Source organism: Actinoplanes palleronii, from assembly GCF_016862315.1.
GTDB lineage: Bacteria > Actinomycetota > Actinomycetes > Mycobacteriales > Micromonosporaceae > Actinoplanes > Actinoplanes palleronii.
Map to the genome: position 1 here is coordinate 1 of NZ_BOMS01000003.1, position 54,831 is coordinate 54,831.

Annotated in this window: 39 protein-coding genes; 21 read left to right on the forward strand and 18 right to left on the reverse strand. The window is 72.3% G+C overall.

Going from position 1 to position 54,831, the window contains the following annotated elements:
- Positions 1–50: 50 nt before the first annotated feature.
- From Apa02nite_RS00460 to Apa02nite_RS00470, 3 genes are all read right to left on the reverse strand, one after another.
- Positions 51–704 (reverse strand): hypothetical protein, encoded by a 654-nt coding sequence (locus Apa02nite_RS00460; RefSeq protein ID WP_203823301.1) that lies wholly within the window; start codon positions 702–704, stop codon positions 51–53.
- 141 nt (positions 705–845) lie between these two features.
- Positions 846–1,178, reverse strand: a complete 333-nt coding sequence (locus Apa02nite_RS00465) for a PadR family transcriptional regulator (protein WP_198171076.1) — start codon at positions 1,176–1,178, stop codon at positions 846–848.
- A gap of 291 nt (positions 1,179–1,469) precedes the next feature.
- A complete protein-coding gene (locus tag Apa02nite_RS00470) occupies positions 1,470–2,447 on the reverse strand; it encodes an acetylxylan esterase (protein ID WP_203823302.1) in 978 nt (325 codons plus the stop codon).
- 50 nt (positions 2,448–2,497) lie between these two features.
- Between Apa02nite_RS00470 and recD2 the strand changes: the two genes are divergently transcribed.
- Positions 2,498–4,699, forward strand: a complete 2,202-nt coding sequence (gene recD2, locus Apa02nite_RS00475) for an SF1B family DNA helicase RecD2 (RefSeq protein WP_203823303.1) — start codon at positions 2,498–2,500, stop codon at positions 4,697–4,699.
- A 228-nt stretch (positions 4,700–4,927) separates the two neighbouring features.
- Positions 4,928–5,563 (forward strand): DUF4360 domain-containing protein, encoded by a 636-nt coding sequence (locus Apa02nite_RS00480; RefSeq protein WP_067698197.1) that lies wholly within the window; start codon positions 4,928–4,930, stop codon positions 5,561–5,563.
- Between the two features lie 4 nt (positions 5,564–5,567).
- On the opposite strand, the gene Apa02nite_RS00485 is transcribed toward Apa02nite_RS00480, so the two are convergent.
- The 5 genes from Apa02nite_RS00485 to dhaK all read right to left on the reverse strand — a co-directional run bounded on the left by Apa02nite_RS00485 (position 5,568) and on the right by dhaK (position 11,876).
- Positions 5,568–6,950, reverse strand: coding sequence for a YibE/F family protein (locus Apa02nite_RS00485; protein ID WP_203823304.1), 1,383 nt, complete (start codon positions 6,948–6,950; stop codon positions 5,568–5,570).
- 968 nt (positions 6,951–7,918) lie between these two features.
- The gene (locus Apa02nite_RS00490) at positions 7,919–8,578 is read right to left on the reverse strand and encodes an acetoacetate decarboxylase family protein (protein WP_203823305.1); all 660 of its coding nucleotides are present in this window, start codon (positions 8,576–8,578) and stop codon (positions 7,919–7,921) included.
- A 52-nt stretch (positions 8,579–8,630) separates the two neighbouring features.
- The gene (locus Apa02nite_RS00495) at positions 8,631–10,193 is read right to left on the reverse strand and encodes a methyl-accepting chemotaxis protein (RefSeq protein WP_239164015.1); all 1,563 of its coding nucleotides are present in this window, start codon (positions 10,191–10,193) and stop codon (positions 8,631–8,633) included.
- Positions 10,194–10,260: 67 nt separating this feature from the next.
- A complete protein-coding gene (gene dhaL / locus Apa02nite_RS00500; protein ID WP_203823307.1) occupies positions 10,261–10,881 on the reverse strand; it encodes a dihydroxyacetone kinase subunit DhaL in 621 nt (206 codons plus the stop codon).
- A 2-nt stretch (positions 10,882–10,883) separates the two neighbouring features.
- The gene (gene dhaK, locus Apa02nite_RS00505; protein WP_203823308.1) at positions 10,884–11,876 is read right to left on the reverse strand and encodes a dihydroxyacetone kinase subunit DhaK; all 993 of its coding nucleotides are present in this window, start codon (positions 11,874–11,876) and stop codon (positions 10,884–10,886) included.
- A gap of 65 nt (positions 11,877–11,941) precedes the next feature.
- Here dhaK and dhaM point away from each other — a divergent pair, with 65 nt between their 5' ends.
- The 4 genes from dhaM (at position 11,942) to Apa02nite_RS00525 (ending at position 14,661) form a co-directional block, all read left to right on the forward strand.
- The gene (dhaM, locus tag Apa02nite_RS00510; RefSeq protein WP_203823309.1) at positions 11,942–12,325 is read left to right on the forward strand and encodes a dihydroxyacetone kinase phosphoryl donor subunit DhaM; all 384 of its coding nucleotides are present in this window, start codon (positions 11,942–11,944) and stop codon (positions 12,323–12,325) included.
- Positions 12,309–12,569 carry an HPr family phosphocarrier protein gene (locus tag Apa02nite_RS00515; RefSeq protein ID WP_203823310.1) on the forward strand — a complete coding sequence of 87 codons (261 nt, stop codon included), beginning with the start codon at positions 12,309–12,311 and terminating at the stop codon, positions 12,567–12,569. The genes dhaM and Apa02nite_RS00515 overlap by 17 nt, the downstream gene beginning before the upstream one ends.
- A 135-nt stretch (positions 12,570–12,704) precedes the next feature.
- A complete protein-coding gene (locus Apa02nite_RS00520; RefSeq protein WP_203823311.1) occupies positions 12,705–14,054 on the forward strand; it encodes a glycoside hydrolase family 10 protein in 1,350 nt (449 codons plus the stop codon).
- 31 nt (positions 14,055–14,085) lie between these two features.
- Entirely contained in the window at positions 14,086–14,661 is a 576-nt protein-coding gene (locus Apa02nite_RS00525) for a hypothetical protein (RefSeq protein ID WP_203823312.1), read from the forward strand.
- A gap of 7 nt (positions 14,662–14,668) precedes the next feature.
- Here Apa02nite_RS00525 and Apa02nite_RS00530 read toward each other — a convergent pair whose 3' ends face one another.
- Positions 14,669–15,946: an acetyl-CoA C-acetyltransferase gene (locus Apa02nite_RS00530; protein ID WP_203823313.1), complete on the reverse strand. Its 1,278-nt coding sequence runs from the start codon at positions 15,944–15,946 to the stop codon at positions 14,669–14,671.
- Positions 15,947–16,015: 69 nt separating this feature from the next.
- Here Apa02nite_RS00530 and Apa02nite_RS00535 point away from each other — a divergent pair, with 69 nt between their 5' ends.
- Positions 16,016–17,356 carry a 3-oxoacyl-ACP reductase gene (locus Apa02nite_RS00535; RefSeq protein WP_067701524.1) on the forward strand — a complete coding sequence of 447 codons (1,341 nt, stop codon included), beginning with the start codon at positions 16,016–16,018 and terminating at the stop codon, positions 17,354–17,356.
- Between the two features lies 1 nt (position 17,357).
- Positions 17,358–18,221 (forward strand): MaoC/PaaZ C-terminal domain-containing protein, encoded by an 864-nt coding sequence (locus Apa02nite_RS00540; protein ID WP_203823314.1) that lies wholly within the window; start codon positions 17,358–17,360, stop codon positions 18,219–18,221.
- On the opposite strand, the gene Apa02nite_RS00545 is transcribed toward Apa02nite_RS00540, so the two are convergent.
- Positions 18,199–18,798, reverse strand: coding sequence for a hypothetical protein (locus tag Apa02nite_RS00545; RefSeq protein WP_203823315.1), 600 nt, complete (start codon positions 18,796–18,798; stop codon positions 18,199–18,201). The genes Apa02nite_RS00540 and Apa02nite_RS00545 overlap by 23 nt on opposite strands.
- Before the next feature lie 90 nt (positions 18,799–18,888).
- Between Apa02nite_RS00545 and Apa02nite_RS00550 the strand changes: the two genes are divergently transcribed.
- The 4 genes from Apa02nite_RS00550 to Apa02nite_RS00565 all read left to right on the forward strand — a co-directional run bounded on the left by Apa02nite_RS00550 (position 18,889) and on the right by Apa02nite_RS00565 (position 24,678).
- The gene (locus Apa02nite_RS00550) at positions 18,889–22,149 is read left to right on the forward strand and encodes an SIR2 family protein (RefSeq protein ID WP_203823316.1); all 3,261 of its coding nucleotides are present in this window, start codon (positions 18,889–18,891) and stop codon (positions 22,147–22,149) included.
- A gap of 73 nt (positions 22,150–22,222) precedes the next feature.
- The gene (locus Apa02nite_RS00555; RefSeq protein ID WP_239164018.1) at positions 22,223–23,197 is read left to right on the forward strand and encodes a radical SAM protein; all 975 of its coding nucleotides are present in this window, start codon (positions 22,223–22,225) and stop codon (positions 23,195–23,197) included.
- A gap of 7 nt (positions 23,198–23,204) precedes the next feature.
- The gene (locus Apa02nite_RS00560) at positions 23,205–23,912 is read left to right on the forward strand and encodes an HAD family hydrolase (RefSeq protein ID WP_203823318.1); all 708 of its coding nucleotides are present in this window, start codon (positions 23,205–23,207) and stop codon (positions 23,910–23,912) included.
- 166 nt (positions 23,913–24,078) lie between these two features.
- Positions 24,079–24,678 (forward strand): hypothetical protein, encoded by a 600-nt coding sequence (locus tag Apa02nite_RS00565; protein ID WP_203823319.1) that lies wholly within the window; start codon positions 24,079–24,081, stop codon positions 24,676–24,678.
- On the opposite strand, the gene Apa02nite_RS00570 is transcribed toward Apa02nite_RS00565, so the two are convergent.
- From Apa02nite_RS00570 to Apa02nite_RS00585, 4 genes are all read right to left on the reverse strand, one after another.
- Entirely contained in the window at positions 24,675–26,219 is a 1,545-nt protein-coding gene (locus Apa02nite_RS00570; RefSeq protein ID WP_203823320.1) for an AMP-binding protein, read from the reverse strand. The genes Apa02nite_RS00565 and Apa02nite_RS00570 overlap by 4 nt on opposite strands.
- Before the next feature lie 13 nt (positions 26,220–26,232).
- On the reverse strand, positions 26,233–27,441 hold the full coding sequence (locus Apa02nite_RS00575) for an acyl-CoA dehydrogenase family protein (protein ID WP_203823321.1): 1,209 nt from the start codon (positions 27,439–27,441) through the stop codon (positions 26,233–26,235).
- A gap of 428 nt (positions 27,442–27,869) precedes the next feature.
- Positions 27,870–33,155 carry a DUF3320 domain-containing protein gene (locus Apa02nite_RS00580; RefSeq protein ID WP_203823322.1) on the reverse strand — a complete coding sequence of 1,762 codons (5,286 nt, stop codon included), beginning with the start codon at positions 33,153–33,155 and terminating at the stop codon, positions 27,870–27,872.
- 103 nt (positions 33,156–33,258) lie between these two features.
- A complete protein-coding gene (locus tag Apa02nite_RS00585; protein ID WP_203823323.1) occupies positions 33,259–34,839 on the reverse strand; it encodes a bifunctional NAD(P)/FAD-dependent oxidoreductase/class I SAM-dependent methyltransferase in 1,581 nt (526 codons plus the stop codon).
- 74 nt (positions 34,840–34,913) lie between these two features.
- On the opposite strand from Apa02nite_RS00585, the gene Apa02nite_RS00590 reads away from it, so the two are divergent.
- Positions 34,914–35,495, forward strand: a complete 582-nt coding sequence (locus Apa02nite_RS00590; protein WP_067701498.1) for a helix-turn-helix domain-containing protein — start codon at positions 34,914–34,916, stop codon at positions 35,493–35,495.
- Positions 35,496–35,504: 9 nt separating this feature from the next.
- On the forward strand, positions 35,505–36,266 hold the full coding sequence (locus tag Apa02nite_RS00595) for an enoyl-CoA hydratase/isomerase family protein (protein WP_239164016.1): 762 nt from the start codon (positions 35,505–35,507) through the stop codon (positions 36,264–36,266).
- Here Apa02nite_RS00595 and Apa02nite_RS00600 read toward each other — a convergent pair.
- The 4 genes from Apa02nite_RS00600 to Apa02nite_RS00615 all read right to left on the reverse strand — a co-directional run bounded on the left by Apa02nite_RS00600 (position 36,253) and on the right by Apa02nite_RS00615 (position 42,118).
- Positions 36,253–37,392, reverse strand: coding sequence for a sensor histidine kinase (locus Apa02nite_RS00600; protein ID WP_239164017.1), 1,140 nt, complete (start codon positions 37,390–37,392; stop codon positions 36,253–36,255). The two genes, Apa02nite_RS00595 and Apa02nite_RS00600, sit on opposite strands and share 14 nt — an antisense overlap.
- Before the next feature lie 31 nt (positions 37,393–37,423).
- Entirely contained in the window at positions 37,424–38,362 is a 939-nt protein-coding gene (locus Apa02nite_RS00605; RefSeq protein ID WP_203823325.1) for an NAD(P)-dependent oxidoreductase, read from the reverse strand.
- Positions 38,363–38,381: 19 nt separating this feature from the next.
- On the reverse strand, positions 38,382–39,878 hold the full coding sequence (locus tag Apa02nite_RS00610) for a glycosyltransferase family 39 protein (protein WP_203823326.1): 1,497 nt from the start codon (positions 39,876–39,878) through the stop codon (positions 38,382–38,384).
- A gap of 131 nt (positions 39,879–40,009) precedes the next feature.
- A complete protein-coding gene (locus tag Apa02nite_RS00615) occupies positions 40,010–42,118 on the reverse strand; it encodes a PhoX family protein (RefSeq protein WP_203823327.1) in 2,109 nt (702 codons plus the stop codon).
- Positions 42,119–42,486: 368 nt separating this feature from the next.
- Between Apa02nite_RS00615 and Apa02nite_RS00620 the strand changes: the two genes are divergently transcribed.
- From Apa02nite_RS00620 to Apa02nite_RS00650, 7 genes are all read left to right on the forward strand, one after another.
- Positions 42,487–43,113: a hemerythrin domain-containing protein gene (locus tag Apa02nite_RS00620; protein ID WP_067701484.1), complete on the forward strand. Its 627-nt coding sequence runs from the start codon at positions 42,487–42,489 to the stop codon at positions 43,111–43,113.
- The gene (locus Apa02nite_RS00625) at positions 43,110–43,889 is read left to right on the forward strand and encodes an AfsR/SARP family transcriptional regulator (RefSeq protein ID WP_203823328.1); all 780 of its coding nucleotides are present in this window, start codon (positions 43,110–43,112) and stop codon (positions 43,887–43,889) included. The genes Apa02nite_RS00620 and Apa02nite_RS00625 overlap by 4 nt, the downstream gene beginning before the upstream one ends.
- A gap of 691 nt (positions 43,890–44,580) precedes the next feature.
- Positions 44,581–47,421, forward strand: a complete 2,841-nt coding sequence (locus Apa02nite_RS00630; protein WP_203823329.1) for an AfsR/SARP family transcriptional regulator — start codon at positions 44,581–44,583, stop codon at positions 47,419–47,421.
- Between the two features lie 216 nt (positions 47,422–47,637).
- Entirely contained in the window at positions 47,638–50,124 is a 2,487-nt protein-coding gene (locus Apa02nite_RS00635; RefSeq protein ID WP_203823330.1) for an alpha-L-arabinofuranosidase family protein, read from the forward strand.
- Between the two features lie 11 nt (positions 50,125–50,135).
- The gene (locus Apa02nite_RS00640; RefSeq protein WP_203823331.1) at positions 50,136–51,539 is read left to right on the forward strand and encodes a glycoside hydrolase family 43 protein; all 1,404 of its coding nucleotides are present in this window, start codon (positions 50,136–50,138) and stop codon (positions 51,537–51,539) included.
- Between the two features lie 48 nt (positions 51,540–51,587).
- Complete coding sequence (locus Apa02nite_RS00645; protein WP_203823332.1) at positions 51,588–53,027, forward strand: PAS domain-containing protein; 1,440 nt, start codon at positions 51,588–51,590, stop codon at positions 53,025–53,027.
- On the forward strand, positions 53,024–54,739 hold the full coding sequence (locus Apa02nite_RS00650) for a putative bifunctional diguanylate cyclase/phosphodiesterase (protein ID WP_203823333.1): 1,716 nt from the start codon (positions 53,024–53,026) through the stop codon (positions 54,737–54,739). Before Apa02nite_RS00645 ends, Apa02nite_RS00650 begins: the two co-directional genes overlap by 4 nt.
- Positions 54,740–54,831: the final 92 nt, after the last annotated feature.

A 54,831-nucleotide genomic window follows, 5' to 3' on the forward strand; every position in this document is an offset into this window, starting at 1 on the left:
AGTGCGTCGCGCAAGTCAGAGGCGAAGGTCGCGCGGACCGGAGGTGTGTGTCAGAGCAGGACGGCGATGGAATCCGCACGGCTGCCGTCCAGCGGGGTGGACACCTCGCAGAAGCGCCACTTCTTGTCGGCGGCGCGGAACAGCGAGATGCGGACCGTCGTCGACCTCAGCTCCGGCAGGTAGGACAGGACCTGGGTCTGTTTCCCGCTCGACCGCATGGTGACCGCCTCGGCCGGCCGGCTCACCTGGAGGTCCAGGGTGGCCTGGTCGCCGAAGGACGCTGCGCTCGCCGACGGCGCCGGTGACGGCCAGCGCACCGCGGTGACGGTCGGGGCGGTGGTCGTCACGTAGGCGCCCTGGTCGATCAGCGACTGGGTCTCGGCGATCAACTGGTTCGCCGCGGCACAGCCGGGCTCGGCGATGGTCGTGACCAGCGCCGGATCCGGATTGGTGATCAGCCACTGGCCGTATTTGATCAGGGAGGCGACGATCACCGGGAGGTTCGTGCCGGTGAGTGACAGGCCGGGCGCGGCCACCGTGGCCGCCACCGGGGTCTGGACGAACGTGCTGGCCGGACCGGGGGTGGCGGTCGACGTGGGTGACGTCGTGGTGGTGGCCGAGGTGAGCGTGGCGCACCCGGCCAGAGCGCACACCGAGATCACGACCGCGGACGACCGCAGGGCACGACGGGGGGTCGGCTGCATCAAGGGGTTCCTCCGGGAACGACGACGGTTGGCGAAGAGTCCGGTCGGTCGCGAAGGCCTCGTCTTGAGAAACCCGGCCCCGGAGGATTCCGGCAACGCTCATACTCCGGACGATTCAGGCAGCGCCCGGCCCGGAAGAATTCAGGTGGCGCCGGGCTCGGGCAGGGTGAGGCCGAGGCCCCGGCTCAGCTGTCGCCGCAGCTCGGCCAGCTCGGCCCGGGCGGCCACCGCGCCGTCCGCGGTCAGCCGGTAGTACTTGCGGGCCGGCCGCCCGGCCGCCACCGGGTCGAGATGCTCCCAGTTCGCCACGATCCAACCGGCCTTCTCCAGCCGCATCAGGATCGGGTAGACCGTGCCGCTCGGATATCCGCTGTCCCGCATCAGGTCGAGCCCGTACCGGTCCGCCGCCGGGTCCTCGAGGAACGCGGCCAGCACCCTGGTCACCGCGGTGGTGGCCCGGATCGGCCTGACCATGCCGGCCGCCTTTCCTCCAGAGAATTTTTCGGTACGCATACCGAGTCCCGTCCGCAGGCTACAAGCCGCGTCCCGGGATGGTCTCGCGCGACGCGGCGCCCACTCCGGACCGTGACGCGTCTCCCGGTTCCCGGCTGGGCACCAGGGGTGTCTCCGCGATGCGGAGACACCCCTGGGCGCCAGCCCGAGTCCGCCAGGCGCGGCCGGGTCCCGCGGCCCGCGGCGTCGCGGGCGGGACCTCGCGGGCCGCGGCGTCGCGGGGCGGGACGTCGCGGGGGCGCGGGGGCGCGGTCAGCTCAGTAGGTGCGCGGCGGCGAACTCCAGGGCCTTCGTGTCGAAGAACGCCCGGCCGCCCTCGTGCCCGTCCCAGTCGTAGACGTCGATCTCCTTCGAGCTGGTGATCTCGTTGAACGCGGCGAACACCCCGGACGGCGGGCACACCGTGTCCATCAGCGCGGTGGAGAGCAGCGCCGGCGCGGTGATCCGCCGGGCCAGGTTGACCACGTCGAAGTGGTCGAGGGTGGCGAACGTCTGCTCGGCCCGGTCCGCGTTGGCCCGCAGGAACATGACGATCTCCTGGAACGGGAAGCTGTCGGTGACGGTCACCGCGCGACGGATGTCGCAGAGGAACGGCACCCCGGCGACCACCGCGGCGACCCGGTCCGGCACCAGGCCGGCGGCCGCGATCGACAGCGCGCCGCCCTGACTCTTCCCGGTGGTGACCACCTTCGACGCGTCCACGCCGGGCAGTTCGGCGACGGTCTCGACGGCCCGGGCCGCGTCGGTGAACAGCCGCCGGTAGTAGTGCGTCTCCGGGGAGCGGACGCCACGGGTGAGGAAACCCGGCGAGGACGGGCCTGCGCCGTCCGCGTCCGGGTCGGGGGTGTCCCCGCCGCGCCAGTTCCCGCCCTGACCGCGAGTGTCCATCACCAGGTGCGCGTAGCCGGCGGCGTTCCAGAGCAGCCACTCGAGCGGACGGCCGCGGCCACCTCCGTACCCGATGAACTCGACAGCGATCGGCAGCGGACCGGACGCGCCGGCCGGGACGTTGAGCCACGCCTTGATCGGCTGGCCGGCGTAGCCGGTGAACGTCACGTCATACGTGGTGACGCCGCGCAACGGGGTGGCCACCTCGGTGAGCTCGACCGGTTTCGCCGCGGCCCGCGCCTCGCCGAGCGTGCGCGTCCAGAAGTCACCGAATCCGTCAGGTTCCGCGGTCCCGGAGCGATACGTGCGCAACGCGGGCAGCGGGAGATCAAAATGCGCCATGTAAGCACACGCTAGGGGGTGCTGTACGCGGAACGAAAGGTGTTGGCACGATGGGCGACGTGTCCGGCAACACGCAGCAGACGTCCCGACCGGCTCCGCACGTGCTCGAGGCCGTGCTGGAGCGGCTGACCTACGTGAACGAGGACACCGGCTACACGGTGGCCCGGGTGGCGACCTCGAAGAGCGGCTCCGACCTGCTCACCGTCGTCGGGGCGCTGCTCGGCGCGCAGCCGGGTGAGAGTCTGCGGCTGTCCGGCTGGTGGAGTTCGCACCCGCAGTACGGCCGCCAGTTCGAGGTGATCTCGTACACCACGGTGCTGCCGGCGACCATCCAGGGCATCCGCCGTTATCTGGGATCCGGCCTGGTCAAGGGCATCGGACCGGTCTTCGCCGAGCGGATCGTGGACCACTTCGGCCTGGACACCCTGGAGATCATCGAGGAGTCGCCGAACCGGCTGATCGAGGTGACCGGTCTCGGTCCGAAACGGACTGCCAAGATCACCTCAGCGTGGGCCGAGCAGAAGGCGATCAAGGAGGTGATGCTCTTCCTCCAGGGCGTCGGCGTCTCCACCTCGATCGCCGTGCGGATCTTCAAGAAGTACGGCGACACGTCGATCTCGGTGGTCAAGAACAGCCCGTACAAGCTGGCGTCGGACGTGTGGGGCATCGGGTTCAAGACCGCGGACACCATCGCGCAAGCCGTCGGCATCCCGCACGACAGCCCCGAACGGGTGAAGGCCGGCCTGCAGTACACGTTGTCCCAGGCGACCGATAACGGTCATTGCTTCCTGCCTTTTGCGGATCTCGTCGCTGACGCCGCGAAGATCCTCGATGTCCCGATCGGCCTGATCCCGTCCTGCCTGGCGGAACTCGTCGAGGAGGAGGGCGTGGTCCGCGAGGAGGACAACGTGTACCTCGTGCCGTTCCACCGGGCGGAGGTATCTCTCGCCTCATCACTCATCCGTTTATTGCGGGAAAGATCCGACCGGATGCCGCATTTCGGCGACGTCGACTGGCCACGCGCGCTCTCCTGGCTGCACAAACGCACCGGCTCCACGCTCGCCCCCGAGCAGGAGGAGGCGGTGAAACTCGCGCTCACCTCGAAGGTCGCGGTGCTCACCGGCGGGCCCGGCTGCGGCAAGAGCTTCACCGTACGATCGATCGTCGAACTCGCCGTCGCCAAACAGGCCAAGATCCAGCTCGTCGCGCCCACCGGCCGGGCCGCCAAGCGCCTCGCCGAGCTGACCGGCCACCCGGCCGCGACCGTGCACCGCCTGCTCAAGCTGCAACCCGGCGGCGACGCGACGTTCGATCGCGACAACCCCCTCGACGCCGACCTGCTGGTCGTCGACGAGTCCTCGATGCTGGACCTGATCCTGGCCAACAAACTGGTCAAGGCGATCCCGCCGGGCGCGCACCTGCTGCTGGTCGGCGACGTCGACCAGTTGCCCTCGGTCGGCGCCGGCGAGGTGCTGCGCGACCTGCTCGGCGCGGACGTCATCCCGCGGGTCCGGCTCACCCAGATCTTCCGCCAGGCCGCGGAGAGCGGCGTGGTCACCAACGCGCACCGGGTGAACCAGGGCCGGCCGGTGCAGCTCGACGGGATGCGCGACTTCTTCCTGTTCCCCTGCGACGACACCGAGGCCACCGCGGCGCTCACCGTCGACGTCGCGTGCACGCGGATCCCCCGCAAGTTCGGCCTGGACGCGCGCCGCGACGTGCAGATCCTCACCCCGATGCACCGCGGGCCGGCCGGCGCGGGCGCGCTCAACACCCTGCTGCAGCAGGAGCTCACCCCGGGCCGCGAGGGGCTGCCGGAGCGCCGGCTCGGCGGCCGGGTGTTCCGGGTCGGCGACAAGGTCACCCAGATCCGGAACAACTACGACAAGGGCGCGGCCGGGGTCTTCAACGGCACGGTCGGCATCGTCACCGCGCTGTCCCCCGAGGAGCAGACCCTCACCGTACGGACGGACGAGGACGAGCTGATCGACTACGACTTCGACGAGCTGGACGAGCTGGCCCACGCGTACGCGATCACCATCCACCGGTCGCAGGGCTCGGAGTACCCGGCCGTGGTGATCCCGCTGACCACCAGCGCCTGGATGATGCTGCAGCGGAACCTGCTCTACACCGCGATCACCCGGGCGAAACGCCTCGTCGTGCTGGTCGGGTCGCGCAAGGCTCTGGCGGCCGCGATCCGGACGGTCAGCGCCGGGCGGCGGCACACCGCGCTGACGTCACGGCTCGGCTGACCTTTTTTCATACCTTTGGGTCGCTAATTCATCACCACGGGAGTGGAGTAGCACCATTGCCGGCAGGCCGTGCGGTAATTGCGGGATCCCGGCCGAATGGCGTTCGCGGCCGGACACCCGGACAACGGAAACTGCTAAACACGGTGAGGCCGAAATGAATCGAAAAGGGCGGCGCCACAAATAGTCTTTCCCCAACGCAGTTCCGATCGAACCAACGGGGGTTCCACCATGTTCCGCCAACTGACCGCCGCCGCGACCATGCTCGCCTCACTCGCCGTGGCCACACCGGCACAGGCCTCGCCGATGCCCACGCCGGACAACATGATGATCATCGACGTGGTGAACGCGAACGGCTCGGGCTGCCCGGACAAGTCCGCGAAGATCGTGGTCTCGCCGGACAACACCGCTTTCACGGTCACCTACTCGGATTACACCGCGCAGGTCGGCCCGAAGTCCACGCCGCTCGATTTCCGAAAGAATTGCCAGATCGCCCTGGACATCAAGGTGCCGTCCGGATTCACGTTCGCGATCGCCAGCGCGGATTACCGCGGATACGCCAGCCTGGCCAAGGGCGCCTGGGCGCAGGAAGCCGCCAACTACTACTTCCAGGGCCATTCCCAGACGACCCGGATCGAACACAACTTCAAGGGCCCGCTCGACGACAACTGGCAGAAGACCGACCAGGTGGGAATCGCCTCGCTGAGCTTCCTGCCGTGCGGTGAGCGGCGCTACCTGAACATCAACACCGATCTGCGGGTCAACCGGGGCACGTCCGACGCGCACAAGTACACCAGCTTCATCTCGATGGACTCCACCGACGCCGCGATCAACACGCTGTACCGGGTCGCCTGGAAGAAGTGCTGACGAGCTACTTCTCGAACGCCGCCCATGGGCTCTCGGTGGGTGGACGCCGGCCGGCCGTCTCCGCCTCTGTCGCTCCGACGGCCGGCCTGTCCTTTCCCGGCTTTTCTGGCGCGCTGCTGTGCTTTCCCAGCTCGCTACTGTCCTTTTCTGACGCGCCGCTGTGCTTTCCCAGCTCGCTGCTGCTCTTTTCTGGCGCGCCGCCGTGCGCTCCGGCCGCTCCGGCGTGCATCCGGGAGGCGAACAGGGCGGCCAGGGCTGTCGTGATCGGCACCGCGGCGATCAGGCCGATCGTGCCGACCGCGCTGCGGACCAGCTCCTGGGCGACCAGCTGACCGGTGAGCAGTTCGCCGACCGGGGTGCCGCCGGTCGAGAAGAGCAGCAGCAGCGGCAGCGAGGCGCCCGCGTAGGCCAGCACGATCGTGTTGATCACCGATGCGATGTGCGCGCGGCCGATCCGGGTGGCGGCGCCGTAGAGGCTGCGGAAACCGTACGCCGGATTGGCCAAAGCCAGCTCGGTGACCGTGGCCGACTGGGTGACCGTGACGTCGTCCAGCACACCGAGCGAGCCGATCACGATGCTGGCCAGCAGCAGCCCCTGCATGTTGACGGCGCCCTGGGTGATCGACAAGAAGTTCGAGGTGTCGTCGGCGACCCCGGTCAGGTGCACCGCACCGACCGCGACCTCGGCCAGCACGGTGGTGATGATCAGGCTGGCCAGGGTGCCGGCCACCGCGATCGTCGTGGTGATGGTCAACCCGTGCGTCAGATACAGCACGGTCAGCATGATCGCGGCCGAGCCGACCACGGCGACCAGCATCGGCGACCGGCCGTCCAGGATCGCCGGGACGATGAAGAACAGCAACACCCCGAACGTCACCGCCAGCCCGGCCAGCGCGGTCAGCCCACGCCACCGGCCGAAAGCGATCACCGCGAGCGCAAACGCCGCGGCCATCAGCCACAGCTCCCGGGACCGCTGATGATCTGCGATCGAGTAGCGCAGCGCGCCGGCCTCGTCCTCCAGCCCCATCATGATCACCCGGTCGCCGGCCTTGATCGTCGGCGCGCCCGGCCCGTACGGCAGCTCGGTGCTGACCACCTCACCGCCCGCCAACTCCACCACGGCGGTGCCACAACCGGTCGGCTGCGTCTCACCCTGGGGAACCGGCGGGCACTCCGCCGGGGTCACCGACCGTACGTCGCCCTGCACCTGCACCGGGCCGCCGTCCGCGGGCGTCTCGGCCTGCGGGGTGTCGCGGGGCCAGAGCAGCAGCATGCCGATCAGGGTCAGCAGCACCGCCGGGACCAGGAGGGTCAGGGTGAGGCGACGGGCCTGGGGCAGCAGGTCACGGCCGGGGGCGTCGTGGCTGTGGTGGTGATGACCGGCCATGGGTGCTGGCTCCTCGAGTACGGCACTGCGGACCCGCCGAACCTACCGGTAGCGACGCCGGCCACCACCTCGGCGTCATCCACAGAACCAACTCATCCACACCCCACCCCACCCCACACCTCCCCCTCCACCACACTGTCTCAGGGGGAGCCCCCTGGGAGGGCGGGCTATTTTTCTCGCGGGACGATCTTGGCGGGGTGGGGCGGGGCTGGGTGCGACGGCGCGGGGCGCGGCGGGGCGGGCTGTGGCCGTCGCCGGCTGCCCGCGGACAGCGCGCCGCAGAGATCAATCGCGCCGGCGCACCTCCGGCTGGCGCTGAGGGTCCCCTCAGACCCGTCGAGACACCCCTCAGCGCCAGCCCGTCGTTCCCGGCTGGTGCTGAGGGGTGCCTCTGGGGCCGCGAGGCACCCCTCAGCACCAGCCGGGGACGGGAGGTTGCTCCGGGAACGCGGAACATCGCGTGTTCAACGCCGTACCGCGGACTGGCACCGCCCCGACGGACCAACTGCCGGGACCGGACGTCCATCTTGCGGGACGCACGTCCCAGAGTCCGGCCGTGACGGCGCGGCGAACCGCAACGCACCGGCAACACCGCGCGACGACCGCCCGCGACCCGCCTCCGGCTGGCGCGCACGGCTCCCCGGCATGCGAGGCGCCAGCACCTGCCGCGGCCGAGCGCGGGCGGCACCACCGGATGCGGCGCCGAGGGCTCGCCGAGGCCGGGTAGCAGCGTCACCAGCCGCGCCGGCGTTCATCCACCGACCCGGGTCGTGCACAGGGCACGCCGCACCTGCCGGCCTTCTTCGCCACACTGTTCGAGGGGGAGCCCCCTGGGAGGGTGGGCCCTGCCACCGCGGGCTCTGCCAACACAGACCCTGCCAGCGCGAGCCCTGCCACCGCGAGCCCCGCCAACACAGGCCCCCGCCACCGCGCGAGCCCCGCCAACACACCCCCCACCACAGGGCCACCTACGGACGTGGACGAGCCGCCGCCCGATCCTCTGCCGTCCGCCCGAACACCAACCAGAAATCAGTAACCGCCACACTCACCACCGGCCGCCGCCCCGCCAGATACCCCAACGGCCCCGCCGGATCCACCCGCCACCCGGCACCGCTCATCCGCAACCCCCCACGCCCCCGCACCGGCGTCCGCTTCACCTGACCCCCCAACGCCTGAGCCACCGTGAACCCCAGCGGAAACCGCCCCGGCACCTGCCGCTTCAGCCGGACCAGCGCCGACCCGATCGCCCCGCCCTCCGGCAGCGCGGCCGATGCGTCCACCAGCTCCTCATCCGCGTCGATCCGGAGCTCGGCGATCTCCTTCGGGATCCCCCAGAGCCGCCGCCCCCCTTCCCGGGACGCCACGCTGTCCACCCAGATGTCGGTGATGCTGACCCGCGGCCGGCCGCGCTCGTGGGTCAGCACCGCGCTGAGCAGTTCGCGGTAGTGCAGGACCCCTCCGGGCTGGTAGTCGACCCAGGCGGCGCCGACCGCGGCCCGGCCGCCGAACGACACCGGCCGCACCGTCGCGCCCAGGGTTTCGGGCAGCGGCGGCACGGCGCGCATCGGGATCAAAAAGACCGAGAGGTACATCTGTCCGCGCAGATGCCAGGGCTCAGGCGGGTACATCCCCCAACACTGACATCAATGTGTCAGGAGCGGAAGAACGCAGAAGGAGCGCTCAGTAGCGGAAGCGGGAGACCACGCTCTGCAGCTGGCTCGCCGTCGTGGTCAGTTCGTCGGCGGCCCGCCGGGTCTCGCCGACCGTGTCGGTGGTGCGCCGGGTCGCCTCGGACACCCCGGTGATGGTGTTGGCGATCTCGCCGGCGCCGTGGGCCGCCTCGGTCAGGGTCCGGTTCATCTCCTGGGTGGTGGCGGTCTGCTCCTCGACCGCGGACGCAATGGTCAGCTGCAGGCCGTTGATCCGCTCGATGATCTCGCTGATCTCGGAGATCGCGCTGACCGCGCCGCTGGTGTCGGCCTGGATCGACTGCACCCGCCGGGAGATGTCCTCGGTCGCCTTGGCGGTCTCCTGGGCCAGGTCCTTGACCTCGCCGGCCACCACCGCGAAGCCTTTGCCGAGCTCGCCGGCCCGGGCGGCTTCGATGGTGGCGTTCAGGGCGAGCAGGTTGGTCTGCTCGGCGATGCTGGTGATCACCTTGACCACGGTGGCGATCTCGGCGGAGGACGCGCCGAGCCGGGCCACGATCGCGTTGGTCGCCGCGGCCGCCTGTACGGCCTGCACCACCACCTCGGTGGCCTCGGAGGTGGAGACGCTGATGTCGCGGATCGCGGAGCCCATCTCCTGGGCACCGGCCGAGACGATCTGCAGGTTGCCGGAGACCGCTTCGGCCGCGAAGGAGACCGTGCCGGCCTGGCTGGAGGCCTCGTTGGCGGCCGCGTCGACGGCGCCGGAGACCGAGGTGAGCTGGACCGCGGCGTGTTGCAGGGTGGTCGCGCTGCCGGCCAGCTGCACGACGTCCTCGCGGAGGCGGGCGATGCCCTTGTCCATCGCGGCGGCCATCTGGCCGACCTCGTCCAGGCCGACCACCCCGGAGGTACGGGTCAGGTCACCCTCGGCGAGTCCCTCGGCCAGCCGGGCGACACCGCGGACGTCGTGGCGGACCCGGCCGGCGACCCGGAAGCCGATCAGCAGGCTGAGCAGCACACCGCCGGCGAGCACCCCGGCGATGGTCCAGCTGGCCCGGGTGGCGGACGTGGCCGCGTCGGAGATCTGCTGCTCGGACAGCTTTCCGGCGCGCTCCTGCAGCGCGGACGCGTCGGCGCCGAGCGCGTCGTGCAGTTTGGTGTAGTCGACGAGGGCCTGGTTCAGCTCGGCCTTCGAGGCGTTCCGCAGGTCCTTGCCGAAGAACGCCAGGTAGGCCTTCCAGTCGGCCTGGGTCTTCGCGACGGTGTCGTCGCCGGGCAGCGCGGCGGCGAGTCCCGTCAGCGAGTCCTCGACGGCCTGCTGGTTGGCGGCCATCACCTTCTTGATCCCGTCGGCGAGGGCCGGGTACAGCTGGATCGCCGAGCTGTTGCCGGCGAACGACTCGACGTTCTTGCTGAAGCCGGCGACACCCTCCTCCACCTTGATCGACTGTCGTTGGGCGGCCGCTGCGGTGGTGTTCAGGTCACGGACCGTACTGATCGACAGACCGCCCACGATCAGACCGCCGACCGTCGCGGTGAGAGCCGCGGCACCGATCTTGGTCCGCAACGACCGGTTGTCGAATGCACCGCTCATGCCCATCGCCGCACCTTTTCCTCAGCATGTGTTTGACACCTGCTGAATCGGCGCGTTTCGGCTGAAGCTAAGAAACGTCGGCCAGCGCCTGGAAGATAAGGGCGGTTGAGGTGGCACCTGGGTCCTGATGTCCGATGCTGCGTTCGCCCAGGTAGGAAGCCCGCCCCTTGCGGGCCTGCAACGGTACGGTCGCCTCGGCCCCGGCCGCCGCCGCCCGGGCCGCCGCCCCCGCCGCACCGGCCAGGTCCGCTCCCCCGGCCACCGCCTGCTCGAACGCGTCCGCGGCCGGGCCGTACGCGTCGACCATCGTCTTGTCGCCCGGCGCCGCCCCGCCCAGCTTGCGCACCGCCTCCAGACCGGCGTGCAGCGCCGCCACCAGGTCGGCCGGCTGCACCTCGGCGGCCGGTGGCAGCGCCTTGCCGGCCGCGCGCAGGGCGCTGCCGTAGATCGGGCCGGACGCGCCGCCCACCCGCGACATCAGCGTGGTCCCCGCCTTGATCAGCACGTCGGCGACGGTCTCCGGCGGGGTCTTCTCCAGGGCGGCGACCACGGCGGTGAAGCCGCGGTTCAGGTTCACGCCGTGGTCGCCGTCGCCGATCGCGGCGTCGAGCCGGGTGAGCAGGTCGGCGTCGGCGGCGATCGCACCGGCGGCGGCCCGCATCCACTCGCGGGCGAGCGTGACGTCCACGGTCAGGCACCCCAGCGCAGTCCGGGGGTACGCACCGGCGCGTCCCAGAGGCGGATCATCTCGTCGGTGGCCTGGCACAGGGTGAGCGACATCCCGGCCATGTCGAGGCTCGTCACGTAGTTGCCGACGAGCTGCCGGGCGATCGCCACGCCGCGCTCCTCGAGGTACGCCGAGGCCTCCCCGTAGATCAGGTACAGCTCGATCAGCGGTGTCCCGCCGAGCCCGTTGACCAGCAGCAGCACCGGCCCGGTGAACGTCTTGGCGTCCAGGATCGCGTCCAGCGCCGAGCGGACCAGCTCCTTGGCCGGGCGCAGCTTCTCGCGGCGGCGGCCGGGCTCGCCGTGGATGCCGACTCCGGCCTCGATCTCGTCGGCCGGCAGCTCGAACCCGGGACGGCCGGCGGCCGGGGTGGTGCCGGACGTCAGGGCGTACGCGAACGAACCGGACGCGGCGTTGACCTCGCGCCCGATCGCGGCGACCTCGGCGAGTTTGCCGCCCTCCTCGGCGCGCGCCCCGGCGATCTTCTCGACCAGCAGGGTCGCGCCGGTGCCGCGGCGCCCGGCGGTCCAGGTCGAGTCCTCGACCGCGACGTCGTCGTCGACCAGCACGGTCTCGACGCTGATCCCCTCGTCGGCGGCGAGTTCCGCGGCGAGCTGGAAGTTCATCACGTCGCCGGTGTAGTTCTTCACCACGTGCACGACGCCTGCGCCGCCGTCGACGGCCTTCGTCGCGGCCAGGATCTGGTCGGGCACCGGGGAGGTGAAGACCTCGCCGGGCACCGCGGCGTCCAGCATGCCCGGCCCGACGAACCCGCCGTGCAGCGGCTCGTGCCCGGACCCGCCGCCGGAGACCAGGCCCACCTTGCCGGCGCGTGGGGCGTCGGCGCGGACGATGTACTGCTCCTCGGTGTCCACCCGCAGCTCGGGGTGGGCGGCGGCGAGCCCGGCGAGGGACTGCGCCACGACGTCGGCGGGATCGTTGATGAATTTCTTCACGACGGTGCCTTCCGGTAGTCAGGCCATCACGTCATGCATCCTTCCCCCTACTAGCATCGAGATCCATGGGGCTTGTGGGAATCGTGCTGGTATCGCACTCCGAGCAGTTGGCGTCAGGTCTGCGGGACCTGCTGCGGCAGGTCGCGACGGACGAGGTGCGCATCGAACCGGCCGGCGGGACCGGCGACGGCGATCTGGGCACCAGTCCGGACATCATCGCAGCGGCGATCGCCCGTGCCGACGACGGCGCCGGGGTGGTGATCCTGGCCGACCTGGGCAGCGCGGTGCTGACCACCCGCGCGGTCCTCGAGGACGCGCCGGGTCCGTTGCTGGTGGACGCGCCGTTCGTGGAGGGCGCGGTCGCGGCCGCGGTCACCGCGTCGGCCGGCGCCGACCTGGACACGGTCGCCGAGGCGGCCCGGGAGGCGCGTGATGTCGGAAAGTTCTGAGGTCGAGGTGGTCCTTCCGGCGGCGTTGCACGCCCGCCCGGCCGGCGAGGTGGTCCGGGCCGCGGCCCGCTTCGGCAACACCATTTCGGTACGACATGAGGACCGATCCGCGCCCGCCCGCAGCGCGCTCAAGCTGATGTCGCTCGGCGCCGTCGCGGGCGCCACCGTGACCGTGGTCGCCACCGGCGAGGACGCCGCCGCGGCCGTCGCCGCCGTCGCCGAGGTGCTGCGCGCCGCCACATAAAAGAGCCCGAAAGTTTCGGAGCCTGCCAACTGGCGATCCACGCACTGAACCGGTTGAGGTTTCCGGAACATGTCGGTAGCGTTTCGATCGGCTTCGATAGTTGTCGATGCTTCCAGATCCCCGACTGGAGCTCCCATGAGACGATCGCGCGCCATCCTCACCGTCCTCACCGCCGGCGCCGTCACCGCCGGTGCCGTGCTCGCCCTCTCCCCCTCCGCGAACGCGGCCACCACGCTCGGCTCGGCCGCCGCCGCGAAGAGCAAGTACTTCGGTACGGCCGTCGCCGCGTACAAGCTCAGCGACACGGTCTACGCCGGGATCCTGGACCGCGAGTTCACCATGGTCACCCCGGAGAACGAGATGAAGTGGGACGCCACCGAGCCGTCCCAGAACTCGTTCAGCTACAGCAGCGCGGACACCATCGTGGCCCGCGCCAAGACGAACGGGCAGCGGGTCCGCGGCCACGCCCTGGCCTGGCACTCGCAGCAGCCCGGCTGGGCGTCGAGCCTGTCCGGCACCGCGCTGCGCAGCGCGATGGTCAACCACGTCACCGCGGTCGCCACCCACTACAAAGGTCAGATCTATGCGTGGGACGTGGTGAACGAGGCGTTCGCGGACGGCTCGACCGGCGCCCGGCGCGACTCGAACCTGCAGCGGACCGGCAACGACTGGATCGAGGTCGCGTTCAAGGCCGCGCGGGCCGCCGACCCGGCCGCCAAGCTCTGCTACAACGACTACAACACCGACGGCGTCAATGCGAAGAGCACCGCGGTCTACAACCTGGTCAAGGACTTCCAGGCCCGCGGGGTGCCGATCGACTGCGTCGGCTTCCAGTCGCACTTCAACTCGGCGTCGCCGCTGCCGAGTGACTACCAGGCCAACCTGCAGCGCTTCGCCGACCTGGGCGTCGAGGTGCAGATCACCGAGCTGGACATCGCCGGGTCGGGCACCGCGCAGGCCGACTCGTACGCCACAGTGGTCCAAGCGTGTCTCGCGGTGAGCAAGTGCGCCGGGATCACCGTCTGGGGCATCCGGGACTCGGACTCCTGGCGGGCCTCGGACACCCCGCTGCTCTTCGACGCGAACGGCACCACCAAGGCCGCCTACACCTCGGTGATCTCCGCGTTCGGCGCGACCACCTCCCCGAGCAGCCCCACCCCGTCGGCCAGCAGCTCCGCCCCGGGTGGCGGCGCGGCCGGCTGCACCGCGACGCTGTCCACGAACGCCTGGACCGGTGGCTTCGTCACCACCGTGACGGTCAAGGCCGGCACGACCGCGCTGACCGGCTGGCGGGTCGCGGTCACCCTGCCCACCGGCGCCGCGATCACCAACTCGTGGAGCAGCACCGCGTCCGGCTCCACCGGCGCGGTCACGTTCAGCAGCGTCGGCTACAACGGCGGCGTCGCCGCCGGGGCCAGCACCAGTTTCGGTTTCCAGGGCACCGGGTCCGCCCCTTCCGGTACGCCTACCTGCACCAGCGCCTGACCGAGTCGACAGGGGCCGTCATCATGAGGAGATGAACTGGCGGCCCCTCCCTCTCGTCCCGCTGCTCCTGCTCGCCGGTTGCACCGACGCCGGCGAGAAGGAGCCGGCGCCCGTTCCGGTGTGCTCGGGCGGGCAGGCCACCTTCGGCACGGTCACCTCCGGCAACCTGCTCACCGGGGTGACGCCGGTGCACAAGGCGACCGTCAAGAACCAGAAGTTCGACGACGTATATGAGGAGATCGCCACCCGCACGGCCGCGGTCCAGGCCGATGCCGGGGTGCCCGCCGCGGAGGTCTACCGGCAGTTCGACGCGCAGGTCGGCGCCGCGAAGCCGCTCGTCGACCTCGGCACGGTGCACCATCCTTCTACCGGCGACTCGGGCAGCACGGACGCCGTCGGCCGGTTCGTGTCGATCGAGTGGATCCGGACCGTCGACGCCCCGTTCACCTGGACCTGCGGCGGCGCTACCAGCACCGGCACGATCACGTCGTGGCGGGCCGGCGGCAATGGCGGCATCTTCAACTGCGACGAGAACCTCACGGGCGACACCGACGCCGACACCGAGATGTTCTTCCAGGCCCGCAAACTCCGCTGCCCGCCCGACTGACGAACCGTCAGCGCTCCAGGATCGCGACCACGCCCTGGCCGCCGGCCGCGCAGATGGAGATCAGGCCGCGGCCGGAACCCTTCTCGGCGAGCAGCTTGGCCAGGGTGGCGACGATCCGGCCGCCGGTCGCGGCGAACGGGTGGCCGGCCGCCAGCGAGGAGCCGTTGACGTTCAGCTTGGCGCGGTCGATCGTGCCGAGCGGCGCGTCCAGGCCCAGCTTCTCCTTGCAGAACTGCGGCGACTCCCAGGCGGCCAGGGTGGACAGCACCTGCGACGCGAACGCCTCGTGGATCTCGTAGTAGTCGAAGTCCTGCAGGGTCAGGCCGTTGCGGGCGAGCATCCGGGGCACCGCGTAGGCCGGCGCCATCAGCAGGCCCTCGTCGCCGTGCACGTAGTCGACCGCGGCGGCCTGCGAGTCGGCGAAGTAGGCGAGCACCGGCAGCGAGTGCGCGGCCGCCCACTCCTCGGAGGCCAGCAGCACGGTGGACGCGCCGTCGGTGAGCGGCGTCGAGTTGCCCGCCGTCATCGTGGCGCCCTCCTTGCCGTAGACCGGCTTGAGGCTCGCGAGCTTCTCCAGGCTGCTGTCGGCCCGCAGGTTCTGGTCGCGGGTCAGGCCCAGATAGGGCGTCATCAGATCGTCGAAGAAACCCTTGTCGTACGCGGCGGCCAGACGCCGGTGCGAGTCGAGGGCCAGCTCGTCCTGCGCCTGCCGCTCGATGTGCCAGGTCAGCGCGGTCTGCGCGGCGTGCTCACCCATCGACAGCCCGGTACGCGGCTCGGCGTTGCGCGGGATCTCCGGCTGCAGCGCGTGCTGCGGGCGCAGCTTGGCGACCGCCTTGAGCCGGGCGCCGAGCGTCCTCGCCCGGTTCAGCTCCAGCAGCGCCTGCCGCATGTCCTCGTTCACCTGCAGCGGCGCGTCCGACGTGGTGTCCACACCACCGGCGACACCGGACTCGATCTGTCCCAGCGCGATCTTGTTGGCGACCAGGATCGCCGCCTCCAGGCCGGTGCCGCAGGCCTGCTGGATGTCGTACGCCGGGGTCTGCGGGTCGAGGCGCGAGCCGAGCACGGTCTCCCGGGTCAGGTTGAAGTCGCGGGAGTGCTTGAGCACCGCGCCGGCGACGACCTCGCCCAGGCGCTCGCCGGCCAGCCCGAACCGGGCGATCAGCCCGTCCAGCGCGGCGGTCAGCATGTCCTGATTGCTGGCGGCGGCATACCTGCTGTTCGACCGGGCGAACGGGATACGGTTACCGCCCAGGACGGCGACGCGACGCACGGCAGGCACGGCGTTCCTCCAGATATCGAAGCTGAGTCATCCCATAGCAGGAAAGCTACTGACCGGTAGGGTACTCGCATGGCTGACAGGTACGCGAACTTCGCCAACTCCGGGCTGGGCCGGACCGTGGTCAAGCGACTCGGGCTGCCCGACCCGCCCCGGCTGCGACGGTACCGTCCGGGCGACCCGGTCGCGGACGGCCCGGTGCTGCTCGGCGCGGCGCCAGGTGGCCGGCTCGCCGAACCGGCCGGCAAGCTGCTGGAGAGCATCGGCGTGCAGGTCGTGGCGACCGCCGCCGAGGGTGCCCGGCACGCGGCACTGGTCTTCGACGCCACCGGCATCGTGGACTCGACCCAGTTGCGGGCGCTGTTCGACTTCTTCCACCCGTACGCCAGAAGCCTGAACGTCTCGGGCCGGGTCATCGTGCTGGGCACCCCACCGGAAGCCACCGCCTCGGCGAAAGAGGCGACCGCGCAGCGGAGCCTGGAGGGTCTGACCCGCAGCATCGGCAAGGAGTTCGGCCGCGGCGTCACCAGCCAGCTGGTCTACGTGGCGCCCGGCGGCGAGCAGTCCGTCGAGTCGACGCTGCGGTTCCTGCTCAGCGGCCGCTCGGCCTACGTGTCCGGCCAGGTGATCCGGGTCGGCGCCGGGGCCGCGCCCGCACCGGCCGACTGGGCGAAACCCCTCGACGGCAAGCTCGCGCTGGTCACCGGCGCGGCCCGGGGCATCGGCGCGGCCATCGCGGCGGTGCTGGCCCGCGACGGCGCCGAGGTGATCGCGCTGGACGTGCCGGGCGCCGGTGACGCCCTGGCCGACGTGGCGAACAAGGCCCGCGGCCGGGCCCTGCAGCTCGACCTGACCGCGGCCGACGCGCCGGAACGGCTGGCCGGCTACCTGGCCGCCGGGCCGCACGCCGGCATCGACATCGTGGTGCACAACGCCGGCATCACCCGGGACAAGACCATCGCGCGGATGGACGAGAGCCGCTGGGACTCGGTGATCGGCGTCAACCTGACCGCGCCGGAACGCGTCAACGACCTGCTCCTGGAGCGCGGGCTGATCAAGCCGGGCGGCCGGATCGTCGGTGTCGCGTCGATCGCCGGGATCGCCGGCAACCGCGGCCAGACCAACTACGCCACCAGCAAGGCCGGTGTGATCGGGCTGGTCCAGTCGACCGCCCCGCTGCTGGCCGGCAAGGACATCACGATCAACGCGGTGGCGCCCGGTTTCATCGAGACCGCGATGACCGCGAAGATGCCGCTCGGCCTGCGCGAGGCCGGCCGCCGGCTGAACAGCATGTCGCAGGGCGGCCTGCCGATCGACGTGGCCGAGACGATCGCCTGGTACGCGTCGCCGGGCTCCGCGACGATCAGCGGCACCGTGGTCCGGGTCTGCGGCCAGAGCCTGCTGGGGGCCTGACGTGGTCGCCGTCGTCGAACTGACCGGGGGCCCGGGCACCGGCGTGACGTACGCGCGGGCCGCGTTCGGCCTGCTGCCCGGCCGGCGCCGCGGCAGCGCCCTGCCGGACGTCGAACTGGTGCACCGCGGCGTCACCGTGGACCGCGCGCACCTGGCCCGCTACGACCGGGTCTGCGGCCTGCGGCTGACCGACGCGCTGCCCGCCACGTACCCGCACGTGCTGGCGTTCCCGCTGGCCATGCGGCTGATGTCGGCGGCCGACTTCCCGCTGCCGCTGATCGGCCTGGTGCACGTGACGAACCGGATCACGGTGCACCGGCCGATCGACGCGGGCAGCCGGCTCGACCTCACGGTCCGCGCGACCGATCTGCGCGAGCATCCGCGCGGCCGGCAGTTCGACATCGTCGCGACCGCGTCGGTGGACGGCGCGGTCGCCTGGCAGGGCGTGTCGACGTACCTCCGCAAGGAGTCCGCCTCCTCCACCCCGGCTGCGGCCGGTCCGGATCCGCTGCCCGCCGGCGGCGCCGTCTGGCGACTGCCCACCCGCATCGGTACGGACTACGCCGCCGTCTCCGGTGACCGCAACCCGATCCACACGTCCCGGCTGGGCGCGAAGGTGTTCGGTTTCGCCCGCCCGATCGCGCACGGCATGTGGACGAAGGCGCGCTGCCTCGCGGCGCTGGAGGGCCGGTTGCCGGCGGCGTACACCGTGGACGTCGCGTTCAAGCAGCCGATCCTGCTGCCGTCCACGGTCCGCTTCACCTCCGCGGCGACCGGCGACGGCGTGGGCTTCGCGGTGCGGTCGAAGCGCCCGCACCTGACCGGCACGATCACCGCGCCGGTCAGCGGCGATACACCGCGCTGAGCACGATGACCGCGGTCACCAGCACCGGCAGGACCGCCGCCGCGTAGCGGAGGAACCGCACCGCGCGGCGCATGTGCTCGTAGCGGTAGCGGTGCTGCAGAATGCAGATCCACAGCTCGGCCTTGGCCGCCTCGGCCGCGCGGGGCCCGGTCTGACCGTCCACGACCGTGGCGAACTCGGCGAAGGAGCCGATGTCCCGGGCGGTCTGGGTGCTGTTGAAGACCGGGCTGCTGGGGATGGCACCCTTCTGCGCGAACATGGCACTGCTCCCGCGCGGCGTGGTCAGCACGTCGGTCGCGTGGAAGATCGCGACCACCACCAGGACGACGCCGGTCAGCGCGATCACGCCGCAGAGGGCGTAGAGGGCGATCGGCACCGCGGCGAACCGGTCGCCGACCAGCTGCGTGATGGTCACCGCGAACGCCGCGGAGACCAGGCCGCTCGCGCTCAGCACGACGGCGGCCCGGCTGACCGTCGACGCGCGCAGCCGGTCGTACCGGTCCAGGTGCCAGCGCAGCAGGGTCAGGTTGTCGGCACCGGCAGCCGGTTCAGAGACGGGTTTCGATCGATATCCCACGCGAGCCCCCAGCTCCGGCGATTGTTTGATCACCGTGCGTGTGCTTCAGTGTCGGCAGGGTTTCATCATCGCAGGACGGTGCCGATCGACGTGAGCGACGACTCTGCCGGCAAACTGACCCCGCTCGAGATGTGGCGCGAAGCCCTGCCCCGGGACGTCTTCGCCGGATTGGTGCAGTGGGCGCGCGGCCAGCACTTCGACGTGCGGCTGCTGGGCTGGAACACCGAGGGCCGGAGCGATTCCCATGTGGCCAGCGTGGCGCTCGAACGGGTGGCCGGCGGGACCTCGGGCGCCATCCTCAAGATCCTTCCGCCGGACCTGGCCCAGCGGGAGTCCCGTGCGGTGGGCATCGCGGCGGACGCCGGCCCCGCGGCGTTCGTCGACGCACACCTGACCCGCACCCTGCACGTCAGCGCCCTGCCCGGCGACAGCGGGCGATGGGTCCACCTGCAGGACGTCGCGCACGCGGGCACCGAGCAGCTGCGCGCGCTCTCCACGGTCACCGAGGACACCCGGTTGGGTGACTACTGCGCGGTGATCCTCACCGCGCTCGCCCGGGAGTGGAACACCCCGGAGAACGAGCCCCGCCACACCGAGCACACCCCGGCCGACTTCCTCCGCAACGACCTCACCTCCCGGGTGTCCGACCTGCGCGCCTTCGCGGTGGGCCAGGGCTGGGACCGCGACGACCCGCCACCGGTCGTCCGTTTCCCCGACGACGGCGAACCCCTGACCAATCCGCTCCTCCTGCTCAGCGGCGACGACGGCCGGCCCGGCCGGGTGACCGTCTTCCGTGGACGCGGGCACGGCGATCTGCATCCCGGCAACATCATGGTCCCGGTCGTCCGGGACGTCGCCGACGCGAGCCGGTTCCGCCTGATCGACATCGGCCGGTTCAGCATCACCACACCGCTGTCCCGTGACCCGGCCAAGCTGCTGCTCGCCATCGCCGAGGGCTGGCTGGCCAACCTCAGCACGGACTCACCGGTGCGAACGGCCGTCGCGCAGCTGATCACCGACCCTCGCGGGTACCACGGCGCCGTCTCCACCGCGGGCTTCGTCGCCGTGGCCCGGCAGGTCTACGAGTCGGCAGCGCTCTGGGCCGCCGACCACCGATCGGTCGAGCGCTGGGAGCGGCAGCACCGCCTCGTGCTCGGCGCGTCGGCCCTGCGCACCGTGTCGCGGCCGGACGTCGCCGACCACCTCCGCTGGTGGAACCTCGAGGTGGCGGCCCGGGCGCTGGCGCCGTTCCTGCCCCCGCCGGGACACCGCGCTCCGGCCGTCACGCGGCGACCGGCGCCCGCGCGGCACGCCGGGACGCCGGGGACACGGCCGTACCAGGCGCCACCGGCGACCGGCGACAGCCCGGAGGACGACCTGCACCGGCTGGCCAGCATCCTGCGGGAGGCGTTGACGGCCAAGGACGAACGGAAGCTGATCATCCTGGTCGGCGCGGGGATCACCGCGGCGCGGGTGCCCCGGGTCGCCCGGCTGACCACCTGGGCGCTGGACTTCGCCGACCGGGAACGCCTGACCCGCCCCCGGACCGACCCCAACGAGCCCCGGCCGGTCAACCCCGGTGTCCAGCAGGCGCTCATGTCGAAGTACGTCGAGGCCCTGGACTTCATCCGGGAGGTCCGCGGCACGGACGGGTTGCGCGCCTTCCTGCAACAGGTGAGCCTGCAGGCCCACGACACCGGCCAGCCGCCCCCGCTGACCGGTGAGGCGATGCCGGACCCGGACTACCGGCAGCTCGAAGGCACGCCGGCCGGCTGGCAGACCACCGAGGGCCTGACGTTGCTGGCCGGCCTGCTGCGTCAGCACGGCCGCAACGTCCATCCGTTCCTGCTCACCACGAACTTCGACCCGCTGCTGGAGGTAGCGGTGCGCCGGGCCGGGCTGGACCTCGGCCCCAGCCGCGCCGTCCAGGGACCCGGCGACCCGGTCACCGACCTCGGCGGCGGCACCGAACGCTGGACGGTCGTCCACCTGCACGGCACCCCGCACACCGGCTCGCTGCACTATCCGGCCGACATCGGGCAGCCCCACCGCCACCTCGAGAAGTGGCTGACCTCGATCCTGCGCGGGAACCGCCTGCTGGTGCTCGGCTACAGCGGCTGGGACGGCCTGATCCAACGGACCCTGCACCAGCATTTCGGCCGGGGCGGGGAGGAGAAGCACGACCAGGGCACCGAGGTGCTCTGGGGCGTCTACGAACCCCGGCCGGAACACCCGAACGTCGACCCGGAGCTCTCCGAGTTCTTCGGCCGGTACGACCAGCGCGGCGTGATGCCGTTCTACGGTGTCAGCGCGGACGACCTCTTCCGCATTCTCGGCGAGAAACTCAACAACAGGCGGCAGCCGCCGGCCGTCCACCCGACGTTCTACAGCACGGTGAAACAGCTGAGTCAGCGCTATCAATTCGGCCACAGTCATGTCCGGCCGGAAACCGTACCGAATTTCGTGTTCTGGCCGCACCGTCTCCGCCATCCGCATCTCATCCACGGTGTGCACGCGCTGACCGCCGCGCTGCTCAGCAAGAGAAATGTGCCGATCGAACTGCACCTCGACGACACCGACATGACCACCCGGTATGCCGACGAACGCGCGGAGGAGTTCGCCGACGCGGTTTCCGGATGGTTCGAAAGGTGCGGCGCGCACGAGCCGCCACGGATATTCCGTATTCAGGAAATGCTGAATTCGATCCCGGAGGCGGAACTCTCGGCCCGGTTGTGGCGGCTGGGCACCGACCTGTTCTCCCGGGAGAACTCGGCGCTGGACGCGCTCCTGGCCACCAAGGTGGTCAAGGCGGACCGGGGCGCCACCATCGTCGACCACACCTCGGCCGCCAACCGGCTGCTCCGCCCGCTCTACACCTGGCTGGCGCTCGACCTGGCGCAGGAGCGGCACCGGCACCGCGATCGCCCGGTGGTCACGCTCGGCGGCGTCGACGAGCAGAAGATGTGGGACCTGTGGAGCGCGCGCCGGGACGTGGTGCCGATCGCCAGCATCTACGTGCCGCGCCTGCAGTCACCCGACAACCCCTGGGAGATCAACGAGCTCTGGCGGTACGGCACCTTCGGCCTGCACGATCTGGAGCGCCTGCTGGTGCGCTCGGCGGGCTCGTGGCAGACCGGCGCCCCGTTGCTCGAGTGGATCTTCAACGTCGCGAACCGGCTCACCGAGTTCGCCTCGGACGGCGCGGTGCCCGCGTTGCGCAACCCGGACGACACGACGATGTCCTGGCCGGCCTTCGCCGCCCAGCTCCACCAGATCCCCGAGGACTCGAGCAGGCGAATTGCCGAAACAATCGCGTCGTGGTTCTACCATGATGCTGCGGCGATCAGATAGTCTGCCGCTTTCTGCCGACGTATCGCCACCCTGCTGAGGAATCCTCATGACCGAACTTCTCGGCGTGCCCGCCATGCGGCCCGAGACGGGGAGCGACTCGTGGGACGCAAATGCTTTCAAGCTCAACAGTATTGACCTGTACATCACTTCGTTCTGCAACCGGAGGTGTACGTTCTGTTTCCTCTCGGACGCATTCCTGGACGGCCGGGAACGCATGCCGGTGGAAATGGTGCGATCCATTGTCGCCTGGGCCGAGCCGGCCGACGAGGTGACGATCCTGGGCGGTGAGCCGGCCCTGCACCCCGACTTCGCGGAGATCGTCCAGGTGGCGTCCGCCCGGCACCGGGTGCGTACCGTCACGAACGGCAGCCGCCGGTTCCGGGCCGCGCTCGCCGATCCCGCGGTCGCCGCGGCGCTGAGCCGGGTCGCGGTGTCCATCGACGCGCCGACCGGCGAGTCGATGGACCGGCTGCGCGGGCGCGGCGCCTTCGCCGACGCGGTGGCCACCATCCGGCAGCTCCAGGACGCCGGCATCCCGTACGACATCAACTGCACCGTCGTCCGCTCCTGCCTCGCCGAGTTCCCCGAGATGCTGGCGTTCGCCGAGCGGATGGGCGCGCAGCGGCTCAACGTCCACTGGTACTCGGCGGTGGGCCGGGGCCGGCGGCACGCCGCCGGGGAGGTGGTCAGCCCCGCCGACTGGCGCACCCAGGTGCTCGAGGTCGTCCGGCGGTACCGGCCACCCCGGCCGGACTACGTGGTCGACGTCGAGTTGAGCTACGCGTACGGGCTGCCCGGCGAGGACCGCGACTACTGCGCGGTACGGGACCGGGCGAATCTCCAGTTCCTGCCGAGCGGAGCGGTCTTCTCCTGCGGCCTGCTGGTGGAGAGCGAGAGCCGCAGCGCCTACGAGTGGCGGTCCGGCACGCTCTACTCCCGCGCCGGCGACACCGAGCTCTCCCGTGCCCACGACTGCACCGGCTGCCCGTTCCGGTCGAGTGACGACGGCTACACACCGCTGTGCATCTACAATCGGCTGATGTTATGACTCCATCGTGGCCGCTCACGCTGACGTCAGACTGACCATCTTCGATGCGTTCAACACCATCGTGCTTCCCCGCGCCGGGCAGCACGGCACTTTCGCCACCGGCCTGCAGCGGCGGGGCGTGCCATCGAGCACGCTCCCCGAGTTGCAGCGGCTCAGCGAGGGCCTGGTCCATCGGGACCCATCCGCCTCCCGCTCGTCCTATCTGGCCTGGTGCGCGAACACCCTCGACGAGGTCGCCGCGCTCGGGGTGACCACCGGGTCGGCGCCGCTGATCGTCCCGGCGCTGGAGCAGCTGCATCCCGGCCGGATGGCGCCGCTGCCGGGCGTCATGGAACTGCTCGCCGAGTTGCGCGACCGCGGCGTCAAGGTGGCGGTGTGCAGCAACTGGTCGTGGGACCTGGAGGACGACTTGGCCGACTGCGGGCTGCTCGACATGGTCGACGTCGTCGTGTCGTCGGCCCGGGCCGGGCTGCGCAAACCGCAACCGGAGATCTATCGGCGCGTGCTGGCGGCGGCCGGGGCGACCTCGCAGTCCGCGTTGTTCGTCGGCGACAGCCTCGCCGCCGACGTGCTCGGACCGGCCAGCGCGGGGATCCGCGCGGTGCACCTGGTCCGCTCGCACCGGCCGAGCACCGCCCGGCTCCAGATCAAGGACATCGCCGACGTACGGCAGTTCACCGCGGTGCCCCGTCAGCGGCGCCGGCGCGACCTCTGAGGCTCCGGTCCTCGACGACGGCGCCGGTGTCCGGGAGCCCGCGGGGGACGAACCGCTCGGTGCCGTCCGGGTGGTGAGTCCCCGGACCGGCTGACCGCTCAGGTCCGGCGGGACGCTGTCGATCCTCATGGCCGTCATCAACCGCCCACCGCCGAGGGGATCAGCCGTGCCGGACAGTCAGCACACCGACGTGAGCACTCCGCTGGGTTACGCACCGCCCATGCCCGCCCCGGCCTACCCACCGGCCGGCTACGCCCAGCCCGGTTACGCCGAGGCCGTCCACGCGCAGCCCGGCTACCCGCCGCAGACCGCCTACCCCCAGCCCGCCTACCCGCAGCCCGGCTATCCCCCGCAGGCCGGCTACGCCCAGCCCGGTCACGCCGAGGCCGTCCACGCGCAGCCCGGCTACCCGCCACAGACCGGTTATGCCCAGCCCGGCTACCCGCCACAGTCCGGCTACCCGCAGCAGCCCGGCTACCCGCAGCAGACCGCCTACCCGCAGCCCGGATACCCCGTCGCCGCCCAGCCGATGATGCCGGGCCAGCCCCAGGCCGGCCCCTACGGCTACGGCCCGCCGGTGATCGCCGGTCCGCGGCCGTCCGTCTGGCCGGTGGTCGTGCTCACGCTCCTGCTCGGCATCTTCGGCCTGATCTTCGCCTACCTGCGGGCCGGCAAGGCGCGCTCGATGGGCTTCTCCGAGCGCCCCTACTGGCAGGCCTGGGCGATCACCTTCGCCTGCTGGCTCGCCCTGGTGGTCGTTCTCTAGACCGCGGGGCGGGGCAGCTCGCGGCCGACCACCTTGCCGGTGGCGTTGCGCGGCAGCGCCGCCAGGAAGACCACGTCCCGGGGCACGCTGAACCGGGCCCGGTGCTGCCGGACGTGCTCCCGGACCGCCTCCGGGTCGAGCGTCTCGCCGTCGCGCAGCACCAGATAGGCGGCCAGCCGCTGGCCGTACTCGTCGTCCGGCACGCCGATCACCGCCACCTCGCGCACCTGCGGCAGGTCGGCGAGCAGGTCCTCCACCTCGGCCGGATAGACGTTCTCCCCACCGGAGACGATCATGTCGTCCTCGCGGCCGTCGACGAAGACCCGGCCGTCGGCGTCCAGGTGGCCCAGGTCGCCGGTGGCCAGCAGTCCACCGTGCATGGTGCGGGCGGACCCGTTGGTGTACCCCTCGAACAGCATCTCGTTGCCGACGAACAGCCGGCCCACCGCACCGGCCGGCACCGGCTCATCGTTCTCGCCGAGCACCGCGACCCGCGTGCCGTAAGGGGGCCGGCCCGCGGTGTGCGGCGCGGCCCGCAGGTCGGCCGGGGTCGCGATGGACGCCCAGGACGCCTCGGTCGAGCCGTAGAGGTTGTAGAGCACGTCGCCGTACCGGTCCATGAACCTGGTGGCCAGGCCGCCGGGCAGGGCCGAACCGCTGACCGCGACCACCCGCAACGCCGGTCGGCGCGCCGGCGGCGGCAGCTCCATCAGCTGCTGGACCATCACCGGCACCGCGATCATGCCGTGGCAGCCGTGCCGGTCCAGGTCGTCGAGGATCGCGGCCGGCTCGAACTTGCGGCGCAGCACGACGGTGGCGCGCAGCGCGAGGGCGATCTGCAGGCCGGCGAAGCCCCAGGTGTGGAAGAGCGGCGCGGCGATCAGCACGCGGTCGCGGGCCCGCAACGGGATCCGGTCGATCACCGAGCAGAGCGGGCGGAATCCGCCGGGTGTCGGCCGCCGGGCCCCTTTCGGCACGCCGGTGGTCCCGGAGGTCAGCACGATGGTACGGCCGGGGCGCTCCGGCGGGTGCGTCACCGCCGCCGGGGCACCCGCGATCAGCTGCTCGAACCGCTCCTCGCCGATCTTCTCCACGCCGTCGACAAGCGCGACCCGCGGGGCGAACTCGTCGTCGAAAATCAGCGCCCGCAGACCCTGATCCTTCGCGACCGTGGCCAGCTGGTGCGGCGACAGGCCGGTGTTCATCAGCACCGGGTCGGCGCCCCGCGTGGTCACCCCGATCAGCGCCTCGATCATCCGGGCCGAGTTGCGGCACAGCAGGCCGACCCGCTCCCCCGGCGCCACGGGCAGGCTGCGGGCCAGGCGCTCCGCACGGTCCAGCAATGTCTCGTACGAAATCTGCCGTTGATCGTCGATGATCGCGATCTGGTGCGGACTGCGCGCGGCGGCCTGGCGCAGCTCACCGGCCAGGCCGAAGCCCCACCGGCCGAGGGCGGCGAACTGCCGGACGATCCGGGCCGGGTTGCCCGGGGTGAGCAGACCGCGGCGCAGCATGGTGCCGCCGATGAAGAGCGCGTCCACGGCCGGCTCCCCGTCAGCGGATCTGCATGCCGGAGATCGCGCGGGAGATCACCAGGCGCTGGATCTCCGACGTGCCCTCGAAGATCGTGTAGATCTTGGCGTCCCGGAACATCCGCTCCACCGGGTGCTCGCGCAGGTAGCCGGCGCCGCCGAGGATCTGCACCGCCTTCTCGGTGACGGCGACGGCCACCTCGCCGGCTTTCAGCTTCGACATCGAGCCCTCGCCGGCCGTGAACGGTTTGTCGTTGCGGCCCATCCAGGCGGCCCGCCAGACCAGCAGGCGGGCGGCGTCGATCTCCATCCGCATGTCGGCCAGGGCGAACGCGATCGCCTGGTTCTCGATGATCGGGCGGCCGAACTGGACGCGGTTCTTCGCGTACTCCAGCGCGTATTCATAAGCGCCGCGGGCGATGCCGATCGCCTGCGCGCCGACCGCCGGGCGGGACAGCTCGAACGTCCGCATCGCGGAATTCTTGTTCCGGGTGCCGGACCTCGCCCGCGCCAGGCGTTCGTCGAGGGCCTCCTTGCCGCCGAGCAGGCAGCTGCCCGGGACGCGCACCTCGTCGAGGAACACGTCGGCGGTGTGCGAGGCGCGCAGGCCGAGCTTCTTCAGCTTCTTCGTGGCGGCCAGCCCCTTCGTGCCGGGCGGGACGACGAACGCGGCCTGCCCGCGCGACCCCAGCGACGGGTCGATGCTGGCCGTGACCACGTGCACGTCGGCGATGCCGCCGTTCGTGGCGTACGCCTTCTGCCCGGTGATCACCCACTCGTCGGTGGCCTCCTGGTAGACCGCGCGGCTGCGCATCGAGCCGACGTCCGACCCGGCCTCCGGCTCGGTGCTGCAGAACGCGGCGACCTTGGGGTCGGCCTCGTCGCCGAAGCACTGCGGCACCCACTCGACCAGCTGTTCCGGCGTGCCGGAGCCGTAGATCGCGGCGACCGCGAGCGAGGTGCCGGAGATCGCCATGCCGATCCCGCCGTCACCCCAGAAGAGCTCCTCGTTGGCGATCGGCAGCGACAGCCCGGTGGTGTCCGACCACGTGTTGATCAAGAACTCGAAGCCGTAGAGCCCGATCTTGGCGGCCTCCTGGAGGACCGGCCAGGGCGTCTCCTCGCGCTCGTCCCACTCGGACGCGGCCGGCCGGATCACCGACTCGGCGAAGCCGTGCACCCACTCGCGCAGATCGGATTGTTCCTCGTTGAGGTCGAGCCAGAACTCCACAGCGGGGCCGGTCCCTTCGCGCGTGACGGCAACTTAACTCGCCGGTAACCCTACGGTCCGGGTAACCCACATCACAACCCCCCGAGGTTTTCAACTACGGGATGCCCAGCTCGCGCCGCCTCCCACCGCGGCCGCCGGGCCACCGCCACCAGCTGGCCCTGACGGCCCGTAAAGCAGCCCCATAAGGGCCGTCAGGACCAGCCGGAACACGCAGCTGGCTCTGACGGCCCGTAAAACAGCCCCATAACGGCCGTCAGGACCAGCCGGAACACGCAGCTGGCTCTGACGGCCCGTAAAACAGCCTCATAACGGCCGTCAGGACCAGCCCGGGACGCGCAGCTGGTCCTGACAGCCCGTAAGGCAGCCGCATAGCGGCCCTGAGGGCCAGCCGGGGTCGGGACGTGCGGTGCTCCCCGCCGCCCCGCCGCTCACCGGTTCGTGCTGGAGCTCTCCGACCCGGCGTGGGACGCGTCCGCGGTGGCGGGGAGCGCGTCGTCGCGGCGGGGCAGGGTGGCCGGGTCGGGCAGGTCGAGCAGGTCGTCGGCCGGTGCGGCGATCAGGCCGTTGCGGTGCGCGATCAGCCGGCCGCCCGCCACCAGGTCGTCGAGCATCGCGGCCAGCCGGGCCGCGCCCGCCTTGTTGGCGTTCCAGCCGAACAGCCGGGCCGCCGCGGCCAGCAGGTCGTCGCTCTCCACCAGGCCGGCGTCCAGCACCAGGTACTCCAGGGCCAGCTGCAGCTCCGACTCGGCGACCTGCTCCGGCTTGCGGGCCACCCCGTCGCCGGGGACCCGGACCGCCGGGATCGGCGCCTCGGCCGCGGTGACGAACGTGCCGTCGAACCCGGCGGCCGACTCGATGACCGCCGACTCCACGGCCTGACGGATCGGCTGGGTGACCCGGCTGATCCCCCACGCCTCACGGATCCGGCGGATCAGCACGGCGATGTGCACCGGCCCCTCCACCTCGGCGATCCGCTCCACGGTGCGCACCAGCAGCGCCCGGACCACCTGGTCGTTGACCCGGGCGGACGGCGGCAGGGCCTCCAGCTCGGCGTTCCGGTAGGGCAGCGCCCACTCCGGACGCTGGGCGGGCCGGGTGACCAGGTCCAGGTCGGGCTCGGCGAAGACGTCCGGCACGGCGAGGGCGTTCTCGATCGCGGTGCGCAGCCGGGCCTCCTCCTCGGCGCGGCCGGAGTACCAGGCGACGCTCCAGATCCGGTGCAGGTGCCAGCCGAGGCCGTGCAGCACCTGCTCCTGGAGCCGGTCCCGGTCCCGGGCCACGGCGGCGTCGCCGTAGGAGGGGCCGTCGCACTGGATGCCCAGGGCGTAGGCGTCGACGGCCGGGTCGGCGTGCCGTACCCCGATCTCGATGCGGCATCGACCCGCGCCGACCTGGCGCGTGACGGCGTAACCCCAGCCCTCGACGGTGGTGGCGACCGCGTCAGCCAGCGGCCCTGAGTCACCATCGGTCACCGCCGCGAGAGTGCCTCCCGAGGCGAAGTCGAGATAGGCCGCGAGGCACCGTTCGCCCTCGTCGGCGGGCTCCTCGCGCCGGCTCTCCGGGATCGAGGTGACCACCTCGACCCGCTGCCGGGCCCGGGTGATCGCCACGTCCAGCCGGCGCGCGCCGGCCGGGCCGCCCGCCGCCGCCGGGTCCGGGCCGGTGGACAGGATGATCACGTCGCGTTCGTCGCCCTGCACCGCGTCGGCGGGCTTGACGAAGAACCCGGTGAGCGGGTCGTCGCCGAGGAACCGTTCCAGGTCGGGGCGGGCGCCGAGGACCGTGTCGACGGCGTCGGCGACCGCGTCGGCCTGCCCGGCGGTCAGCGTGACCACGCCGAGCGACAGGGTGGGCCGGGTGCTGAAGTGGTGCGCGACCCGCTCGGCGACCAGCGCGGCCTCGACCGGCGCGTCGACGGCGGGCAGCAGCGCGAGGCCCAGGTCCGGGCCGGCCGGGTGCGCGCTCGGGAAGGTGACCAGGCGGTCCTGGTAGAACGTCCGGCCGGCGAACGCGATCAGCGACTCGTGCCGGCTGCGGTAGTGGCGGGTCAGGGCGAGCCGGGTGAAGGCCGCCGAGTCGTTCGCGGCCACCAGCACCGAGGTACGGCCGCCGGCCGGGGGCAGCTGGGCGTCGTCGCCGATCACGATCAGCGAGTCACCCCGGTACGCGCAGGCCACCGCGGCCGCCGGGGTCATCCGGGACGCCTCGTCGATGATCACCACGTCGAAGCGGCGCTCGGCGGGCAGGTAACGGCTGACCGCCGCGGGCGGCATCACGAAGCACGGCTTGAGAGCGGCGGTCGCCTCCCACGTACGATCCAGAAGCTCACGGACCGGCAGGTGACCATCGGTCTTGAGTCCCTCGGCGCGGATCACCGCGGGCGCCCCGTCGGCGGTGACCGCCGGCCGCCGCGCGTTGACCGCCTCGATGATCGTGCCGGCCGCGTCCTGGACCAGCTCGGCGTCGAGCCGGCGGAACTCCTCGACCAGCTCGTTGCGCTCGGCCGCGGCCAGCGGCGCGAGCCGTTCGTCGCCCTCGATGACCGCGTCGGCCCAGGCCCGGAAGAGCGCCCGCTCGATCACCGGACGCAGCCGGCCGACCTCGACGCCGTGGTCGGCGCAGAAGTCGACGGCGGTGTCCACACCGTGCTCGGCGAGCACCCCGCGGGCGGCCAGGTAGTCGAACCACTCACGCTGGCCGCTGTCGTCGTCGTGCAGGTCGCGCAGCAGGTCCCGGGCGGTCTCGTAGCGGTCCAGGCTGGTGCCGAGGCGGACCTGCCGGGCCGGGCCGAACGCGTCCAGGATCCGCTGCCGGGCCTGCTGCCAGCCGTCGATCAGGATGCGCAGCTCACCGGCCGGCACCGCCGCCGGCGCCGGGGCCAGCGCGGCCGCCTGATCCGCGGTCAGCGCCACGTCGGCGCCGCTGCGCAGGGTCCGGGCGTGCGCCGCCCAGTCGAGCGCCCGGTCCACGGCCCGCAGGTCGGTGTCGCGGCCGCGGTAGACGTCGCCCAGCGCGGCGGCCAGGGCCGGCGCGCTCTCGGCCAGCTCCTGCGCGGTGCCGAGCACGGTGCCGCGCACCTCGGCGATGGCCTGCGCCTCGGCCAGGTCCAGTTCCCGCCCGGCCACGTTGCCGAGCTGACCGAGCGCTTCGGCGGCGGCCCGCAGCGGACCGGTCTGCGCGCGCAGCCAGCCGATCGCCGCGGCGATGGTGCCGTGACCGAGTTCCGGCCGGGCCGCCGCTTCCGGCGCCGGGCGCAGGGTGCCGCGCCAGTGCCGGAACACGTCGCGGGCCTCGGTGACCGCGCGCAGCGTCTCGCCGTCGCCGCCGCGGTTGCAGACGTACTCGATGACCGCGGGGACGGCTTCCGGCGGGGTCACCCGGAGTGCCTCGTTGACCGTCTCCAGGGCCCGGCCGATCGCCAGGAAGTCGGTGTCGAGCCGCTTCCAGAACCGGCCGAGCAGGGCGGCGTGCTGCCGTTCCGCGGCGATCAGGCCCTCGTTGGCCCGGCGCCAGGCGACCGCGAGGGGCAGCTGGGCGACGGCCGCCTCGGCGGTGACGCCGGGCTCGGCGAGCGCGGCCACGGTCTCCTTGTCCCAGCGGTGCCCGGCCAGGAACCGGCGCATCCCGCGGTGCACGGTGGCGAACCGTTCGGCCAGGTCCTCGACCGGCTCGTGCAGCACCGCCTCGGTGAAGTACTCCCGGGCCTGCGCCCGGGCCTGTGCGACCGCCTCGACGTGCCGCCGCAGCTGGCCGGCCGCGGCGTGCACGCCGGCCTGCGCGCCCGGGCCGAACCAGGCCGGCTCGGGCTTGTCCGGCCGGGAGCCGAGCTCGGCGATCACGGTGACCAGCTCGACGTCGGAGAAGCTGACAACGTCGGGCAGGCCGAGCCGGCTGGTGATCCGGTCCAGGTCGCGCTGCTGGTGCTCCAGCTCGTCGGCGTCCGCGGCGAACCGGCCGGCGAGCGCCTTGGCGGCGGGCGCGGTGAGCGGGGCCAGGTCGATCGCGGGCGGGTCCAGCGCGGGCCGTTCCGGCAGCTCGGTGACGTCCTGCTGCGCCAGCTCGGCGGCGGGCAGGCCGGTGCGTTCGCGGGCCAGTTCCTCGGCGGCGCGGATCTCGGCCAGTTGCCGGGTCAGCGTCTCCACGGCCTCGCGGACCGGGCGCAGGCCGGCCGCGGTGAGCCACGCGTCGATGACCGCGGCGGGCCGGCCGGCGGCGGCACCGGCGAGGTCGGCCAGTTCGGCGACGTCTACCGGCAGCCGCAGGTGGAAGGCGGTGGCGAGCGCGGCGTACCCGTCGGTGGCCTCGGTCAGCACCTCCAGCGCGAGCTGCGCGTCCTGCAGCGCGGCGCCGAGCGGCTCCTTCTCGATCACCTCACGCCAGCGGAAGCCACTGCGCTCGGTGGCCGGCCGCCACGCGCCGGTCAGCCGGTCGGTGGCGGTCCGGATGCGGTCCAGGACGTCGTCGGTCAGGGCCAGAGGCTGCCACGCGGGAACAGGACCATCGGGTACGCCGGTGAGCGCGGCCACCCGCCCCAGCACGTCGTGCAGGCTCCGCCCGAGCGGGGCGCGGTCCTCGTTGACCGCCGTCGCGTAGGCGTCCAGCCGTTCCCGGCGGTCGCGCAGCGTCTGCCGGTCCAGCTCGTCCATCCCGGGCGACGGCAGCGGCACCGCCTCGAGCGCGGCGGCCAGGGTCGCGGCGACCTGCTTGCGCCCGGCCCGGTGCCCGTGCAGGTCGAGCAGGTAGTTGCCGAGCCCGGCCGCGGCCAGCCGGTGCTGGACCACGTCGAGCGCGGACGCGGTCTCCGAGACGAACAGGATCCGCTTCCCGGCGTGCGCCAGCGCGCCGATCATGTTGGCCACGGTCTGCGACTTGCCGGTGCCGGGCGGCCCGTCGATCACGAAGCTGTGCCCGTCCAGGGCGGCCGCGACGCAGGCCCGCTGGGCGGCGTCCGCGTCCAGCAGCAGCGGGGTCTCCGCCTCGTCGAGCCGGTCGGGGCCGATCGGCTCGAACTCCAGGTCGCCGTCCTCGGCGGCCAGCGCGCGCACCACCGGGTGGGCCAGGATCAGGTCCTCGTGCTCGGCCAGGTCCTGCCGGATCGCCTCGCCGGCCAGGTCGAAGCGGGCCAGCACGACCGCGTCGGCGATCCGCCAGCCGTTCCTGCCCTCGAGGCGCTTGCGCAGCTCGTCGAGGTCGGCGGTGAGCTCGACGCCGAGCGGCTCCAGCCGGTGCGCGAGAGCCGGGTTGAGCACCGGGTCGCCAGTGCCGGCACGCAGCCGGGGCACGTCGCCGGGGCCCAGGGCGACCAGTTCGACCGGGGTGAGCAGCAGCGGGCTGGCGTGCCGGGCACCGTCCGCGTCCTGCCAGTGCAGCAGGCCGGTGGCCAGGTGCAGCACGTCCTCGCCGTGGTCCAGGCTCTCCTGGTGGGAGTGCCGGCGCAGGTGCCGCAGCAGGGTCTGCAGGGTGTCGGAGGGCAGCCCGGTCTCCAGCCGCTCGGCGCCACCCGGCCCGAACGACCAGTCCCGGCCCCGCCGCAGCCGGTCGGTCACCGCGGCCGGGCCCGGGCCGGTGATCTCCACCAGGTCGGCGCCGGCCCTCGGAAGATCGAGGAGCCGGTCCGCGGCGCCGGGGTCGCCGATCCCCGCGCGCCAGGCGGCGAGCGCCGTGCGGGCGTCGTCGCCCGGCCCGAGCTGTCCATCTGCTTCATCGCGCCGCATGTGCCCATTGCAGCAAGGCAACCGGTGCCATGCTGGCGATTCGTCCGAATGACACCCGCCACTATCGGTTCGAGACGCGGCGGGCGACGTTCCGGGGACGGGTTCAGCGCTTGCGGCGGGCCACCAGCACCGTGTCGTGGATGATGCCCTCGGTGCCGTCCGGCAGCGTGGCGGCGCGGGGGCGTTTCGCCGTGGTCAGCACGTCGAAGACGTCCGGATCCAGGTCGGCGGCCGCCTGTTCGGCGGTGAACATCATGTCCGGGAAGTGCATCCGGCCGGCGACGGTGGCCAGGTCGTCCGGGTGGTGACCGACGATCAGCAGGGTGCCGCCGGGCCGGACGGCGGCGGCCAGCCGGGCGTACAGCTCGCGGCGGGCCGGGCCGGGCAGGTGCATGAAGTGCGCCGAGACCAGGTCGTAGGACCGTTCGGCGGGCGGGTCGGCGCGCAGGTCGGCGTGGGTGAACGTGATCCGCTCGGCGAGCCCGGCGGCGGTGGCGTGCCCGGCGGCCCGTTCCAGGGCGACCGTGGAGATGTCGGTCCCGGTCACCTGCCAGCCGCGTTCGGCGAGCCAGGCCGCGTCGGCGCCCTCGCCGCACCCGACGTCCAGGGCCCGCCCGGCCGGGAGCCCGGCGGCCTCGGCGACCAGTTGCACGTTCGGTTTGCCGCTCCAGATCGCCGGCCGGGACCGGTAGCGCTCCTCCCAGGCGGCCGGCTCGTGCATGCTCTCCTGCTGGCGCCGGTACTCCTCGACCGCGGCCCGGGTCTCCCCGGCGATCAGATCCATGTTGATCATGGCGCCGGCGGTCTGCCCGGCCGCGGCGGCGACCGCCACGGTCGCGCCCAGGTTCGTCACGTTGCCGGCCACCCAGACGCCGGGCACCGTGGTGGCGCCGGTCTCCTCGGCCGGGATCCGCAGGCCCATCACGTGCCCGTTCATCTCCAGCGGCTCCGCCTTCAGGCCGAGCGACTCGAGGAACGCCGAGCGGGCCACGAAGCGCGGGGCGACCGCGATCGCCTCCAGGGGGATCACCCGGCCGCCGGCCAGGCGTACGCCGGTGATCCGGTCATCGGTGACCTCGACCGCCTCGACCTGCTCGCCGACCACCGGGATGCTGCGGGCGGCCAGCTGCTCGGCCTGCTCGGGCTCGGGGGCCGGCCCGCCGTCGAGCAGGTAGAGCACGTCGTCGCTGAGCTGCCGCCAGAGCTGGGCGCCGTGCATGCTGATCGGGCCGGCCACCAGCACGCCGATCCGCTTGCCGCGCAGCTCCCACCCGTGGCAGTACGGGCAGTGCGCCACATCCCGCCCCCACCGCTCGGCAAGGCCGGGGACGGCCGGCAGCTCGTCGGTCAGCCCGGTGGTGACCAGCAGCCGCCGCCCGCGCACCTGGGCGCCGCCGGCCAGGGTGACCAGGAAGCCGTCCGCGGTGCGCTCCGCCTGCTCGGCGGTGCCCTCGCGGAACTCCCCGCCGTACGTGGCGACCTCGGCCCGGCCGGCCCGGTACAGCTCGGCGGGTGGCACGCCCTCGCGGCCCAGCAGGTTGTGCACGTGCCCGGCCGGCGCGTTGCGCGGGTCGCCGCTGTCGATCACCAGGACCGACCGGGCCGACCGGGCCAGGGTCACCGCCCCGCTCAGCCCGGCCGCGCCGCCGCCGATCACCAGTACGTCGTACGTCCGCTCGTCCATCGCCCGCTCCTTCTCGTCGTCCGGGAACCCACCGTGCCCCCGGAGCCGCAAAACCGGCAAGTATCGTTGCTGTTATGGCAAAAGACCTGGACGCCGCGCTGGCCGCCGTCGGCCCCCGGTTGCGCACCCTGCGGCAGAGGCGCGAGCTGACCCTGACCCAGCTGGCCGAGACCACCGGCATCTCGGTCAGCACGCTCTCCCGGCTCGAGTCCGGCGACCGCAAGCCCACCCTGGAGCTGCTGCTGCCGCTCGCCGAGGCGTACCAGGTCACCCTGGACGAGCTGGTGGACGCGCCGGAGACCGGCGATCCGCGGGTCCGCCAGCGGCCGATCGAGCGCAACGGGCACACGTACATCCCGCTGACCCGGCGGCCCGGCGGGATGCAGGCGTTCAAGCAGATCATCCCGTTCAACGCGGCCGACCACGACCGGGAACAGCAGACCCACGAGGGGTACGAGTGGATCTACGTGCTGAGTGGCCGGATCCGCCTGCTGCTCGGCGAGCACGACATCGTGCTGACCCCGGGTGAGGCCGCCGAGTTCGACACCCGGCTGCCCCACAAGATCCTCAATCCGGACCAGGAACCCGCCGAGGTGCTGAACCTGTTCGGCCCGCAGGGCGAGCGCGTGCACGTCCGCGCGCGTACCAAAGGATAGGTTTTGATCGTGGATCTTTCTGTGACGGTCGACGGCGGGGTCGCGCTGCTCGAGATGCGGCGGCCGCCGGCCAACCACTTCGACGAGGCGCTGATCGGCCGGATCGTGGACGCCGCGACCGCGCTCGACGACGACCCGGCCTGCCGGGTGATCCTGCTCGCCTCCGAGGGCAGGCACTTCTGCGCCGGGGCGGACTTCGGCGGCGGTGACTTCGCGGCGGATCACGTGGCCGCGGCCGAACGGCTGTACCGGCGGGCCGCGCAGCTGTTCGACCTGCGGACGCCGATCGTCGCCGCGGTGCAGGGCACGGCCGTCGGCGGCGGGCTCGGCCTGGCGTGCGCGGCGGACTTCCGGGTCGCCGAGGCCGCGACCCGGTTCGTGGCGAACTTCGGCAAGCTCGGCTTCCACCAGGGTTTCGGTCTCAGCGTGACGCTGCCCGGGCTGATCGGGACGCAGAAGGCCACCGACATGCTGCTGACCGCACGCCGGGTCGGTGGCGAGGAGGCGTTCCGGATCGGGCTGGCCGACCGGCTCGCCGAGCCCGGCCGGGTCCGGGACACCGCCCGCGCGCTGGCCCTGGAGATCGCCGCGTCGGCGCCGCTCGCGGTCCGGTCGATGCGGGCCACGCTCCGCGGCGACCTGGCCGCCCGGGTCCGGCGGGCGCTCGATCACGAGCTGGCCGAGCAGCGGGTGCACTGGACGACATCGGACAGCGCCGAGGGCATCGCGGCAAGTCTGGCGAGGCGCGCGCCGGTCTTCACCGGCGAATAGGGAACGTCACCACCATCGCCACCCCCGGGTCGCGGGCCTCGGCGACCGCCCGCCCCTCGTGCGCCTCGGCCAGCTGCCGGACGATGAACAGCCCCAGACCGACCCCTTCCGCACCACCGACCGCGAACTGACCGAACAACCGGTCCCGCAGACTGTCCGGGATGCCGGCACCGTGGTCGCGGACCTCCAGGCGGTCGACGTCGCCGTCGCGGCGCAGGCTCACCACGATCGGCGCCGCGCCGTACCGCTGGGCGTTGCTGACCAGGTTGAGCAGCACCTGCTCGAACCGCTGCTTGTCCACCCAGACCGTGGTGCCCGTGTCGATCGTGACCTCGATCGGCGGGTCCACCCGGATGTACGACAGCGCGTCGGTGACCAGCTCCCGGGCCGGGTACAGCTGCCGGTCCAGCTTGAGGTGCCCGGTGCTGTCGATCCGCTGCACGTCCAGCAGCGCGTCGGCGAGCCGGTTGATCCGGGCGGTCTGCCGCCGGGCCATGTCGAGCATCCGGGCCGGCACCCCGGTGGCGTCCTCACGCAGCTCGTCCAGCACGATCTGGATCGCGCTCAGCGGGCTGCGCACGTCGTGGGCCAGGGTGTTCATCATCGCCGAGCGCCACTGCTCGATCCGGGCCAGCCGTTCCCGGTCGTCGCGCAGGTGCCGGGCGTGCGCCTCGATCAGCATCGCCACCGCCAGCGCGATCGGCATCAGCACGAACGCGCTGCCCAGGATGGATTCCGGCTGATCGGTGACGATCAGCGGCACCAGGTAGGCGAGGGTGGCCGGCACCAGGTAGGCCAGCAGGATCCAGCGCGGGAAGTGCAGGCCGGCCCAGGCGTAGAGCAGCACCAGGAACGGGCCGGTGCCGGTCGCCACCCCGCCGAACGACCAGGTGGAGAGGCCGAGCACGGCGAACGCCGGCAGGCCGAGCCAGGCCGCCGCGTTCCGGCCGGTCCGGTGCCACGGGAACAGGAACGCGAACAGCGACACCACGCCGTCGCAGACCGCGACCAGCACCAGCTTCGCGGACTGGCCCGGATCGTTCAGGATGCCGAGCAGGGCCAGCGCGCCGGCCAGGGCCAGGAGCGCGGCCGACTGCCGGGCCGCGGCGCGCGGCCCGGTACCCAACAGGCGAAATGGTCCGGTCTGTTCAATTGCGTCAGCATATTTGGTTCCGGAGAGGGCGTCCGTCGAGCAGCGCTCCCAGGTTCTCCGAGATCAGCGCGGCGGCGCCGAGCGGACGGCCACCGGCCGCGTGCGGCGAGATGATCACGTTCGGCTCGTCCCACAGCCCGGAGCCCGGCGGCAGCGGCTCGGTCGCGAAGACGTCGAGGGCCGCGCCCGCGATCCGGCCGGACCGCAGCGCGGCGAGCAGGGCCGCCTCGTCCAGGGTGCTGCCCCGGCCGACGTTCACCACCCAGGCGTGCGGCGGGAGCTGGCCGAGGACCGTGGCGTCCAGCACGCCCGCGGTCTCCGGGGTGGCCGGCAGGATCGAGATCAGCACGTCCGCGGCGGGGAGCAGCGCGGGGAGCTCGGCGGCGGTGACCACCGGGAAGCCGTACCGCTCGCCGGCCGTGCGGGCCACCCCGGTGACCCGGGCGCCGAGCGCGGCGAGCAGCGGCGCGAGGGTACCGGCGATCCCGCCGAACCCCCAGATCACCACGTGCGCGTCGCGCAGCGTACGGAAGGATCCTTCTTCCCGGACCGGTTGCAACCCGCCCAGCTCCCCCGCCCACCGGTGCCCGACCTGTGCCCGGATCAGCAGGTTCAACCGGCGGGCGGCGGCCAGCACCAGGGCCAGGGTGTGCTCGGCGACGGTCCGGTCGTGCAGCCCGAGCCCCGCGGTGACCAGTACATCGGTCGCGAACCCGGCCTGCAGCACGGCGTCCGGCCCGGCGGCCAGGCTCTGCACCCAGCGCAGCCGCCGGAGTCGCCGGGCTGCGTCGGCCAGCTGCGGCGCCGGGTTGCCCCACACCACCAGCGCCTCGGCGTCGCAGTGCTCGTCGGGAATCGGCTCGCCGATCGGGTAGACCACCGCGGTGACGCCGGCGGGCAGGCTGACGTCGAGTTCCACCGAGTCCGGCAGCAGCACCTTCATGACCGGTGAGCTAACCAGATCAGCCGCGCAGCCGGTACAGCACCGCGGTGGCGTGCTTCTTCTTCCAGCGCCCGGCCTCGACGTACTTCGCGGTGAGCAGCGCGCGCAGGTGCGGCCGGGCGGTGAGCGGGTCGGCGCGCTGATCCGCGATGACCAGCCAGACGCCGGTGGCGCCGGCCACCCGCGCGGCGTCGTCGGTGAACTCACCGGCGGTCAGCAGCCCGGTCTGCCCGGCCGGAGTCTGAAACAGCACGTCCCGCGGCCGGTCCGGCACCCCGCGCAGGTAGTAGTCCATCCCGGCGCGCATCGCCCGGTTCTTCGGCGGGTAGACGATCACGTCGCCGGGCCGGTCGTACGTGCCGACCAGGGTGGCCAGGCCGCGGTAGTCCGGGCCGTTCTTCGCGGTCGGCAGGCGGATCGACCGCTGGCCGGGCAGGGCGATCGCGGCCAGCAGGAGCAGCACCGCGCCGATCCGCACCATCCGCCCGCCGATCAGGTCCCGCCACGCGCGGGGCTCCGGCGTGTCGGCGACCAGCGCGACCGCGGCCAGGATCGCCAGCGGCGCCAGCGCCACGATCATGTAGCGGGCCACCCACATCGGCGAGAGCAGCACCGACGCCAGCGCGACCGCGGCGAACGGGCCGAGCGCCAGCACCACGATCGGCGTCAGTCGGCGGGCCGGCTGCCAGGCGGCCAGCACCGCCAGGCCGATCAGCAGCCAGGCCACCCGGCTGGACCCGGTGATCTCGCCGGGCATCGCGCGGATCGCGGCGACCGTGATCGGCTTGACCCAGTGCAGCTGGGTGCTGTCCTGCTGGGTGCCGAAATACACCAGCGGGGCCAGCGGCAGCAGGGCCAGCGCCACGGTCAGCAGCCAGACCCCCGCGGGCCGCCAGTCCCGGCGGCGCCAGGCGACGATGCCGGCCACCGTGGCGTGCGCGGCCAGCGCGGTGAGCGCGATCAGGTTGAAGCCGCCGAGGAGCAGCACCGACAGCCCGTAGAGCGCCCAGACGACGGCTTTCGGCACCCGACCGGCCGGGCCGCCGCGAACCGCGGCGAGCAGCAGAAGCAGACCCAGAATCGAGAAAAGACAGACGAACGCGTACGGACGGGCCTCGGCCGCGTACCGGGACGTGTTCGGAATGATCACCAGGATGAGGCCGGTGGTCAGGCCGATCAGCGGGGTGAACAGCCGCCGCCCGAGCTCGGCGGTGAGCCCGACCGCGCCGGCCATCGCCAGGATCGACGGCAGCCGCAGGGACAGCTCGCTGTCGCCGAAGATCCCGGTCCAGAAGTGCAGGAACCAGTAGTACGCGCCGAACACCGCGTCGACGTGCTGGACCAGCTGCCAGATCTGCCCGGTGGTCCGCGTCGCCACCTCGGCCGAGGTCACCTCGTCCCAGCTGAGCCGGGGACGGGTGGCGGCGTAGAGCGCGACCACGAGCATCAGCAGGCCGGAGACCAGCCCGGGCAGCACGGCACGGACCCGGTCACGGACGGACGGCGACTCGATCACTCAGTGTTCTCCCCCGGCCGGCTGCTGGCGATAGAAACGTAGCTCGTCGCCGCCAGCCCTTACCGTGAGTTAAGTCATGCGTGGGAACGGCCCCGGCGCGTGGTGCGCCGGGGCCGTTCCGGGACGCTCGCTCAGCTGCCGACCGGGCCGCCGTCCGGGCGCCAGGTGACGATCACGGCGGGCTTGGCGTAGCCGCCGTCCGGCCAGAACGAGGCCGGCTTGTCGACGGTGGCGCCGGAGATCTCGCCCGGGTGCTGCACCGCGGTGAAGACCGACTTGTCGTCGCCGGTGATGAACGGGCCGCAGGTCTCGGCGCCGCGCGGCACGGTGAGGAACTGCTTGAGGTGGCCCTTCTCCTTGCCCTCGATCGGCGTGGCGAACAGGCCGTCGTTGCTGCCCAGCGCGTTGCCGTCGGTGGAGATCCAGAGGTTGCCGGCGCTGTCGAAGGCGACGTTGTCCGGGCAGGAGATCGGCGAGACCGCGGACTTGTCGTACCCGCCGAAGTAGGTGTCGGCGGCGGCCGGGTCACCGCAGACGATCGGCAGCGTCCAGGTGAACGTGGTGCCGGTGTGGTCGCCGTGGTCCTCGGTGACCTCGAAGATGTGGCCGTGCTTGTTGGCGTTGCGCGGGTTCGCCTCGTCGGCCGGCGCGTTCGTGCCGACACCGCGGTTGGTGTTGTTGGTCATCGCCGCGTAGATCTTCCCGGTGCGCAGGCTGGGCTGCACGTCCTCGGGGCGGTCCATCTTGGTGGCGCCGACCGCGTCGCCGGCCAGCCGGGTGAAGGTCAGCACGTCGGCCGCGGTCATCCCGGGCACGTACGACCGGCTCCCGGACACCAGCTTGATCCACTGGCCGGTGCCGTCGAACCGGCCGTCGGCGGGCAGCGTGCCGGTGCCGTCGATCTCGCCGGCCGGGCTGTCCCCGGTCACCTTGGCGACGTAGAGCGTGCCGGACTCGAGCAGGGTCAGGTTGTGCTTGCGGGCCAGGTGCGAGTGCCCGGGCAGGAACTTCTTGTCGGACACGAACTTGTAGAGGTACTCGAACCGCTCGTCGTCACCCATGTACGCGACCACGTGACCGTTCCTGGCCACGATGACGTTCGCGCCCTCGTGCTTGAGCCGGCCCAGCGCGGTGTGCTTGCGCGGCGTGGACTCCGGGTCGAACGGGTCGACCTCGACGATCCAGCCGAACCGGTGCGCCTCGTTCGGGTGCTTGCCGAGGTCGAACCGCTCCTGCGCGCGGTCCCACTTGCGCGAGCCGCTCGGGTAGCGGGCGGTGGTGGTGATGCCGTACCGGGTCAGCTTGGGCTTGAGGGCCTCCGGGGCCTGGTCGGCGCCGACGAAGTACTGGTTGAAGTTCTCCTCGCCGGAGAGCACCGTGCCCCACGGCGTGACGCCGCCGGAGCAGTTGTTCAGGGTGCCGACCACAGTGGTGCCACGCGGGTCCGCCGCGGTCCGCAGCCACGCCGAGCCGGCCGCCGGGCCGGTCAGCCGGAACGTCGACGCGAGCGCGGTGAGCCGCCGGTTGTAGTGCAGGTGACGGCTCTTCACCGGCGTCCACCGGCCGGAGCGGCCGGCCCGCTCGATCTCCACGACGGAGAGCCCGTGCGCGGCGATGGCCACCTCGAGCTGGTCGACGGTGAGCGCGTCCAGGCTGGTGAAGCCCGGGAACATCAGCTCCTCGTTGGTGTACTCGTGGTTCACCACCAGCAGCGCCCGGTCGTGGCGGCCGGGGAGCGGCAGCACGCCGACGAAGTCGTTGTTGAAGCCGAACTGCCGGGACTGCCGGGCGGCGGTCTGCTGGTGCAGGTCGAACGCCGGGGCGCCGGCCACCACCGGGTCACCCCAGCGGATCACCACGGCGGTCTCGTAGCCGGCCGGGACGGTCACCGCGTCCCGGGTGTTCGGCGCGACCGTCTCGAAGGTCAGCGCGCCGGCCTTCGAGGGCTTGAGCTGCTGCCCGCTGCTCAGGACCTCGGTGGCCGGCGCGGCCGTCGCCGGGCTCGCCAGGGCGGCCGCGGCGCCGCCGAAGCCGAGCACCATGCCCCCGACCGCACCCGCGCGGATCACGCCCCGGCGGCTCATCTCCGCGTTGACCACGTCACCGAGGTACGTGTTGGCGGACGCGTTGGGCGCCGGGTGGTCGCAGGCGTTCCCGCAGCGGTAGAGACAGGTCATCGCGTCCCGGCTGCCACCGCTGTGCCCCAGCAGTGGCAGGAAGCGGCGTTTCTCGTCCGTCATCGCATCTCCCTCGTGGTCGTCCGCGCCGATGGCGGCTCTCGGGAAGGTAGGTGCACCGCCCGGCACCGACCACCGGATCCGGGTGAACGGGGGATGAACGTCGATGTCGTATATCCGTCGTCTACCCGGCCCGGCCAGCATGCGAGGGCACGACAACGACGCGCCGTCACCCTACTGACGGCGGGGGCGGCGGGTACGTGGTGGCGGGCGGCCGCCGGGCGCCCGCCGCCCGCCGTCGTGCGCAAGGGGCGCTGAGCACCGATGCAAGTGACAGGCAAGTGGGTCCGGGAACACTGTCCGCTCCGAAGCCGACAGTCACACCGAGGAGCGACCCCTTGCCCGGCACGAGCACCCCGTACACCCAAGAAATGATCATGATCCATCGGGTGTTCCGCCGCGAGGCCGCCCTGTTACTGCAGTTCGTCGGCGTGGCCGGGGAGGGCGACGTCGCGCGGTCCCGGCAGGTGGCCGACGCGGTCCGCGAGTACATCGGTGCCCTGCACCACCACCACACCACCGAGGACGAGCTGATCTGGCCGCTGCTGCACGCCCGCGCCCAGGTCTACGACGACCTGGTGGTCCGGATGGAGCAGCAGCACGAGGCGCTGGACGGCACCCTCACCGACATCCAGACGCACCTGCCGCGCTGGGAGGCCACCGCCGAGGAGCAGGACCGGGCCGCGCTGGCCGACGCGCTCGTGGTGCACCTGCGGATCCTGCACCAGCACCTCGCCGACGAGGAGTCGCTGGTGATGCCGCTGGTCGAGGACTTCCTCACCCCGCCGGAGTGGGAGCAGGTCGGCAAGCAGGGGCTGGAGAACGTGCCGAAGTCGAAGATCTTCCTGGCCCTCGGCGCGATCCTGGAGGACGCCACCCCGGCCGAGCGCGCCGAGTTCCTGAAGAAGGTGCCGGCGCCCGGCCGGCTGCTGTGGCGTCTGGTCGGCCGGCGGCAGTACCGCCGGCAGATGGCGACGCTGCGCGGCGGTGTCGCATGACGGTCACCTTCGCCCTGCTCGGGCCGGTCCGCGCCTGGCGCAACGGCGCCGAGGTCCCGCTCGGCTCACCGCAGCAGCGCACCGCCCTGACCGTGCTGCTGCTCCGTGAGGGCCTGCTGACCACCGTCGACGAGTTGGTCGACGCGATCTGGCCGGTCGGCCCGCCGGCCTCCGCGGTCGCCACCGTGCGCACCTACCTGTCCCGGCTGCGCCGGCTGCTCTGCGGGCCGTCCGGCTCGCCGAACGCGGTCCGGATCGGCTGGATCGGCGGCGGCTACGTGCTGTCCGCCCCGCCCGGCTCGCTCGACGTCCAGCTGTTCCACCAGCACACCGCCCAGGCCGCCGGCGCGATGCGGCGCGGCGACCACCCGGCCGCCGCGGCGGCCCTGCGCGCCGCGGTCGGCCTGCACCGGGGCACCCCGCTGGCCGGCGCGGCCGGCGGTTACGTCGAGGGCCAGCGCGCCCGCCTGACCGAGCTCTGCCGCAGTGCCGCCCTGGACCTGGTCGCGGTCACCGTCGAGCTGGGCGGCTACCCCGAGGCGATCGCCGACCTGCGCGCCATGGTCGCCGAGGATCCGCTGCGCGAACGCTGCCACGCGCTGCTGATGACCGCTCTCTACCGCGCCGGCCGCACCGCCGACGCCCTGTCCCACTACCGCAAGGTCCGCCGCATCCTCGCCGAGGAGCTGGGCGTCGAGCCGACTCCGGCCCTCCGCCACCTCCACCAGCGGATCCTGCTGGGCGACCCGGGCCGCCTCCTCCCCTCCCCCACTTGACCGCTCCCGATCACCACGTTCACCCCGATTCTGTCCGCGTGAGGGGTCCGGTCCGCAGGCATCAGCCACGTCCCGTGGCAGCCTCGCGCGACGTCCCGCCTCCTCCCGGCCGCGCCGCGCCCCCAGGCCCCGGCTGGTCGTGAGGGGTGTCTCGCGGTCCGCGAGACACCCCTCACGACCAGCCCGCGAACCGCCCGCGCGCCGCCCCCGGAACCCACCGCCGTGCCGCGGCCCCCGATTCCCGGCTGGTGCTCAGGGGTGCCTCGAGGGCCGGGACACACCCCTGGGCACCAGCCGGGTGCAGCGAGGCGAGCACGGCCACGGCGGTGACGATCTGCACGGTGCGTGCCGGGCAGCGCCCCGGCCACCACGGCGGCGAGCACCGGCGGCCGGCCCACTGGCGATTACTCCCCGCTTTGTTGACAGTAGGGCCGGTCGGGGCCCGCACCGTTGCCGGTGAACCGCCTCGACAGGTGATCGACAACGGGAAATCGCCTTACTGTCGCGTTGCCGACGAGAGCCGCACAGGAAACGAGAACGACTCGCGTGACCCCTTAAGATCCCGGGACGACACCACACGCGGTAACCCTGCGTGTGGTTCCGGAACCACACCGCCGGGCACTGGCCGGCAGCACGGAGCGCCATCTCGCCAATCACCCAGCGTGACAACGGACCGAGCGAAGGACCCCCGATGATCGAGATCCGTGTGCTCGGCCCGGTCGAGGTTCTGGTCCGCGGCGACGTCGTCCCGCTCGGTGGCCATCAGCAGCAGGCGGTGCTGGCCATGCTGGTCGCGGCCGGCGGCGAGGTGGTCACCGTCGACCGGATCGTCGACCAGCTCTGGGGCGAGACCCCGCCGCCGCGGCCGCTGGTGTCGCTCCAGGCGTACGTCTCACGGTTGCGCCGCCTCCTGGAACCGGACCGCCTGCCGCGCGCCGCCGCCGTGGTCCTGGTCAGTGAGGGTTCCGGGTACGCCCTGCGGCTGCCCGCCGGCGCCGTCGACGCGTGGGAGTTCGAGCGCCTGCTGCAGCAGGTCCAGGAGATGCGCACGCTGGGCCTGTCACCGGCCAACGCGGAGGCCGCCCTGACCCTGCTGCGCCGCGCCACCGCCCTCTGGCACGGCGACCCCTACGAGCAGTTCGCCGACGAGCCCTGGGCCGGCCCGGTGATCACCCGGCTGGCCGAGTCCCGGCTGATCGCCGGGCAGCGGATCGCGGCGTCGCTGCTGGTGCTGGGCCGGTTCGGCGAGGCGGTCCCGGCGACCCGGGCGCTGGCCGAGGCGGAACCGTTGCGCGGGCTGGCCTGGCGGCTGTGGGCGGTCGCGCTGTGGGCCGCGCACCGCTCCGCCGAGGCGCTCGACGTGCTGCGCCGGCACCGCCGCCATCTCGCCGACGAGCTGGGACTGGAGCCGGAGCCGGCGCTGGCCGATCTGGAACAGGCCATTCTGGAGCAGCGCCACGAGGTGCTCGCCGCCGAGTTGCGGTTCGGCCTGCCCGCGGACGACCCCTTTCCGGTACGCCCGGCCCAGCTCCCCCGGTCACCGGCCACGTTCGCGGCCCGTGAGTCCGAGATGGCCGAGCTGGACCGGCACACCGCCGACCCGGACGGCACCCCGCTGACCGTGATCAGCGGCGTCGGCGGGGTGGGCAAGACCACTCTCGCGGTCCGCTGGGCGCACCAGGCCGCCGGCCGCTACCCGGACGGCCAGCTCTACGCCGACCTGCGCGGATACGGCCCGGAGGACACCCCGCTCGCCCCCGGCGACGTGCTGCTCGGTTTCCTCGGCGCGCTCGGCGTGGCCGACCACCGGGTGCCGCCGGGCGAGACCGAGCGCACCACGCTGTTCCGCAGTGTGCTGGCCGGCCGGCGGATGCTGCTGGTGCTCGACAACGCCCGGGACGCCGAGCAGGTGCGCCCGCTGCTGCCCGGCGCGGCCGGCTGCGCGGTCGTGGTGACCAGCCGCCACCGGCTCGGCGGGCTGCTGGTCACGGACGGGGCGCGGCCGCTGCACCTGGACGGGTTCCGCGACGAGCAGGCGCGGGCGTACCTGCGCGGGCGGCTGGGCGCGGCACTCGCCGACGGCGAGCCGGCCGCCCGGGACGCGATCGTGGCCCGCTGCGGTGGCCTGCCGCTGGCGCTCGCGGTGGTCTGCGCCCGGGTCGGGTTCACCCTGGGCACGGTCGCCGAGGAGCTGGCCGAGGAGGAGGGGCTGGCCGCGTTCGCGGTGGACGGGGTCAAACACGACCTGCGCGCGGTGTTCTCCTGGTCGTACCGGCGGTTGCCGGCCGCCGCGGCCGAGCTGTTCCGGCACCTGGCGCTGCACCCCGGCTCGGATCTGCCCCTGGCGGCCGCGGTGAACATGGCCGGGCGGGACCGGGCCGGCACCCGGGCGCTGCTGCGCACGCTCTGCGACGCGCACCTGATGAGCGAGCGCCGCCCGGGCCGGTACGGCTACCACGACCTGGTCCGCGCGTACGCCGTCGAGCTGGCACACCGGCAGGACGAGCCGGCCGCCCGCGCCGACGTGCTCCGCCGGCTGGTCGAGTACCACCTGCACACGGCGTTGCGCGCGGCGGACGTCTACCTGTCGTACCCTCGCCCGGTCCGCGGCGGCGCGATGGCGGAGGACATCGTGCCGGACCGGTTCACCTCCCGCGAGGCGGCACTGGCCTGGATGGACGCCGAGTACGAGACCACCATGGCGCTGGCCGAGCTGTGCCGCACCCCGGGGCGGGAGCGTTACCTGGGGCCGTTCGTCTGGGCGCTGATCCCCTACCAGCAGGACATCCGGTTCCACCTGGAGGACTCGTTCACGCTGTCCCGGTGGGCGCTCGCCGTCGCCGAGCGCAGCGACGACCAGTGGTGGATCGGGTTCCTGAGCTATGTGATCGGTCGCGGTCACCTGTGGCTCAACCGGATGGACGAGGCCCGGCCCTATCTGGAGCAGGCGATCGAGGTGGGCCGGCGCACCGGCGACAAGCTGCGGCTGGCGCACGGGCTGCTCGGCACCGCGGTCGCGATCATCGGGTTGAACAGCGCGCCGACCCGGGAGCAGGCGATCGCGGCGTATCCGTACGGCCAGGAGGCGCTCGAGGCGTACCGGCTGGACAACGCGGAGATGGCCCGGTTCGAGGAGGCCAGCTCGCTGCACCCGATCGGCTGGTACCACTTCTACCAGCCGGGCGGCCGGGCGAAGGCCCGCGAGCTGTTCCAGCAGAGCTTCGAGATCCACATGCGGGGCGAGAACACCCTGGGCGCGGCCGGCGCGGCGATCCAGATGGGCCTGCTGATGCAGACCAGCGGCGATCTCCCGGCGGCGATCGCGGCGTTCCAGCAGGCCCTCGACCTGTACGGCACGTCGATGCCGAGCCGGCGCATCGAGCCGTTGATCGGTTTGTACACCGCGCACCGGTCGGCGGGTGACGACGCGGCGGCGGAACGGGCCCGGGCCGAGGCGCTGGGGTTGCTGGAGACCGCGCGGTACCCGGATCTGGCCCGGATCCAAGCGGTGCTCGGCGCTCCGCAGATCTGACAGGAAACCGTCCTAACCAGAGCCGCGGACAGTCACTTTCGTTAACGCTAACAAGTTGCCGGAAACAGCGCCAGAGCAGGGTATTACCAGCCAGGACATCGACGTCTTCCTCTTGACAGGGGCATCGATGTTTGCGTACACATTGCTCTTACGCCCCTACGGAAACATCCCCGACACACTCACGTTGCGTCTCCATCCCGCACCGGAGGACTCTTCATGCCCAAGAACAGCACCCGCCTGGCCGGCTTGGCCGCCCTGCTGGTCACGCTGCCGCTGGCGATCGCCCCGCCGGTCTCCGCGGCCGCGGTCGAACCCGACTACACGATCGCCCTGAGCCCGAAGGCCGACGGCCCCGCGCTGGCCAAGTCGCAGTACGGCGTCTTCTTCGAGGACATCAACTACGCGGCCGACGGCGGCCTCTACGCCGAGCTGGTGCGCAACCGCTCGTTCGAGTTCAACGCCACCGACGCCGGCGGCTACACCGGCCTGACCGCCTGGACGACCACCGGCACCGCCACCGTGGTCAACGACGCCCAGCGGCTCAACGACCGCAACCGCAACTACCTCAAGCTGACCGGCACGGTCACCAACGCCGGGTACAACACCGGAATCGCCGTCAAAAAGGGCGAAAAATACGACTTCTCGGTGTGGGCGCGGGCCGGGGGCAGCGCGCCGCTCCAGGTGACGCTGCAGACCGCGGCCGGGGTCACCCTCGCCGCGCCGGTGGACGTGAGCACCACCGGCGACGTCTGGACCAAGTACACCGGCACGCTGAAGGCCACCGCGACCAGCGACCGGGGCCGGCTCACGGTCGGCTCAGCGGCGCCGGTGAGCCTCGACGAGATCTCGCTGTTCCCCCGGGACACCTACCAGGGCCGGGCCAACGGCCTGCGCGAGGACCTCGCCGACAAGATCGCCGCGCTGAAGCCGGGCTTCGTCCGCTTCCCCGGCGGCTGCCTGGTCAACACCGGCAGCATGTACCCGTACGACGCCGCGAACAACTACCCGCGCGCCCGGTCGTACCAGTGGAAGGACACCGTCGGACCGGTCGAGACCCGGGCCACGAACAAGAACTTCTGGGGCTACAACCAGTCCTACGGCCTCGGCTACTACGAGTACTTCCAGTTCTCCGAGGACATCGGCGCCATGCCGCTGCCGGTGCTGCCGGCCCTGGTCACCGGCTGCGGCCAGAACCGCGCCACCAATGACCCGGCCCTGCTGCAGCAGCACGTCCAGGACGCCCTCGACCTGATCGAGTTCGCCAACGGCCCGGTCACCTCGACCTGGGGCAAGGTGCGCGCGTCGATGGGCCACCCGAAGCCGTTCGGCCTGACCACCGTCGCGGTCGGCAACGAGGAGAACCTGCCCGAGGAGTACTGGGCGAACTTCCTGAAGTTCCAGGCCGCGATCAAGGCGGCCCACCCGGAGATCGCGCTGGTCAGCAACTCCGGCCCGGACGACCAGGGCAGCACGTTCGACAACCTGTGGGCCAAGAACAAGGCGAACGGCACCGACCTGGTCGATGAGCACTACTACAACAGCCCGGCCTGGTTCCTGCAGAACAACGCGCGCTACGACTCGTACGATCGCTCGGGTCCCAAGGTTTTCCTCGGTGAATATGCCTCGCTGGACGCGAAGTTCGCCAACTCGCTGGCCGAGGCGGCCTACATGACCGGCCTGGAGCGCAACGCCGACGTGGTGAAGATGGCGAGCTACGCGCCACTGCTCGCCAACATCGACAACGTGCAGTGGAAACCGGACATGATCTGGTTCGACAACGACGAGTCGTGGGGTTCGACCAGCTACCAGATGCAGAAGCTGTTCATGACGAACGTCGGCGACCGGGTGGTGCCGAGCACGGTCACCGGCGGCGGCGTGATCACCCCGAAGCCGATCACCGGCGCGATCGGCCTCTCCACCTGGCGCACCGCGGCGACCTACGACGACGTCACGGTCACCCGCCCGGACGGCAGCACGATCTTCGCCGACGACTTCAACGACGGTGACGCCGACGGCTGGACCGCGGTGCAGCCGCGCGGCACGTGGACCGCGGCGAGCGGCGGATACGCGCAGACCGACACGGTCTCCGAGGACACCATGGTCAAGGCCGCCACCGTCACGGACACCGACTACGACTACACGCTCAAGGCCACCAAGCAGGCCGGCGCCGAGGGCTTCCTGGTCGCGTTCGGCATCCAGGAGACCGGCAACTTCTACTGGTGGAACCTGGGCGGCTGGAACAACACCCAGGGCGCCGTCGAGAAGGGCGTCACCTCGGCCAAGGAGCAGCTGCTCACCAAGCCGAACACGGTCAACACCGGGCAGACCTACAACCTCAAGATCCAAGTCCGGGGTACGAAGGTGACGCTCTTCCTGGACGGCGCCGAGTGGGCCAGCTTCGACGACAACGCGGTCACCGAGCCGTTCGCCCAGGTCGTCACGAGCGACGCGAAGACCGGTGAACTGATCGTCAAGGTGGTGAACGCCCAGGACAAGCCGGCGGTCACGAAGATCGACCTCGGGGGCCGCAAGGTCGCGCCGACGGCGAAGGCGACGGTGCTGGCCGGTGACCCGGGCGAGCAGAACACCCGCACCGCCGAGCCGATCCTGCCGGTGACCAGCACGATCCACGGCGTCGCGCCGACCTTCACCCGGGAGTTCCCGGCGAACTCGGTCACCTTCCTGCGCATCCGGACCCGATGAGGAGCCCGATCATGAATCGTCGAACCCTGCTGATCGGCGGCGCCGCCGGAGCCCTCGCCGTGGTCCTGCCGGCCGGCGCCGAAGGCGCACCCCAGGCCGACCCGGTCGTCGGTGACGCCACGATCTACGGCGTGCCGACCACCCAGCCGCTGGTCAGCCAGCGCGCCGACCCGTTCATCACCCCGCGGGTCAACGGCACGTACTACTTCACCGGCTCGGTGCCGGAGTACAACCGGATCGTGGTGCGCGGCGCGGACACCCTCGCCGGGCTGACCGACGCCGCCGAGACCACCATCTGGACGCGGCCGGCCACCGGCACCATGGCCGGGCACATCTGGGCGCCGGAGCTGCACCGCATCGACGGCAAGTGGTACGTCTACTTCGCCGCCGGTGACGCCGACGACGTGTTCCGGGTCCGGATCTACGTGCTCGAGTCGTCGCTGGCCGACCCGCGCGACCCGGCCGGCTGGACCCTCAAGGGCAAGGTCGCCCTGGAGTGGGACAGCTTCGCCCTGGACGCGACCACGTTCGCGCACCGCGGCAAGCGGTACCTGGTGTGGGCGCAGAGCGAGCCGGAGATCGCGGTCAACTCCAGCCTGTACATCGCCGAGATGGCGAACCCGTGGACGCTGAAGAGCAAGCCCACCCGGATCACCACGCCCACGAAGAGCTGGGAGATCCAGGGGTACCGGGTGAACGAGGGCGCGGCCGTGCTGATCCGCAACGGCCGGGTGTTCCTCACGTTCTCGGCCAGCGCCACCGACGCCCGCTACTGCATGGGCCTGCTCACCGCGGACGCCGGCGCGAACCTGCTGGACCGGGCGAGCTGGGTGAAGACCCCGGACCCGATCTTCGTGAGCAACGACGCGACCGAGCGCTGGGGTCCGGGCCACAACTCGTTCACGGTGGCCGAGGACGGCAAGACCGACGTGCTGGTCTACCACGCCCGCGACTACCGGGACATCACCGGCGACCCGCTCTACGACCCGAACCGGCACGCCCGGGTGCAGAAGCTCTACTGGCACCCGGACGGCACCCCGCTGTTCGGCGTGCCGGTCGGTGACGGCGGGCCGATCGTCCGGCTGTCCCCGGCCGACTCCAGCGCGCAGTACGTCCACCACACCGGCACCGTTGTCGACGTCGCCCAGGCGCCACGGGACCTGGCCGCCACCCAGTTCCGGTTCGTGGCCGCCGCGGACGGCACCGAGACGATCCAGTCGGTGGACCAGCCCACGTTGTTCGTCCGGATCGACGGCGCGACGGTGGCCCTGGCCACCACCGGCACCCCGGTCCGCCGGGTACCGGCCCGCGGCGGCGTGCTGATCCGCAGCGCCGCCGACCCGGCGATCCACTTGCGGAAGACCGCCGGAGTGATCACGGCAGGAAAGAGCGGAACGGCGTTCCGGCTCAGCTGACCGAAGAGCAAGGCTCAGGTCGGCCATCGGCGGCCCGATGAGGCGGGGGTGTTCAGCGCCCCTCAGATCATCGAGCAGCCGGTGGCCGACGCCCGGTACCGGGCCGTCGACGCCTCCGCACTGGCTTTCGTGCAGGTCGACCGCACCGGATTGATCCAGGACTGGAACCCGGCCGCCGAGCAGTTGTTCGGCTGGCGCCGCGACGAGGTGGTCGGCCGGCCGCTCGCGGACACCATCATCCCGGCCGCGCTGCGGTCGGCGCACAACGCCGGGTTCGCCCGGCGGGTCGCCGACGGTGACGGCCCCGGGATGAGCCACCGCTTCGAGCTGCCCGCCGTGCACCGCGACGGCTCCGAGCTGAGCATCTCGATGACCATGAACACCCTCGGCCCGGACGGCTTCTGCGCGTTCATCTCCGACCAGACCGAGTGGCACCAGGCCCGGCAGGAGCTGCAGCGCAGCAACCAGCTGATCACCGCGATCCTGCAGCACACCACCGCGGTGATCTCGGCCAAGGACCTGGACGGCCGCTACCTGTTCGTCAACGGCGAGTACGAGCGGGTCTTCCAGGTCGCCGCCGCCGACATGGTCGGCCGGGGCGAAGAGGACGTGCTGCCCGCCGCGGTGGCCGCCGGCAGCCGCGCCCACGACATCGACGTGGCCGGCAACGGCGCGGCCCGGACCGTGCTCGAGGAGCTGCCGTTCGGCGACGACATCCGCCAGTACGTGGTCACCCGGGTCCCGCTCACCGACCCGGACGGCTCGGTCTACGGCGTCTGCACGATCGCGATCGACGACACCGACCGCCGCCGCAGCGAGGCCGCCCTCGGCGCGAGCGAGGAACGGTTCCGGAACACCGTCAACAACGCGCCCGGCATGCTCTACCAGTTCCGGATCGAGCCGGACGGCACGTACGGATTCAGTTTCGTCTCCGCGGCGTGCCGCGACCTGTACGGCGTCGAGGCCGAGCAGATCACCCACTCCGGTGTCGACATCATGGACTTCATCGCCCCCGAGGACCGGAAGTCCTACCAGGCCGCGGTGCACCGCTCGATGCAGACCCTGGAACCGTGGGAGTGGCAGGGCGGCATCCTGCGCCGCGACGGTCAGCGCCGCTGGCTGTACGGCGTCTCCCGCCCGCACCGCGAGCCCGGCGGCGCCACCGTCTGGGACGGCATGCTGCTCGACCGCACCCGCGAGCACGCCGCGCGCTGCGACCTGGAAGATCTCGCCCGGCGACTGGCCACCATCTCGTTCACGACCGCCGCCGACGACCTCACCGACCCGATCGCCGAGCTGGTCGACCCGGCCGGCCACGACGAGCTCGCCCGGATCTGGGCCGTCGCCCGCTCCGGCGAGGCGGCCGACGCCGAGTTGACCGCTGCCGGACCGGACGGCGGCAGGCTCTGGATCCGCCTGCGCCCACGCACCGAGGACGACCGCCTGGTCGTCGACGGCACCGGCTTCCCGATGGAGGAACGTCCGTGACGGAGCAGGGGCGAGGGCCAGGACCGCGCCTGCCCCGCAAGCTCGGTGAGATCAGCATCCCGATGACCCCGATGCCGGCCGACACCCCGGTCAGTGAGCTGGAGGCGCTGCTGCGCGACGACCGGCACCGGCCGGGCGTCATCCTCCGCACCGAGACCGGGCACCGCCTGGTCAGCCGTTCCCTGCTGGAGCGGACGGCAACCGGGCGGCTCGGTTTCGGCCGGGCCCTGACCGTGCACCGGACCGCCGGCGACCTGACTCCCGCCGACGCGCAGGCCCTGCCGGCCGGCACCGACATCGACGTGGCCGCCGAGGCCGCCCTGGCCCGCCCGGCCGACGACCGCGAGGAGCCGGTGCTGGTCAGCTGGCCGGACGGCCGCTACGGGATCGCACCGATGATGGACCTGCTGGCCGCGATGGCCGGCCGGTACGCCCGGCTGTCCCGCACCGACCAGCTCACCGGCCTGCCCAACCGCAGCATGATCGCGGCCGAGGGGCAGAGCCGGTTGGACGCCGGTGGCCTGGTCGCCGTGCTGCACCTGGGCCTGGACCGGTTCCAGGACGCCAACGACGTGCTCGGCCACCACGGCGCGGACACCCTGCTGCACCGGGTCGCGGCCACGCTGAGCGCCGTCCGCGGTCCCGGAAACCTGGTCGCCCGGCTGGACGGCGACCAGTTCCTGGTGCTGGTCTCCGAACTGCCGGCCGGGCACACCCCGCAGAGCATGGGCCGGCTTCTGGCCACCGGCATCCGCGGGCCGCACCCGATCGACGGCCTGCCGATCAGCGTCGAGGTCAGCATCGGCGTGAGCGCCGCCGACCATCACGACATCACCGTGCTGCAGCGCCGCGCGGCCGCCGCGATGCGCCGCGCCAAGCAGGACCGCACCGGCGTGGTCGAGTGGACGCCCGGCCTGGACAGCACCCAGCGGGTCGACCTGCGGCAGCTCACCGAGCTGCGGACCGGGCTGCGCGCCGGGCACCTGCGGCTGCACTACCAGCCGCTGCACGACGCCACCACCCGGGAGATGCACGGCGTGGAGGCGCTGGTCCGCTGGCAGCACCCGCAGCGCGGCCTGCTGCCGCCCGGCGTCTTCCTGCCCGACGCGGAACGCTCCGACGTGATCCTGGAGCTCACCGACTGGGTGCTCGCCGAGGCGCTGCACCAGGCCGCGGCGTGGAAACGCGACGGCCACCACGTGCCGGTGTCGGTGAACCTGCCGGCCGCGTACCTGGCACAGGACCGCGCGGTGCGGACCATCCTGGCCATGCTCGAGCTGGAACGGGTGTCACCGGACCTGCTCACCGTCGAGATCACCGAGACCGCGGTGCTGACCAATCCGGATCAGGTCGCGGCACAGCTCTCCGAGTTGCGGCTGCGCGGCGTCCGGGTGGCGATCGACGACTTCGGCACCGGCTACACGTCGCTGGGCCTGCTCCCCCGGCTGCCGATCGACGAGCTGAAGATCGACCGCTCCTTCGTGGTCCAGATGCACGACTCACCGGCACACGCCACCATCATCGACTCGGTGATCGCGATCGCCAAGGCGCTCGGCATGAAGGTGGTCGCCGAGGGCGTCGAGGACGAACAGACCGCCGCCGACCTGGCCAGCGCCGGCGTCGACCTGCTGCAGGGCTTCCACCTCAACCGCCCCACCCCACCCGAGGCAGTCCCGCTGCTCCCGGTCCGCCCCCTGGTCCGGATCGTCTGATCCTCCGGTACGACCTGAGCACCACCCCAGCGCGCGGCCCGGCACCGGCACCGGCGCCGCTGCCGGTGCCGGTGCCGGTGCCGGTGCCGGTG

What these genes read in the sequence shown, in the direction of transcription:
- Apa02nite_RS00460 (WP_203823301.1), bottom strand. Translation starts at nt 704, where the DNA reads ATGCAGCCGACCCCCCGTCGTGCCCTGCGGTCGTCCGCGGTCGTGATC.
- Apa02nite_RS00465 (WP_198171076.1), bottom strand. Translation starts at nt 1,178, where the DNA reads ATGGTCAGGCCGATCCGGGCCACCACCGCGGTGACCAGGGTGCTGGCC.
- Apa02nite_RS00470 (WP_203823302.1), bottom strand. Translation starts at nt 2,447, where the DNA reads ATGGCGCATTTTGATCTCCCGCTGCCCGCGTTGCGCACGTATCGCTCC.
- recD2 (WP_203823303.1), top strand. Translation starts at nt 2,498, where the DNA reads ATGGGCGACGTGTCCGGCAACACGCAGCAGACGTCCCGACCGGCTCCG.
- Apa02nite_RS00480 (WP_067698197.1), top strand. Translation starts at nt 4,928, where the DNA reads ATGTTCCGCCAACTGACCGCCGCCGCGACCATGCTCGCCTCACTCGCC.
- Apa02nite_RS00485 (WP_203823304.1), bottom strand. Translation starts at nt 6,950, where the DNA reads ATGGCCGGTCATCACCACCACAGCCACGACGCCCCCGGCCGTGACCTG.
- Apa02nite_RS00490 (WP_203823305.1), bottom strand. Translation starts at nt 8,578, where the DNA reads ATGTACCCGCCTGAGCCCTGGCATCTGCGCGGACAGATGTACCTCTCG.
- Apa02nite_RS00495 (WP_239164015.1), bottom strand. Translation starts at nt 10,193, where the DNA reads ATGAGCGGTGCATTCGACAACCGGTCGTTGCGGACCAAGATCGGTGCC.
- dhaM (WP_203823309.1), top strand. Translation starts at nt 11,942, where the DNA reads ATGGGGCTTGTGGGAATCGTGCTGGTATCGCACTCCGAGCAGTTGGCG.
- Apa02nite_RS00515 (WP_203823310.1), top strand. Translation starts at nt 12,309, where the DNA reads ATGTCGGAAAGTTCTGAGGTCGAGGTGGTCCTTCCGGCGGCGTTGCAC.
- Apa02nite_RS00520 (WP_203823311.1), top strand. Translation starts at nt 12,705, where the DNA reads ATGAGACGATCGCGCGCCATCCTCACCGTCCTCACCGCCGGCGCCGTC.
- Apa02nite_RS00525 (WP_203823312.1), top strand. Translation starts at nt 14,086, where the DNA reads ATGAACTGGCGGCCCCTCCCTCTCGTCCCGCTGCTCCTGCTCGCCGGT.
- Apa02nite_RS00535 (WP_067701524.1), top strand. Translation starts at nt 16,016, where the DNA reads ATGGCTGACAGGTACGCGAACTTCGCCAACTCCGGGCTGGGCCGGACC.
- Apa02nite_RS00555 (WP_239164018.1), top strand. Translation starts at nt 22,223, where the DNA reads ATGCGGCCCGAGACGGGGAGCGACTCGTGGGACGCAAATGCTTTCAAG.
- Apa02nite_RS00580 (WP_203823322.1), bottom strand. Translation starts at nt 33,155, where the DNA reads ATGCGGCGCGATGAAGCAGATGGACAGCTCGGGCCGGGCGACGACGCC.
- Apa02nite_RS00585 (WP_203823323.1), bottom strand. Translation starts at nt 34,839, where the DNA reads ATGGACGAGCGGACGTACGACGTACTGGTGATCGGCGGCGGCGCGGCC.
- Apa02nite_RS00590 (WP_067701498.1), top strand. Translation starts at nt 34,914, where the DNA reads ATGGCAAAAGACCTGGACGCCGCGCTGGCCGCCGTCGGCCCCCGGTTG.
- Apa02nite_RS00605 (WP_203823325.1), bottom strand. Translation starts at nt 38,362, where the DNA reads ATGAAGGTGCTGCTGCCGGACTCGGTGGAACTCGACGTCAGCCTGCCC.
- Apa02nite_RS00615 (WP_203823327.1), bottom strand. Translation starts at nt 42,118, where the DNA reads ATGACGGACGAGAAACGCCGCTTCCTGCCACTGCTGGGGCACAGCGGT.
- Apa02nite_RS00620 (WP_067701484.1), top strand. Translation starts at nt 42,487, where the DNA reads ATGATCATGATCCATCGGGTGTTCCGCCGCGAGGCCGCCCTGTTACTG.
- Apa02nite_RS00625 (WP_203823328.1), top strand. Translation starts at nt 43,110, where the DNA reads ATGACGGTCACCTTCGCCCTGCTCGGGCCGGTCCGCGCCTGGCGCAAC.
- Apa02nite_RS00630 (WP_203823329.1), top strand. Translation starts at nt 44,581, where the DNA reads ATGATCGAGATCCGTGTGCTCGGCCCGGTCGAGGTTCTGGTCCGCGGC.
- Apa02nite_RS00635 (WP_203823330.1), top strand. Translation starts at nt 47,638, where the DNA reads ATGCCCAAGAACAGCACCCGCCTGGCCGGCTTGGCCGCCCTGCTGGTC.
- Apa02nite_RS00640 (WP_203823331.1), top strand. Translation starts at nt 50,136, where the DNA reads ATGAATCGTCGAACCCTGCTGATCGGCGGCGCCGCCGGAGCCCTCGCC.